General features: G+C 71.8%; 55 protein-coding genes and 1 tRNA gene (2 of these 56 cut by a window edge). 19 read left to right on the top strand and 37 right to left on the bottom strand.

The window, feature by feature from the left end:
• A protein-coding gene (cydD, locus tag GWK15_RS17215) for a thiol reductant ABC exporter subunit CydD (RefSeq protein WP_168042574.1) crosses the window boundary here: on the bottom strand, positions 1–1,229 show its 5' portion. Its footprint begins 448 nt before the window's first position; the window shows 1,229 of its 1,677 coding nt (coding positions 1–1,229); the start codon lies at positions 1,227–1,229; the stop codon falls past the left edge of the window.
• Positions 1,230–1,325: 96 nt separating this feature from the next.
• On the opposite strand from cydD, the gene GWK15_RS17210 reads away from it, so the two are divergent.
• Positions 1,326–2,219 (top strand): polysaccharide deacetylase family protein, encoded by an 894-nt coding sequence (locus GWK15_RS17210; protein ID WP_168042573.1) that lies wholly within the window; start codon positions 1,326–1,328, stop codon positions 2,217–2,219.
• A gap of 1 nt (position 2,220) precedes the next feature.
• The gene (locus tag GWK15_RS17205; RefSeq protein ID WP_168042572.1) at positions 2,221–2,745 is read left to right on the top strand and encodes a lipocalin family protein; all 525 of its coding nucleotides are present in this window, start codon (positions 2,221–2,223) and stop codon (positions 2,743–2,745) included.
• 135 nt (positions 2,746–2,880) lie between these two features.
• Here the strand turns inward: GWK15_RS17205 and GWK15_RS17200 are convergent, their stop codons facing one another.
• The 3 genes from GWK15_RS17200 to GWK15_RS17190 all read right to left on the bottom strand — a co-directional run bounded on the left by GWK15_RS17200 (position 2,881) and on the right by GWK15_RS17190 (position 6,090).
• The gene (locus GWK15_RS17200; RefSeq protein WP_168042571.1) at positions 2,881–4,425 is read right to left on the bottom strand and encodes a hypothetical protein; all 1,545 of its coding nucleotides are present in this window, start codon (positions 4,423–4,425) and stop codon (positions 2,881–2,883) included.
• Between the two features lie 76 nt (positions 4,426–4,501).
• A complete protein-coding gene (locus GWK15_RS17195; RefSeq protein WP_245211700.1) occupies positions 4,502–5,326 on the bottom strand; it encodes a GNAT family N-acetyltransferase in 825 nt (274 codons plus the stop codon).
• Between the two features lie 14 nt (positions 5,327–5,340).
• Positions 5,341–6,090 (bottom strand): SDR family NAD(P)-dependent oxidoreductase, encoded by a 750-nt coding sequence (locus GWK15_RS17190; RefSeq protein ID WP_168042569.1) that lies wholly within the window; start codon positions 6,088–6,090, stop codon positions 5,341–5,343.
• 120 nt (positions 6,091–6,210) lie between these two features.
• Here GWK15_RS17190 and GWK15_RS17185 point away from each other — a divergent pair, with 120 nt between their 5' ends.
• Positions 6,211–6,636: a PaaI family thioesterase gene (locus GWK15_RS17185; RefSeq protein ID WP_168042568.1), complete on the top strand. Its 426-nt coding sequence runs from the start codon at positions 6,211–6,213 to the stop codon at positions 6,634–6,636.
• On the opposite strand, the gene cysQ is transcribed toward GWK15_RS17185, so the two are convergent.
• Positions 6,637–7,419 (bottom strand): 3'(2'),5'-bisphosphate nucleotidase CysQ, encoded by a 783-nt coding sequence (gene cysQ, locus GWK15_RS17180; protein WP_245211699.1) that lies wholly within the window; start codon positions 7,417–7,419, stop codon positions 6,637–6,639.
• Positions 7,420–7,538: 119 nt separating this feature from the next.
• On the opposite strand from cysQ, the gene cysD reads away from it, so the two are divergent.
• Together cysD and cysN are read left to right on the top strand one after the other, a co-directional pair.
• Entirely contained in the window at positions 7,539–8,462 is a 924-nt protein-coding gene (gene cysD, locus GWK15_RS17175; protein WP_168042567.1) for a sulfate adenylyltransferase subunit CysD, read from the top strand.
• A 1-nt stretch (position 8,463) separates the two neighbouring features.
• Positions 8,464–10,320 carry a sulfate adenylyltransferase subunit CysN gene (gene cysN / locus GWK15_RS17170; RefSeq protein WP_168042566.1) on the top strand — a complete coding sequence of 619 codons (1,857 nt, stop codon included), beginning with the start codon at positions 8,464–8,466 and terminating at the stop codon, positions 10,318–10,320.
• Here cysN and GWK15_RS17165 read toward each other — a convergent pair.
• From GWK15_RS17165 to rpsD, 6 genes are all read right to left on the bottom strand, one after another.
• Positions 10,310–11,281, bottom strand: a complete 972-nt coding sequence (locus tag GWK15_RS17165) for a hypothetical protein (RefSeq protein ID WP_168042565.1) — start codon at positions 11,279–11,281, stop codon at positions 10,310–10,312. The genes cysN and GWK15_RS17165 overlap by 11 nt on opposite strands.
• A 5-nt stretch (positions 11,282–11,286) precedes the next feature.
• Positions 11,287–12,144: a hypothetical protein gene (locus tag GWK15_RS17160; RefSeq protein ID WP_168042564.1), complete on the bottom strand. Its 858-nt coding sequence runs from the start codon at positions 12,142–12,144 to the stop codon at positions 11,287–11,289.
• Entirely contained in the window at positions 12,131–13,438 is a 1,308-nt protein-coding gene (locus GWK15_RS17155; RefSeq protein WP_168042563.1) for an NAD(P)/FAD-dependent oxidoreductase, read from the bottom strand. The genes GWK15_RS17160 and GWK15_RS17155 overlap by 14 nt, the downstream gene beginning before the upstream one ends.
• The gene (locus GWK15_RS17150; RefSeq protein ID WP_168042562.1) at positions 13,435–14,325 is read right to left on the bottom strand and encodes a DMT family transporter; all 891 of its coding nucleotides are present in this window, start codon (positions 14,323–14,325) and stop codon (positions 13,435–13,437) included. Before GWK15_RS17150 ends, GWK15_RS17155 begins: the two co-directional genes overlap by 4 nt.
• A gap of 72 nt (positions 14,326–14,397) precedes the next feature.
• Positions 14,398–14,910: a cysteine dioxygenase family protein gene (locus GWK15_RS17145; protein ID WP_168042561.1), complete on the bottom strand. Its 513-nt coding sequence runs from the start codon at positions 14,908–14,910 to the stop codon at positions 14,398–14,400.
• Positions 14,911–15,145: 235 nt separating this feature from the next.
• Positions 15,146–15,763: a 30S ribosomal protein S4 gene (gene rpsD, locus GWK15_RS17140; RefSeq protein ID WP_168042560.1), complete on the bottom strand. Its 618-nt coding sequence runs from the start codon at positions 15,761–15,763 to the stop codon at positions 15,146–15,148.
• Positions 15,764–15,961: 198 nt separating this feature from the next.
• Between rpsD and GWK15_RS17135 the strand changes: the two genes are divergently transcribed.
• Positions 15,962–16,162: a hypothetical protein gene (locus GWK15_RS17135; protein WP_168042559.1), complete on the top strand. Its 201-nt coding sequence runs from the start codon at positions 15,962–15,964 to the stop codon at positions 16,160–16,162.
• A 60-nt stretch (positions 16,163–16,222) separates the two neighbouring features.
• Here GWK15_RS17135 and GWK15_RS17130 read toward each other — a convergent pair whose 3' ends face one another.
• From GWK15_RS17130 to GWK15_RS17095, 8 genes are all read right to left on the bottom strand, one after another.
• Positions 16,223–17,062, bottom strand: coding sequence for an RNA methyltransferase (locus tag GWK15_RS17130; protein WP_168042558.1), 840 nt, complete (start codon positions 17,060–17,062; stop codon positions 16,223–16,225).
• Complete coding sequence (gene copM, locus GWK15_RS17125; protein WP_168042557.1) at positions 17,059–17,424, bottom strand: CopM family metallochaperone; 366 nt, start codon at positions 17,422–17,424, stop codon at positions 17,059–17,061. Before copM ends, GWK15_RS17130 begins: the two co-directional genes overlap by 4 nt.
• Before the next feature lie 61 nt (positions 17,425–17,485).
• A complete protein-coding gene (cysS, locus tag GWK15_RS17120) occupies positions 17,486–18,910 on the bottom strand; it encodes a cysteine--tRNA ligase (protein WP_168042556.1) in 1,425 nt (474 codons plus the stop codon).
• Between the two features lie 147 nt (positions 18,911–19,057).
• A complete protein-coding gene (gltX, locus tag GWK15_RS17115; protein WP_168042555.1) occupies positions 19,058–20,392 on the bottom strand; it encodes a glutamate--tRNA ligase in 1,335 nt (444 codons plus the stop codon).
• Positions 20,389–20,694, bottom strand: a complete 306-nt coding sequence (locus GWK15_RS17110) for a hypothetical protein (RefSeq protein ID WP_168042554.1) — start codon at positions 20,692–20,694, stop codon at positions 20,389–20,391. Before GWK15_RS17110 ends, gltX begins: the two co-directional genes overlap by 4 nt.
• Positions 20,691–21,080, bottom strand: coding sequence for a hypothetical protein (locus GWK15_RS17105; protein WP_168042553.1), 390 nt, complete (start codon positions 21,078–21,080; stop codon positions 20,691–20,693). Before GWK15_RS17105 ends, GWK15_RS17110 begins: the two co-directional genes overlap by 4 nt.
• The gene (locus GWK15_RS17100) at positions 21,077–22,747 is read right to left on the bottom strand and encodes an NAD+ synthase (RefSeq protein WP_168042552.1); all 1,671 of its coding nucleotides are present in this window, start codon (positions 22,745–22,747) and stop codon (positions 21,077–21,079) included. Before GWK15_RS17100 ends, GWK15_RS17105 begins: the two co-directional genes overlap by 4 nt.
• Positions 22,748–22,781: 34 nt before the next feature.
• Entirely contained in the window at positions 22,782–23,699 is a 918-nt protein-coding gene (locus GWK15_RS17095; RefSeq protein WP_168042551.1) for a DMT family transporter, read from the bottom strand.
• Between the two features lie 77 nt (positions 23,700–23,776).
• Here GWK15_RS17095 and GWK15_RS17090 point away from each other — a divergent pair, with 77 nt between their 5' ends.
• Positions 23,777–24,820 (top strand): 2OG-Fe(II) oxygenase family protein, encoded by a 1,044-nt coding sequence (locus GWK15_RS17090; protein ID WP_168042550.1) that lies wholly within the window; start codon positions 23,777–23,779, stop codon positions 24,818–24,820.
• A gap of 18 nt (positions 24,821–24,838) precedes the next feature.
• On the opposite strand, the gene GWK15_RS17085 is transcribed toward GWK15_RS17090, so the two are convergent.
• Together GWK15_RS17085 and GWK15_RS17080 are read right to left on the bottom strand one after the other, a co-directional pair.
• Positions 24,839–26,011 carry a beta/alpha barrel domain-containing protein gene (locus GWK15_RS17085; protein ID WP_168042607.1) on the bottom strand — a complete coding sequence of 391 codons (1,173 nt, stop codon included), beginning with the start codon at positions 26,009–26,011 and terminating at the stop codon, positions 24,839–24,841.
• 53 nt (positions 26,012–26,064) lie between these two features.
• Positions 26,065–27,444, bottom strand: a complete 1,380-nt coding sequence (locus GWK15_RS17080; protein WP_168042549.1) for a class II 3-deoxy-7-phosphoheptulonate synthase — start codon at positions 27,442–27,444, stop codon at positions 26,065–26,067.
• Positions 27,445–27,558: 114 nt separating this feature from the next.
• Between GWK15_RS17080 and GWK15_RS17075 the strand changes: the two genes are divergently transcribed.
• Positions 27,559–28,725: a serine hydrolase domain-containing protein gene (locus GWK15_RS17075; RefSeq protein ID WP_168042548.1), complete on the top strand. Its 1,167-nt coding sequence runs from the start codon at positions 27,559–27,561 to the stop codon at positions 28,723–28,725.
• Positions 28,726–28,800: 75 nt separating this feature from the next.
• Here GWK15_RS17075 and GWK15_RS17070 read toward each other — a convergent pair whose 3' ends face one another.
• The 3 genes from GWK15_RS17070 to GWK15_RS17060 form a co-directional block, all read right to left on the bottom strand.
• Positions 28,801–30,024, bottom strand: coding sequence for an MFS transporter (locus GWK15_RS17070; RefSeq protein ID WP_168042547.1), 1,224 nt, complete (start codon positions 30,022–30,024; stop codon positions 28,801–28,803).
• Between the two features lies 1 nt (position 30,025).
• The gene (gene gorA / locus GWK15_RS17065) at positions 30,026–31,405 is read right to left on the bottom strand and encodes a glutathione-disulfide reductase (protein WP_168042546.1); all 1,380 of its coding nucleotides are present in this window, start codon (positions 31,403–31,405) and stop codon (positions 30,026–30,028) included.
• 99 nt (positions 31,406–31,504) lie between these two features.
• Positions 31,505–32,314, bottom strand: coding sequence for a class I SAM-dependent methyltransferase (locus tag GWK15_RS17060; protein ID WP_168042545.1), 810 nt, complete (start codon positions 32,312–32,314; stop codon positions 31,505–31,507).
• A 225-nt stretch (positions 32,315–32,539) separates the two neighbouring features.
• On the opposite strand from GWK15_RS17060, the gene GWK15_RS26355 reads away from it, so the two are divergent.
• Positions 32,540–33,268, top strand: a complete 729-nt coding sequence (locus GWK15_RS26355; RefSeq protein ID WP_168042544.1) for an SEL1-like repeat protein — start codon at positions 32,540–32,542, stop codon at positions 33,266–33,268.
• Positions 33,269–33,335: 67 nt separating this feature from the next.
• Here the strand turns inward: GWK15_RS26355 and GWK15_RS17050 are convergent, their stop codons facing one another.
• Genes GWK15_RS17050 through GWK15_RS17040 form a run of 3 tightly spaced genes read right to left on the bottom strand, consistent with a single transcriptional unit; the run spans position 33,336 to position 35,989 of the window.
• Positions 33,336–33,791: a MaoC/PaaZ C-terminal domain-containing protein gene (locus GWK15_RS17050; protein ID WP_168042543.1), complete on the bottom strand. Its 456-nt coding sequence runs from the start codon at positions 33,789–33,791 to the stop codon at positions 33,336–33,338.
• Complete coding sequence (locus GWK15_RS17045) at positions 33,788–35,266, bottom strand: NAD-dependent succinate-semialdehyde dehydrogenase (protein ID WP_168042542.1); 1,479 nt, start codon at positions 35,264–35,266, stop codon at positions 33,788–33,790. Before GWK15_RS17045 ends, GWK15_RS17050 begins: the two co-directional genes overlap by 4 nt.
• A gap of 51 nt (positions 35,267–35,317) precedes the next feature.
• Positions 35,318–35,989: a GntR family transcriptional regulator gene (locus GWK15_RS17040; RefSeq protein WP_168042541.1), complete on the bottom strand. Its 672-nt coding sequence runs from the start codon at positions 35,987–35,989 to the stop codon at positions 35,318–35,320.
• Between the two features lie 77 nt (positions 35,990–36,066).
• Between GWK15_RS17040 and fahA the strand changes: the two genes are divergently transcribed.
• The 3 genes from fahA to GWK15_RS17025 are packed head-to-tail and all read left to right on the top strand — an operon-like array spanning position 36,067 to position 39,109.
• Positions 36,067–37,344, top strand: coding sequence for a fumarylacetoacetase (gene fahA / locus GWK15_RS17035; protein ID WP_168042540.1), 1,278 nt, complete (start codon positions 36,067–36,069; stop codon positions 37,342–37,344).
• Between the two features lie 26 nt (positions 37,345–37,370).
• On the top strand, positions 37,371–38,159 hold the full coding sequence (locus GWK15_RS17030) for a cyclase family protein (RefSeq protein ID WP_168042539.1): 789 nt from the start codon (positions 37,371–37,373) through the stop codon (positions 38,157–38,159).
• Between the two features lie 5 nt (positions 38,160–38,164).
• Positions 38,165–39,109: a tripartite tricarboxylate transporter substrate binding protein gene (locus GWK15_RS17025; protein WP_168042538.1), complete on the top strand. Its 945-nt coding sequence runs from the start codon at positions 38,165–38,167 to the stop codon at positions 39,107–39,109.
• Between the two features lie 18 nt (positions 39,110–39,127).
• On the opposite strand, the gene GWK15_RS17020 is transcribed toward GWK15_RS17025, so the two are convergent.
• From GWK15_RS17020 to glmU, 3 genes are read right to left on the bottom strand one after another with little or no spacing between them, the layout of a single operon-like run.
• Positions 39,128–39,445, bottom strand: coding sequence for a hypothetical protein (locus tag GWK15_RS17020; protein ID WP_168042537.1), 318 nt, complete (start codon positions 39,443–39,445; stop codon positions 39,128–39,130).
• 4 nt (positions 39,446–39,449) lie between these two features.
• The gene (gene glmS / locus GWK15_RS17015) at positions 39,450–41,273 is read right to left on the bottom strand and encodes a glutamine--fructose-6-phosphate transaminase (isomerizing) (protein ID WP_168042536.1); all 1,824 of its coding nucleotides are present in this window, start codon (positions 41,271–41,273) and stop codon (positions 39,450–39,452) included.
• A 3-nt stretch (positions 41,274–41,276) separates the two neighbouring features.
• Positions 41,277–42,584: a bifunctional UDP-N-acetylglucosamine diphosphorylase/glucosamine-1-phosphate N-acetyltransferase GlmU gene (gene glmU, locus GWK15_RS17010; protein WP_168042535.1), complete on the bottom strand. Its 1,308-nt coding sequence runs from the start codon at positions 42,582–42,584 to the stop codon at positions 41,277–41,279.
• Positions 42,585–42,803: 219 nt separating this feature from the next.
• On the opposite strand from glmU, the gene gph reads away from it, so the two are divergent.
• Positions 42,804–43,439, top strand: a complete 636-nt coding sequence (gph, locus tag GWK15_RS17005; protein ID WP_338147274.1) for a phosphoglycolate phosphatase — start codon at positions 42,804–42,806, stop codon at positions 43,437–43,439.
• Here the strand turns inward: gph and GWK15_RS17000 are convergent.
• Positions 43,428–44,204, bottom strand: coding sequence for a DUF3108 domain-containing protein (locus GWK15_RS17000; RefSeq protein ID WP_168042533.1), 777 nt, complete (start codon positions 44,202–44,204; stop codon positions 43,428–43,430). The two genes, gph and GWK15_RS17000, sit on opposite strands and share 12 nt — an antisense overlap.
• A gap of 89 nt (positions 44,205–44,293) precedes the next feature.
• Here GWK15_RS17000 and GWK15_RS16995 point away from each other — a divergent pair.
• A tRNA-Val gene (locus GWK15_RS16995) sits at positions 44,294–44,368 on the top strand.
• A 109-nt stretch (positions 44,369–44,477) separates the two neighbouring features.
• Here the strand turns inward: GWK15_RS16995 and GWK15_RS16990 are convergent.
• From GWK15_RS16990 to GWK15_RS16970, 5 genes are all read right to left on the bottom strand, one after another.
• A complete protein-coding gene (locus GWK15_RS16990; RefSeq protein WP_168042532.1) occupies positions 44,478–45,134 on the bottom strand; it encodes an EF-hand domain-containing protein in 657 nt (218 codons plus the stop codon).
• A gap of 115 nt (positions 45,135–45,249) precedes the next feature.
• Entirely contained in the window at positions 45,250–46,638 is a 1,389-nt protein-coding gene (locus tag GWK15_RS16985) for a M20 family metallopeptidase (RefSeq protein WP_168042531.1), read from the bottom strand.
• 13 nt (positions 46,639–46,651) lie between these two features.
• The gene (locus tag GWK15_RS16980; protein WP_168042530.1) at positions 46,652–47,620 is read right to left on the bottom strand and encodes a D-2-hydroxyacid dehydrogenase; all 969 of its coding nucleotides are present in this window, start codon (positions 47,618–47,620) and stop codon (positions 46,652–46,654) included.
• A gap of 79 nt (positions 47,621–47,699) precedes the next feature.
• Positions 47,700–48,026, bottom strand: a complete 327-nt coding sequence (locus tag GWK15_RS16975) for a hypothetical protein (protein ID WP_168042529.1) — start codon at positions 48,024–48,026, stop codon at positions 47,700–47,702.
• 42 nt (positions 48,027–48,068) lie between these two features.
• A complete protein-coding gene (locus tag GWK15_RS16970; RefSeq protein ID WP_168042528.1) occupies positions 48,069–48,992 on the bottom strand; it encodes a LysR family transcriptional regulator in 924 nt (307 codons plus the stop codon).
• Positions 48,993–49,098: 106 nt separating this feature from the next.
• Between GWK15_RS16970 and GWK15_RS16965 the strand changes: the two genes are divergently transcribed.
• The 5 genes from GWK15_RS16965 to GWK15_RS16945 are packed head-to-tail and all read left to right on the top strand — an operon-like array spanning position 49,099 to position 53,411.
• Entirely contained in the window at positions 49,099–49,632 is a 534-nt protein-coding gene (locus GWK15_RS16965; RefSeq protein ID WP_168042527.1) for a thiamine pyrophosphate-binding protein, read from the top strand.
• 11 nt (positions 49,633–49,643) lie between these two features.
• The gene (locus GWK15_RS16960) at positions 49,644–50,216 is read left to right on the top strand and encodes a thiamine pyrophosphate-dependent enzyme (RefSeq protein ID WP_245211698.1); all 573 of its coding nucleotides are present in this window, start codon (positions 49,644–49,646) and stop codon (positions 50,214–50,216) included.
• Positions 50,217–50,272: 56 nt separating this feature from the next.
• Positions 50,273–51,439 carry an acyl-CoA dehydrogenase family protein gene (locus GWK15_RS16955; RefSeq protein ID WP_168042526.1) on the top strand — a complete coding sequence of 389 codons (1,167 nt, stop codon included), beginning with the start codon at positions 50,273–50,275 and terminating at the stop codon, positions 51,437–51,439.
• A gap of 2 nt (positions 51,440–51,441) precedes the next feature.
• Positions 51,442–52,284, top strand: coding sequence for an HAD family hydrolase (locus GWK15_RS16950; RefSeq protein ID WP_168042525.1), 843 nt, complete (start codon positions 51,442–51,444; stop codon positions 52,282–52,284).
• A complete protein-coding gene (locus GWK15_RS16945) occupies positions 52,281–53,411 on the top strand; it encodes a CaiB/BaiF CoA transferase family protein (protein WP_168042524.1) in 1,131 nt (376 codons plus the stop codon). Before GWK15_RS16950 ends, GWK15_RS16945 begins: the two co-directional genes overlap by 4 nt.
• Before the next feature lie 6 nt (positions 53,412–53,417).
• Here GWK15_RS16945 and GWK15_RS16940 read toward each other — a convergent pair whose 3' ends face one another.
• Positions 53,418–53,837, bottom strand: the 3' portion of a protein-coding gene (locus tag GWK15_RS16940) for a lytic transglycosylase domain-containing protein (RefSeq protein ID WP_168042523.1). 369 nt of this gene lie beyond the right edge of the window; 420 of the gene's 789 nt are visible here — the last part of the coding sequence; its start codon lies beyond the right edge, outside the window; the stop codon is at positions 53,418–53,420.

The following is a 53,837-nucleotide window of genomic DNA, read 5'->3' as shown; positions in this document are numbered from 1 at the left end:
AGTTCGGCGGGCTTCAGCAGGGTGATGTCGTGGCCGTTGATGGCGACGCGCCCGCCATCGGGGCGGCGGAAGCCCATCAGGATGCGCAGCACGCTGGTCTTGCCGGAGCCCGAGGCGCCGGTCAGCAGCAGCGTCTCGCCCGGCAGGACGCGGAAGGAGAGGCCGTCCAGCGCGGGCGGGCGGGATGGGTCGTAGGTCAGCCGCACCTCATGGAAGGTCACCGTGACCTTGGGCGGAATTTCCTCGAGCAGCAGGCCGGCGGGCTCCTCGCCCTCAAGCAGCGGCGCGAGGTCGGCGGCGGCGCCGCGGGCGGCCAGCTGCTCGTGATAGGCCGCGGCGAAGGCGCGCAGCGGCTGGAAGAAGACCGGCACGGCCAGCAGGGTGAACAGCGCCGCGACCGGGGCCGGATGCGTGCCGGCGACGAGGTGCCCGTGACGGTAGGCAAGCGAGGCGATCGCCGTCGCCGCGATCAGTTCCATCGCGCCCGCGGAGAGGAAGGCGACGCGCAGCACGCGCATGGTGCGGGCGCGCAGTTCCTCGGCGGCTTCGCGCAGGCGGCCCGCTTCCGCGGCCTGCTGGTTGAACAGCACGAGGGTCGGCAGGCCGCGCATGCGGTCGAGGAAGCGGCCCGACAGGCGCTGCAGCGCGGCGAACTGCCGGCGGCTGGCCGCGCCGGCGCCGATGCCGCTCATTGCCTGGGCAACCGGGACCATGATCCCGGCGCCGAGCAGGATCAGGCCGCTGACCGGGTCGGCCACGGCGACCGCGCCGGCGACCAGCAGGGGGCCGAGGACCGCCAGCGCCGCGGCGGGAAGCCAGCGGGCGAAATAGCCTTCCAGGGCCTCGACGCGCTCGACGACGAGCGCGCTCTTTTCGCCGACCGCGCGGTCATCGGCTGGGCCGGCGGCGAGCAGGCGGCCGAAGGCGGCGGCGCGGAGTCGGGCCTTGGCATCCTCGCCCGCCGCGACCTGGGTGCGTTCCTGAGCCACGCCGAGGGCGGCCATCAGCAGGGCGAGGACCGCCGCCGCGGCGAGGTCGGCCCAGCCGGCATCGGCCCGGCCGAGCAGGGTCGCGAGCAGGCGGGCGATGAGCCAGGCCTGGGCGACGCCGCAGGCGGCGATGCCGAGGCCGAGCAGGATCGGAGCCAGGAGGCGGGCGCGCTCGGTGCGCGCTTCCCGGCGGAGGAGCTGCGCGGCACCGGCCTCCACGCCCCGCGGAGGGGAAGCCATGCCGCTCTCTTAGGCGAAAGCCCGCCGGGCCGCCACGGCCCCCGTCTTGCTGGAATGGCAGGTCAGCCCCATCAGGGGCGTTGCAGGAGAGACGCGATGCTGCCGACCCACGGGCGATACGACTACCACCCTTGGCCGACTCGACAGGCCTATGCCTGGCCGGGGGAGGCGCGGCTCGCGGTCTATCTCGGCGTGAACCTCGAGCATTTCGCCTTCGGAGAGGGGCTCGGGGCGGAACTCGCACCCGGCGGGCCACAGCCGGACGTGCTGAACTTCGCCTGGCGGGACTATGGGAATCGCGTCGGCGCCTGGCGGCTGATCGAGCTGCTCGACGAATTCGCCCTGCCGGCGACGGTGCTGCTGAACAGCGCGATGTACGACTACGCCCCTTCCCTGGTCGCCGCCCATCGCGCGCGGGGGGACGAGATCGCGGGGCATGGGCGGACCAATTCCGAGCGGCAATCCGTCCTGCCGGAGGCGGAGGAGCAGCGCCTGATCGCCGAAAGCACGGCGGCGATCCTGCGCCACGAGGGCCAGGCGCCGCGCGGCTGGCTTTCCCCCTGGATCGCCGAGAGCCGCACCACGCCGGACCTGCTGGCCGAGGCCGGCTACGCCTACACGCTCAACTGGTGCGCCGACGATGCGCCGATCTGGATGCGGACACGGGGCGGCAGGCTGCTCGCCATCCCCTACCCGCAGGAGGTCAACGACATCCCGGCCATCGTCGCGCGCAAGGACGGCGCGGCGCAGTTCGCCGACATGATCGTCGACGATCTCGAGGAACGGCTGCTCCAGGTGCGCGACGGGCTGCCGCAGGTGATGGGCATCGCGCTGCATCCCTACCTGGTCGGCCAGCCCTACCGGCTGCGCCAATTGCGCCGGGCGCTCGCGCATCTTTCGGCGCGGCGCGGCGTTGTCTGGATCACCACCGCGGGCGGCGTGCTGGACCACGTAAGGACCCTGCCGCCCGGAACCATACCGGGAGACTGACATGCGCCTTGCAATCGCCGCCCTCGCCCTGCTCGCCGCCGCCTGCACGACGGAACCCGGTCCCGGCACGCCGCGGACGGTCGGCGCGGTAGACCTGCAGCGCTATGCCGGGACCTGGCACGAGGTGGCGCGCTTCCCGACCTCCTTCCAGGACAATGCGCGACTGCGCTGCGTGGACGTGACCGCGACCTACACGCTGCGGCCGGACGGCAAGGTGGGCGTGGTGAACCGCTGCCGGAACGCGCTCGACAATGGGCAGGAGAAGGTCGCGAACGGCGTCGCCTACAGCGCGGCGCCGGGCAACGACCGGCTGCGCGTGTCGTTCTTCTGGCCCTTCTACGGGGATTACTGGGTGATCGGGCTCGACCCCGACTATCGCTGGGCCGTGGTCGGGGCGCCCGAGCGCGACTACCTCTGGATCCTGTCGCGCGATGCGGCGATGGCGCCGGCCGACTACACCGCGGCGGTCGCGATCGCGCGGCGCGAGGGCTTCGACGTCAGCCGCCTGCGCCGCAGCACGCCCTGACGCCGGGCGACAGGGGATCGACCCTCGTCGCTTCGATGGCCGAACCGTCGTTCGCGCGCTGACGGCCAACCGGACCAGGGCGCGGTGCCCCGGTGGCCGAAGGCCGCACCCTTCGCGACCTGCTGCGACGCCGCCTCAGCGGCCGCGCGCGTCCATCAGCACCACGTCGAAGGCGCCGGCGCCGCCGCCGATGACCGAGGCGCGGAGGAACAGGTTCCCCTTGCGCTCCGCCGGGACCACGAGGCGCGAGGCGAGGCCGTCCCCGCCATCGTCGTCCTCGGCGAGGACGCGGCCCGATTCGTCGATGATCTCGAGGACGGTGTCGGTGCCGTCACGCAGGTTCTGGGTGACCGCGACATGATCCCCGGGCGGCAGGCGGAAGACGGCGGCCTCGCCGCGGCGCAGGCGCACCGGGATGCGGACGCCGCGCTCCAGCACGGGCGCGGCCGTTGCCTGGGCGATCGAGAGCGGCACCGGCGCGCCTTCCGGCTTGTCGGCCTCCACCACGAGGTCGAAGCCGCCGGTCGCATCGCCCAGCAGGCTGGCCCGGATGAAGAGCGGCCGGCGCTCGCTTGCCGGCACCTCGAGCCGCGAGGCGAGGCCGCCGCCCCCGTCGTCGTCGTCCGCGATTTCCTGCCCCTCGGCGTTGAACAGCGAGAGGACGGTGTCGGCGCCGCGGCGGAGGTTGCGGGTCAGCACCGCGATGTCGCCCTCCGGCAGGCGGTAATAGGCCGCCTGGCCGCGGCGGAGCAGCAGGGCGACGGACTGGCCGACCTCCAGCGCCGGGGCGTTGGCGGCCTCGCGCAGGCTGCGCGGAAAAGGCGGCGCGGCGGGGGTGGTGTCGGGCAGGACCACCAGTTCGAAGGTGCCGGTGGCGCCGCCGATCGAGCGGGCGCGGAGGAAGACCGGGCGGCGCTGGCCGGCCGGGATCTCGACGCGGGAGGCGAGGTTCTCCTCGCCGCTGTCGTCGTCCTCGGCGATGTCGCGGCCATTGGCGTCGAGCAGCGCGAGCGTGGTGTCGGTGCCTGGCTGCAGGGCGCGGGTCAGGGCGACCAGGTCCTGCCGGGCGACGGGGATGCGGAAATAGGCCTCCTGCCGGCCGCGGAGCGTGACAGGGACGGGCTGGCCCACGATCAGTTCCGGTCGCGTGGCGGCCTCGGCGAGGGTCCGGGCGGGGGCGGAGGGATCGACCGGCGGCGCGGCCTCGAGCAGCAGTTCGAAGCGACCCGCGGCGTCCTCCAGGATGCCGACGCGCAGGTAGAGCGGCCCGCCCTGGTCGGCCGCGACCTCGAGCCGCGAGGCGAGGTTCTCGTCGCCGCCATCGTCGTCCTCGGCGAGGATCCGCCCCTGGGCGTCGAGCAGCGCCATGACGGTGTCGGTCCCGCGCGCGAGGCGGCGGGTCTGCGCGACGATGTCGCCGCTGCCTTCGGGCAGCCGGAAGAAGGCCGACTGGCCCGGGGCGAGATCGACATCGACGGTCGCGCCCAGGGTGAGCGGCGCCAGGATCGCGGCGTCGGCGAGGTCGAGGGCGAAGGGGGCCGCGGGGCTTGCCTGCGCCGTGACCGCCGGCGGCGCCGCGCGTTGGGCGAGGGACGGCGGCGCGGCGAGCATGGCCGCGCCCATCAGCGCGAAGCCGGTGCGACGGAGCGCGCGAATCCGACGGTCGGTCTGGTCGTGCATCCTCGCGGCATCCCTCGTCTGGCGCGGGGAAGGGCTAGCCCCCGCGCGCGAAGCCGGTCAACCGCGGGCCCGAGTCTCAGCCGAGTTCGAAGCTGGTGATGCCATAGATGTGCGCGAGCGGCAGGTCCGGCGCAGGGCCGACATACATGCGCGCGGTCTCGAAGGCCGGCGCCATGCCGGCGGCGACAGCCATGGCGACGGCGTCGGCATTGGGCTCGGGCAGGTCGATGAAGACCGGGCCGGCGGGCGCGGCGGCGAGCAGCCCGGCGAACAGCGCGCGCGCGGCCGCGGGGGTTTCGGCGAAGAGGGGGCCGATCTTCGATCCGTGCCGGCAGGGGCGCAGGACGGCGTAGCCCTGCAGGCCGGCAGGACCGGTCGCCGCGAGGGCGACATGGCCGGGCGCGGCGATCCAGGCGCGCAGAAAGGAGTCGCGCGGCGCGGGGAAGAACCGGCGGTCGAAGGCGGCGAGCGTCGTGAAGGGAATCGCGGCGAGCGGGACAACCGGCGGCGCATCCGCGACCCGTGGCGCGACGGGCGCGGCCACGCCGTAGCGGACGTTGCGATGGACCAGGGTGAAGCCGGATTTCCGGTAGTTCGCCTGCTGCGCCACCACGCCGTCGAGGCCGACCACGCCCGGCTGCAGTCGCGCCATCGCCGCCCGCCACAGAGCCAAGCCATGGCCGCGGCCGCGGAATTCGGGCCGCACGATGTAGAAGCCAAGGAAACCGAAGCCGCCCGGATAGCGCACGGCCGAGACGCAGCCGGCCGGCACGCCGTCGACCTCGCCGACCAGGAAGCCGTCCGGGTCCGCGGCGTGGAAGCATTCGGCGTCGGCGAGGCCGGGATTCCAGCCCTCCGCGGCGGCCCAGTCCAGCGCGAGGGCCAGGTCCTCGCGCGTCATGGTGCGAATCTGCATCAATGCATCACGTCGCCGCCATTCGGCGACAGGCAGGCGCCGACATAGAAGTCGCCGCCGGGCCCGGCGAGCATGAGCGCGGTGGCGGCGATGTCCTCGGGGCGGCCGAGCTTACCGGCGGGCAGCGCCGCCTCGATCGCGGCGCGCCATTCAGGGCCGCGGGACCGGGTGAGGTCGGTGTCGACCGGGCCCGGGGCGATGCTGTTCACGCGCACGCCGCGCGGCGCCGCTTCAAGCGCGAGGGAGCGGGTGAAGGACAGGATCGCGCCCTTCGCCGCCGTGTAGGGCGTCAGGTTGGGCGAGCCCTTGAAGGCGAGTTGCGAGGAAATGGTGATGATCCGCCCCCGCCCGCGCGCCGCCATGCCGGGATAGACCGCCTGGGCGGCCACGACCGTGTGCATGAAATGGACGTCGAGGATGCGGCGGAAGGTCTCCTCCGGCAGCGTCTCGAAGGCGCCGCGCAGGTTCATCCCGGCATTGGTGACGAGGATGTCGGCGGGGCCGAGCGCGGCTTCGGCGGCCGCGACAAAGGCGCGCAGCCGTGCGGTGTCGGCGACGTCGAGCGATTCGGCATGGCAGCGGCGACCGAGCGCGCTGACCTCCGCGACGACGGCCGCCGCGCCTTCGGCATCGTCGAGGTGGCAGAAGGCGACGTCGGCGCCGGCGCGGGCGAAGGCGCGCACGATGGCCGCACCGATGCCACGGCTGCCGCCGGTGACGATCGCGACCTGGCCGGCGAGGTCGGTCATGCACGCTTCTCCTGTTGCTGCGCCCGAATCCATCGCGCATCGGGGGCGGGGCGGCAACGGCGCGCATGGCGTCGGCGGCGACCCTGCGGCAGCATGGCGCCCGCCTGCCGGAGGAACGACATGGACGACGCGGCGCCCGCACCCGGCGCGATCCAGGACATCTTGCATCGCGGCGTGCCACTCGCCGCAGCCTGGGGGATCGAGGTGGTCTCGGCCGCCGGCGGCAGCGCGGTGTGCCGGCTGCCCTGGCGGGAGGAATTGCTGCGGCCGGGCGGGACGGTCTCGGGGCCTGCGCTGATGGGGCTTGCGGATGTCGCGATGTGGGCGGCGCTGCTGGGGGAGACCGGCGGGCGGGACGAGAGCCTCACCTCGAGCCTGTCCATCCACTTCCTCCGACGGCTCGATCCCGGGCCGGTGCTGGCCGAGGCCCGCGTGCTGAAGCGCGGTCGGATCATCTTCGGGGAGGTGATGATCCGCACGGAAGGCGCCGAAGCCATCGCGGCGCACGTCACGACGAGCTGGGCCTCGGTGACGCGGCGGGGATGATCAGCGCTTCGGCGCGCCCCAGGCGATGAAGGGGCCGTTGCGCCAGCCGGTCGCGGCCTTGCCGTAGCGGAAGGGATCGCCGTCCGGGGTGACGACAGCGCCACCGGCTGCGGCGAGCACGGCCTGCCCGGCAGCGGTGTCCCATTCCATCGTCGGACCGAAGCGCGGATAGACGTCGGCCTCGCCCTCCGCGACCAGGCAGAATTTGAGCGAGGAGCCGACCGAGCGCAGCCCGGCGATGGGCCGGTCGGCGAGGAAGGCGTCGGTCGCGGCATCCCGGTGGGACCGGCTGGCGACGGCGACGAGACCCTCCTCCCCCGGGTGGCGGCAGCCGATCGGCCGGGGCGCGGCATCGCCATGGGCGGCCTCGGCCCCTGCGCCGAGCGCTCCGAGCCAGAGCCGGCCCAGCGCCGGGGCGTAGACCACGCCGGCGACCGGCACGCCGTCCTCAATCAGGGCGATGTTCACGGTGAACTCACCGTTCCCTGAGAGAAACTCCCGCGTGCCATCGAGGGGATCGACCAGGATGAAGGGACACTCCGGCGCGGCGGCTGCGAGGGCAGCGTCTTCCTCCGAGATGACGGGGAATTCGGGGCAGCAGGCCCTGAGGCCGTCCAGGATCGCCTCATGCGCCGCGAGGTCGGCCGCCGTCAGCGGGCTGCCATCGGCCTTCTGCTCGGCCGTCGCGGTCCCGTAGATCGCCATGATGCGCGCCCCGGCTTCCCGCGCGACGGCCACGAAGCGCCGGGCCAGGTCCTGTCGCATCTCGGGGGTGGTTCGCATCGTCTCGGTCGTCCGTCTCGGGCAGGGCGCGGAACTTGCGCAATGCCGGGCGCCATGGGAAGACCCGGACGATGCCGGAAAGACATTGAAACCCGGCAAATTCCGCCCGTGAGGGATCCTTGACCATCGCCAGCCCACGATCCCCGCTCACGCCGCACCTCGCGCGGCTGGAAGCGGAATCCATCGCCATCATCCGGGAGGTCGCGGCCTCCTTCCGCAAGCCGGTGATGCTCTACAGCATCGGCAAGGATTCCGGCGTGATGCTGCACCTGGCGCTGAAGGCCTTCGCACCGGGCAAGCCGCCCTTCCCGCTGATGCACATCGACACGACCTGGAAGTTCCGGGAGATGATCTCCTTCCGCGACGCCATGGCGAAGCAGGTCGGGATGGAGCTGCTGGTCCACACCAATCCGGACGGGATCGCGCGCGGCATCAATCCGATCGCCTCGGGGTCCGCGCTGCATACGCAGGTGATGAAGACCGAGGCGCTGAAGCAGGCGTTGGACAAGTTCGGCTTCGACGCGGCCTTCGGCGGGGCGCGACGCGACGAGGAGAAGTCGCGTGCGAAGGAACGCGTCTTCTCCTTCCGAGGGCCGGGCCATTCCTGGGATCCGCGCGCGCAGCGGCCGGAGTTGTGGTCGCTGTTCAACACGCGCATCCGCGACGGGGAGAGCATCCGCGTCTTCCCGCTGTCCAATTGGACCGAATACGACGTGTGGGACTACATCCTCGCCGAGGACATCCCGGTCGTGCCGCTGTATTTCGCGAAGCCTCGGCCGGTGGTGAAGCGGTCGGGCACCTGGATCATGGTGGATGACGAGCGCCTGCCGCTCGAATCGGGCGAGACGCCCGAGATGCGCATGGTGCGCTTCCGCACCCTCGGCTGCTATCCGTTGTCGGGCGCGGTCGAGAGCACGGCGGCGAACCTGCCCGACATCATCGCGGAGATGCGCGCGGCCAGGACCTCCGAACGCCAGGGCCGCCTGATCGACACCGACGAGGACGCGTCGATGGAGAAGAAGAAGCGCGAGGGATACTTCTGACATGGCCGCCCCCGCGCAGCACGAGCTTCTCCGCTTCCTCACCTGCGGGTCGGTCGATGACGGCAAGTCGACGCTGATCGGGCGGCTGCTCTACGACAGCCAGCTGATCTTCGAGGACACGCTCGCAACGATCGCAAAGGACAGCCGCAAGCACGGCACGACGGGCGAGGACATCGACCTCGCGCTGCTGGTGGACGGGCTCGAGGCCGAGCGGCAGCAGGGCATCACCATCGACGTCGCCTACCGCTTCTTCGCGACGCCCCGGCGATCCTTCATCGTCGCCGACACGCCGGGGCACGAGCAGTACACGCGCAACATGGCGACGGGCGCGTCGAACGCGTCGCTCGCCGTCATCCTGATCGACGCGCGCAAGGGCGTGCTGACGCAGACGCGGCGGCATTCCTTCATCTGCTCGCTGCTCGGCATCCGCGACATCGTCGTCGCGGTGAACAAGATCGACCTGGTGAACTTCGACGAGGCGACCTTCGATCGCATCGTCGGCGACTATGTGACCTTCGCGGCCGAGCTCGGCTTCCGCTCCATCGTGCCGATTCCGATCAGCGCGCGCTTCGGCGACAACGTCACCGCGAAGTCGGGCAATACGCCCTGGTATCACGGGCCGACGCTGCTCGCGCATCTCGAGGGCGTGGACGTCTCGCAGGACCTGTCCGCGAAGCCCTTCCGCTTCCCGGTGCAATGGGTGAACCGGCCGAACCTCGATTTTCGGGGCTTCGCCGGAACCATCGCGAGCGGGACCGTAGCACCTGGCGACCAAGTGGTGGTCGCGGCCTCGGGCAAGGCGACGCGCGTCGCGCGCATCGTCACCGCCGAGGGCGACCTCGACCGCGCCGAGGCGGGCCAGGCGGTGACGCTGACGCTGGCGGATGAGGTCGATGTCGCGCGCGGGGACGTGCTCGCTCGGCCCGCCGAGCGCCCCGCCGTCGCGGACCAGTTCGCCGCGCACCTGCTCTGGATGGATGAGGAGCCGATGCTGCCGGGGCGCGGCTACCTCATGCGCATCGGCAATGTCTGGACGCCCTGTTCCGTCACCTCCATCCGGCACCGCGTGGACGTGAACACGCTCGAGCAGCACGCGGCGCGGCGCCTCGCGCTGAACGAGATCGGCTTCTGCAACTTCTCCGCCGGCCAGGCGGTGCCCTTCGATCCCTATGAGGAGAACCGGGCGACCGGCGCCTTCATCCTGGTCGACCGCTTCACCAACCGCACCGCCGGCGCGGGGATGATCGCCTATCCGCTGCGGCGGGCGTCGAACATCCACCAGGAACACTTCACCATCGACAAGGCGTCGCGCGCGGCGCTGACGGGCAACCGGCCGATTGTGCTGTGGTTCACCGGCCTGTCGGGGTCGGGCAAGTCGACCATCGCGAACATCGTGGAGCAGGCCCTGCACCGCGCCGGGCGCGCGACCTATGCGCTCGACGGCGACAACATCCGCCACGGGCTGTGCCGCGACCTCGGCTTCACCGCCGAGGACCGCGTCGAGAACATCCGCCGCGTCGGCGAGGTCGCGAAGCTGATGGTCGATGCGGGGATGATCGTGATGTGCTCCTTCATCTCCCCCTTCCGGGCGGAGCGGCGGATGGTGCGCGACCTGCTCGGGGCCGGCGAATTCGTCGAGGTCTTCGTCGACACGCCGATCGAGGATTGCATCGCGCGCGACCCGAAGGGCCTCTACGCCAAGGCGCAGGCCGGGCAGATCAAGAACTTCACCGGCATCGACAGCCCCTACGAGCCGCCCGAGGCTCCGGAGCTGCACATCCGCACCGCGGGCCGCGCGCCCGAGGATTGCGCGGCGGAGGTACTCGAGAAGCTGCGCGCCGCCGGCGTCAGGTGCTGACGGAAGGCCAGGCGAAAGGCACGTCCGGGTCGCCCGCATAGGGGTCCGGCCCGTCGGCGAGCAAGGCGGCGAGGCGCAAATCGGCCGCGCGGGCGATGATGCCGAGCTGCCGCCGCCAGAAGGACAGCAGCTCCGCATCCGGCGCCGCGCCCGCCATGGCCTGGTCGAGCCAGCGGCCGAAGGCGCGCGGCAGCTCGCCGACGAGGCGCAGCACCAGCAACTCGTCGCGCGGCGAAAGACCGATGCCGGGGCGCCATGCGCCATCCGCCGTGAGGCCCGCGGTGACGGTGCCGCCGCCCGGCGCGCCGAGGGCGAGTTCCGCGCCCCCTGCCCCGGCCTGGATCGCGAAGGCGAGGTGCGGCTGTGGCGTCGGGCCGAGGCGCGCGCCGTCGAGCCGCAGGTCGAGCAGCCGCGCCTCGCCCTGGCTGCGGAAGGAGATCCAGGGCTTCCCGGCGGCGACCGGAAGCCGCTCGGCCAGGAAGCGGCGGCCGGCGATGAGCGCGGCGGATTCACGCGCAGGCGCGGGGCCGTCTTCGGCGGACTCGATCGTCAGCGTCGAGAGCCGGAAGCCGACGCCGCGCATCCGCTCGCCCGGCGCTGGCAACTGCGTGATGCGGTCGGCGAGGAACCAGAATTCCAGCGGTCCCGCCCCCTCGGCCGCGGCCGCGTCCCAGGCGAAGTCCAGCACGCCGAAGGCGCCAAGGCGCCGCGGCGCGGCCGCGAGGCGTTGGCCATTCAGGAAGACCGCGACATCCGGGATCGCCTCGCCGGGGTCGAGCACGATCTGCGCCTCGCCGCGCCCCGCCCCGGGCGGGGCCGCCACGCGCAGCACCGAAAAGCGCCCCGGCCCCGACCAGCGGAAGCCGACGGCGTCGCGCATGGCGGGCTCGTGCCAGCCGCTGCCGTCGATCGCGAAGACGAGGTCGTGGACGGCGCGCCGCCGCCAGGGTCCGGTTGCCATGGTCCTCAATCCAGCCGCAGGGCCTCCCGCTCGGCGAGGCGCACGACCTCGAGCCCGAAGCGGGTACCGGCGACGGTGATCATCTCGGCCACGGGATAGCCTTCCTCCTCGCGCGAGGCGATGGCGAGCAGCAGGTCGGCGACCGCCTCGGCAACCGGGCCGAGGCCGAGGGCCCCGAGCGCCGCCCGCCGCGGCGCGAGATGCGCCATCAGCACCCGCAGCGCGCGCCGCCAGCCCGGCTGGTTCCAGGCGGCCTTGTGGGCCAGGTGCCGGATGCCGTCGCAGCGCACCGCGCGGACCGGCAGGCCGCGCAGGAGCGCGTCGAGTACGATCCAGTAGTCCCACCACGGCACGCCGAAGGCGAAGCCGGTCAGGTCGATGCGCTGCGCCATCGCGGCCGGCATCAGCACCAGGTCGTAGCCGTAGCGATAGGCCGCGCCCTCGGCCTGCGCGGCGTGCTGCACGTCCATGCGGTTGCAGGCGAGCATCGCCTGGCGCGCCTCGGCGGCCAGCGCCGCGCGGCGGGTGGCATCGAGGTCGAGGCGGATATCGGCGTTCACCAGGCCCACGACCGGCGCGCCGGTCGCGACCGCCTGGCGCAGCGCGTCGCCGACCCAGGCGCCGGGGCGGCCATAAGCCTCGGCGACGCCGGGTTCGGCGGTGCGGCGTTCGATGGTCTCGGGCAGGTTGGCGAGGCTCGCGGATTCCTCAGCCGGGTTCACGGTGAGGATGCGCCAACCCGGGGCGGGCCAGGAGGCGATGCAATCCTGCCGCCAGATGGCGCCCGCCTCGGCACCGCCCGGCCCCGGGCGCTTCATGCCCGGCGGGATGGAGGTCGCGAGGGCGACCTCAGTCGCGGGCATCGAGCCGGCGCAGCTTGGCGACATTCCAGGCGATGCCGATGGCGCGGAAGGCATGGCCCGGAATGGTGCGCAGCCGCGTCTCGACCGGCGCGGCGATGTCCTTCAGCGACGTGCCGTTGCTCGCCTTGGCGAGCTCGCGCCCGAGCGCGATGCCAAGCGCGACGCCGCGGCCGTTGCAGCCGGTCCAGGACAGCACGCCGGGGGCGAGTTCGTAGACATGCGGCATGCGGTCCGCCGTGCCGGCGACATAGCCCCACCAGACGTAGTCGAAGGTGACCTCGCCGATCTGCGGGAAGACGCGGCGGACGCGGTCGGTGATGCGGGCGCGGATGCGGCTGTCCCAGCCGAGGGGCACGATCAGCCCGCCGCCGGTGACGAGCCGGCCATTCGCATCGAAGCGGTAGAAGTAGAGATCCCCGCGCGTGTCCGAGAGCGCATGGCCTTCCGGCAGGATGGTCTTGCGGATGTTGTCCGACAGGACCGAGGTGGCCATCTGGTAGGAGCGCACCGGCACGATGGTGCGCTTGAGGCCCGGCCAGAAATCGCCGGTATAGGCGTGGGTCGCGACGATGACGCGATCGGCCGCCAGCGTGCCGCCCGGCGTCCTCACCTGCCAGCCGGCGGGGCCCTTCTCGATGCCGGTGACGGGGCTCGCGGTGTGGATCACCGCCCCGGCGCGGATGGCCGCGGCTGCCATGCCCCGCGCCAGGCCGAGCGGGTTGATCCGCCCGCCCGTCGCATTGCCCCAGCCGCCGAACCAGTGGTCGGTGCCGGTCAGTGCCGCCATCTCGGCGCGCGAATACATCCGCACCGGGGCGCCGCGGCGGCCCCATTGTTCGGCGCGGGATTCGGACAGGCGCAGGCGGCCCTCGCGATGGGCAGGCTGGATCCAGCCGTTCTGCACCGCCTCGGCGTCGATGCCGTGCTTGCGGATGAGGTCGAAGGTCAGGGCCGCGCTGTCGCGGATCAGGCCGACCAGTTCCTCGCCCTTGTCGCGCCCGCCATGTTCGGGCGCCACGGCGGCGACGATCTGGTCGGGATCCAGGCGCGAGAGCGTCGGGATGACCTGGCCGTTGTTGCGGCCGGAGGCGCCCCAGCCGATCTCCGCGGCCTCGAGCACGGTCACGGGCACGCCAGCCTCGGCCAGGTGCAGCGCGGCCGACAGGCCGGTGAAGCCGCCGCCCACCACGACGACGCCGGTGCGCGCGTCGCCGGCAAGCGCCGTGGTCGGCGGCGCCGGCGGGGCGGTCGCGGCCCAGAGGCTCGGCGGCATCGGGGGGGAGATCGCGTTCATGCCGTCTTCCTACCCGTGAACAGCACGGCGGCCAGCATCCCGCCCACCGCCAGCGACGCGCCCATCCCCTGCAGCCAGGAGAGCGGTTCGTGCAGCACGAGGGCAGCGAGCAGCAGCGCGGTCACGGGCACCATGATCGAGAGGGTGGCGGCGCGCGTCGGTCCTAGCAACTCCACCGCGCGCGCATAGAGGAACATCGCGAGCGCCCCGAGCACGATGCCCTGCATGGCGAGGTGCAGCAGCAGCGACCCGGTCGGCAGCGCCAGCACCGTCGCGGCGCGCCACGGCAGCCAGATCGGCAGTACGGCGAGTGCCGAGACGATCGTCACCGCCGCCGTCGCGGGAATGGCCGGCACCTGCCAGCGGCGCAGCAGCAGGGTGAAGACCGCCCAGGTGCCGCCGGCCAGCAGCAGCAGTAGGTCGCCCCGCCAGGCACCGGGATGCGCGCCGGCAACGCCGTCCCAGCCGATCATCAGCACGCCCGCGGCCATGACGCCGAGGGCGGCCGCGCGGCCGGGGCTCGGCTTCTCGCCGATCAGCGGCACGGCGAGGACAGCGCCGGCGATCGGCACCGTCATCGGCGCGATGGTCCCGCCATGGGAGGCCGGCGCATAGACCAGCGCGGAGAGGAAGAGCAGCAGGTTCGGCGTACCGCCGAAGAAGGCGAGCACCGCCAGCCGCCGCAGCCCGATCCGCGCGAGCGTGTCCCGTGCCGCCCAGGCGAGCGGCGCCAGCAGCAGCGCGGCCGGCACGTAGCGGAACGTCGCCAGGTCGAGCGGGTGAAAGCCCTGCCCCGCCAGCGCCGGCCGCGCGACGACAGCATGCCCGCCCCAGATGAGCGACGAGGCGACGCCAAGCGCGAGGCCGAGCAGGATTTTCGGATTCATCGCCGCCACCCTGCCCTGTCGACGCGCGCCGCGAAACGGCGCCGCGGCGCGGGGCAGGCATGAAGCCGCAGGTCAGGCCGCGTGGATGCGGTTCAGATCCGTGCAGAAGCGGGCGTAGGGCAGGCCGTAGGCATGGATCGAGATCGCCGTCTCGGTGCCGAGGTTGGCCAGACGGTGGATCGCGTCCGGCCGCGCCGGGCCGAAGGTGATGTCGCCCGGGCGCCGCATCGCGATGCCGGAGAGCACGGGCGGTTCGCCCGGTTCGTAGAAGGTCTCGGTCAGGATGCCGCGGTGCACGCCGACGGCGCACCATGCCTTGTGACCATGGACGGGGGACATCTGGCCGGGGCGCCAGACCAGGGCGGCGACCGCCCATCCTTCCTCGGCGTCCTCGTGCAGCAGGTGGCGGATGTAGGTCTCGGCCCTGCAGGGACAGTCGCGGCCGAGCAGCAGCATCGGGTCGGCGGCAAAGCGGCCGATGACCTCGGCAACCGCGGCGGAAGGGTCGTCCCTCGCCGTGCGAAGGGCGGCGGAGATGCCGTCGGTCATGGCATCGAGGGCGCTGCGGGCGGCGATGACGTTCATGCGCGGATCCTGCGGGCGGACCGGCGGTGAGCCGGAGAACGCGTCTTTCGCCGCACCCTATCCGGGGAGAGAATTCTTCTTCAAGTCTTTTGTTGTAGGAAAACTCCAACCCCCACGAACCCTGCCCAAGGATTCCGCATCTCTACGGGCTACCTGCCCATTGCCTGGGCCCTGAAACGCAAAACGCCGGGACCCGAAGGCCCCGGCGCTGCCAGGCGACGATCCGAGGAACGGATCAGCGGCTGTAGAATTCGACGACCAGGTTCGGTTCCATCTGGACCGGGTAGGGCACGTCCGAGAGCTTCGGCGCGCGGAGGAACTTGCCGCGCATCGCGCGGTGGTCGACCTCGATGTACTCCGGCACGTCGCGCTCGGCGGACTGGGCGGCGTCGAGCACGGCCACGAGCTGCTTCGACTTCTCCTTCACCTCGATCTGGTCGCCGTCCTTCACGAGGTAGGAGGGGATGTTCACGCGCTTGCCGTTCACGGTCACATGGCCGTGGTTGACGAACTGGCGGGCTGCGAACGGCGTCACCGCGAACTTCATGCGGTAGATGACGGCATCCAGCCGGCGCTCCAGGATCTCGATCAGGTTCTCCGAGGTGTCGCCCTTCCGGCGGACCGCTTCCTCGTAGTACTTGCGGAACTGCTTTTCGCCGATGTTGCCGTAATAGCCCTTCAGCTTCTGCTTCGCCATCAGCTGCACGCCGAAGTCGGTCGGCTTCTGCTTGCGGCGCTGGCCGTGCTGGCCGGGGCCATACTCGCGCTTGGCGATCGGGGACTTGGCGCGGCCCCAGAGGTTCACGCCGAGGCGGCGGTTGATCTTGTACTTGGATTCGGCGCGCTTGGTCATGCGCTGCACCCCGCCGCGTTGTGCGTGCGGGCCTTCTTACTGTGCCCCGGAGGGCTGTTGTCCCGGTAGGCCTGGGCCCAGGCTGGGCGAAGGCGGGCGCAGGCCCCGAAGGCCTGTCCACGTTCCCGGAAGGTGGCGGTCGTCTAGAGGTGCGGGCCGGGCTTGTCAAACCAAGGCCTTGGCCCCTACTCCGCCGCCATGGTGACGCGATCGGACATCCTGGTGCTCGGCCTCACGGCGGGCGTGGTCGGCAGCCTGGTGGGCGGGCTGATGCTCTATGCGGGGCTTGCCCTGGTGCTCAACGGCAATCATGCGGGGTGGATCCTGGCGCTGCCGGCGGCGCCGGCGGGCGGCGGGCTCGGGCTGCTGCTGGCGCGGAAGCTGGCGGCCAAGCTGTAACGCGGGACGGGGCTTCGCCCCGAGACCCCACCAGGGCTCTGCCCTGGACCCACCAAGGGCCTAAGGGCCCTTGGAACCTGGTACCTGCCACGGCGGCGACGGGTCGTCCTTGTCCAGGCGGCCGCGGCGCATGCGGCCGCGGGAGAGTTCCGTGACCACGCCATGGAGGGTGCGGAGCTCCTGTTCCGTGACCTCGCCGCGCTGGAACCAGTGGCGCAGGTTGCGGACCATCCCCGGGCGCTTTTCCAGGTTGTCCAGGAAGCCCGTCGCGTCGAGCTCGGCGACCAGACGGTTCAGGAAGCCCTCGAGCTCGCCTTTCGTCGCGACGCGCGTCTCGTTGGTCATCAGGGCGCGCGGGGGGGTCGTCTCGGCCGCGGTCCACCACTCATAGGCCAGGATCATCACCGCCTGGGCCAGGTTGAGCGACATGTGCTCGGGGTTCAGCGGATAGCGGACCAGCGTGTCGGCGCAGGCCATGTCCTCGTTCTCGAGGCCTGCGCGCTCCGGCCCGAACAGCACGGCGGCCCGCAGGTTGCGCGCGGCGATCTCGCGGAGGTCCTCGGCGGCGGCGCGCGCGGTGCGGACCGGGACCACCACATGGCGCGGGCGCGGGCAGGTCGCCATCACGCGGTGGCAGTCGGCAACGGCCTCCGCCACCGTGTCGAAGACCTGCGCCGCATCCAGGATCGCATCGGCACCCGAGGCGGAGGGATAGGCGTCGGCCTGCGGCCAGCCGTCGCGCGGGGCGACGATCCGCAGGTGGAAAAGGCCGCCATTGGCCATGGCGCGCGCCGTCGTGCCGATGTTGCGCGCCATCTGCGGGCGCACCAGCACGATGATGGGGCTCTCGCCCGCCGGCGGCGTCAGCCTCGCCCGCCCGTCCTTCCGCCCGCCGGTCATCGCGGCTGGGTGCGGGCGAGGAAGGCGCGCAGCTGCGCGATCTCCGCCTCCTGCGCGCGGATGATGTTCTCGGCGAGCGCGCGCATCTCCGGGTCGGAGCCATGGCGCAGGACGACGCGGGCCATGTCGATGGCGCCCTGATGATGCGGGATCATGCCGGCGGCGAAGTCGCGATCGGCATTGCCCGTGTAGCGGATCGCCATGTCGCGATGCATGCGGTCCGACGCGGCGCGGTACTCGCGCGTCGAGGCCGGTTCCTGCGCGGCGGCCGCGGCTGGTGCGCCGTGGCCCTGGTGGGATTGCTGCGCGAGGGCGGGCAGCGCGACCAGGGCGGCGGCGAGGGCAAGGACAGGACGGATCATCTGCGTTTCTCCCGGCTGGCGTGGACCGGGTGGAGAGATGGGGTTTCCCACAATGGGAAGGTCAAGCGCGCCGCCAGGTGGTCCCGCCGGCGCCGTCCTCCAGCACGATTCCCTTGGCCTTGAGGTCGTCGCGGATGCGGTCGGCCTCCGCCCAGTTCTTCGCCTTGCGGGCGGCGAGGCGGGCGGCGATGGCGGCCTCGACGTCAGCGGCGTCGTCGCCCCCACCCTGCAGCCAGGCGGCGGGATCGCCGGTGGCGACGCCGAGCACGGCGGCGGCCTCGCGGAAGGCGGCGGCGGCCACGCCCGGCGCGGGCGGCGCGGCCAGGCCCGCGCGTTCCATCGCGACGGCGGGCGAACCGCCGACGGTCACCGCGTTCTCGAGGGTGCGCAGGTCGCGCAGGCGCGCGAGGGCGAGCGGCGTGTTCAGGTCGTCGAGCAGCGGCGCGATGACCCAGTCGGCGAGGTGCGACGCCGCGCTGCCGCCGGGCGCGGCCGGCGCGCGCGACAGCATGGCGTAGTGGTCGTCGAGCTCAGCCTTGGCCTCGCGCAACGCCTCCATCGTGAAGTCGAGCGAGGCCCGGTAATGCGTGCGCAGCAGCAGCAGGCGGAAGGCCTCGCCGGCCCATGGCCCCTCGGCGAGGATGTCGCGCACGGTGCGGAAATTGCCGAGCGACTTCGACATCTTCTCGCCGTCGACGAGCAGCATGCCGTTGTGCATCCAGTAATGCGCGAAAGCATGGCCCGGGAAGGCACAGACGGATTGCGCCACCTCATTCTCATGGTGCGGGAAGATCAGGTCGTGTCCGCCGCCGTGGATGTCGAATTCCTCGCCGAGATGCTTCCACGACATCGCGGAGCATTCGATGTGCCAGCCCGGGCGCCCACGGCCCCAGGGGCTGTCCCAGCCAGGCGTGGCGTCGTCGGAAGGCTTCCACAGCACGAAATCGCCGGCATCGCGCTTGTAGGGCGCGACGTCGACGCGCGCGCCAGCGAGCAGTTCGTCCGGCGTGCGGCCCGACAGCTTCCCGTAATCTCCGAAGGAGGGGACGCTGAACAGGACGTGGCCATCGGCCGCATAGGCATGGCCGTTTGCGATCAGGCGCTCGATCAGCGCGATCATCTCGGCGATGTGGCCGGTCGCGCGGGGCTCGACATCCGGCGGCAGGGCGCCGAGGGCGGCCATGTCGCGGTGGAAATCGGCGGTGGTGCGGGCGGTGATGGCCGAGATCGGCTCACCGCTGTCGCGCGACCGCGCGTTGATCTTGTCGTCCACGTCCGTGATGTTCCGGACGTAGGTGACCTTCGGGTAGAGGCGCCGCAGCAGCCGTGCCAGCACGTCGAACACCACGACGGGGCGCGCGTTGCCGAGATGCGCGAGGTCGTAGACCGTCGGGCCGCAGACATACATCCGCACATGGGCCGGATCGATCGGCTGGAACCGGCGCTTCGTGCGCGCGGCGCTGTCGTGGAGGAAGAGGTCGGTCATGGCGGTCCGTCGTCGGCGGAGGTCGGGGGCGTCGTGCAGGCGCGCGGGGAAGCATCTTCCCCGGACGAGCGGTTCAGCGACAGAGCGCGGGCGCGCGGAGCCTGGACGCGGACATGGCTTGCTTATGGCGCGGAACCCGCGCCCAGTTCAAGCGCCGGCTGACAGGCGCAACCGGAACGCCGCCCTTTCCCGCCCGATCAGCGGCAGCAGGGTGCCGAGGTCGGGGCCCTGCTCCTCACCGGTCAGGGCCAGGCGCAGCGGGTGGAACAGTGCCTTGCCCTTGCGGCCGGTGGTGGCCTTCAGGGCCTCGGTCCAGGCGCGCCAGGTGCCGGCGTCCCAGGGTTCGGGCGGCAGGGCAGCGAGGGCCGCGGCGAGGAAGTCGTGCTCCCCCTCCTGCACCGGCGGGATGATCGTGCCGCGGACGATCTCGAACCAATGGCGGGCTTCCCGCATCAGGTCGAGATTGCCGCGGATGGCGAGCCAGGCGGCCTCGTCCGCGCCCTCGGGCAGGCGGGCGCGGATGGCGTCGAAGGGGGCCTCGTGCAGCACGCGGCGGTTCAGCGCCAGCATGTGCCGCGTATCGAAGCGCGCCGTGGCGTGGGAGGTGCGGGCGATGTCGTAGCCCGGCGCGAGGTCGCGCGGCATCCCCGGCACCGGATCGGCGGAGGTGCCGAGCGCGGCGAGGTAGCCCACCAGCGCCGCCGGCTCGATCCCATCCTTGCGCAGGTGGCGCAGCGAGATGGAGCCGAGGCGCTTCGACAGGGCGCCGCCTTCCTCATCCGTCAGCAGCGGCAGGTGACCGAAGGCGAGCGTCGCGGGATCCCCGCCCAGCGCCTCGAAGAGGTCGAGCTGGATGCCGGTGTTGGTGACGTGGTCCTCGCCGCGGATGATGTGCGTCACACCCATCTCGAGGTCGTCGACGACCGAGGTGAAGGTGTAGAGCGGCGAGCCGTCGGCGCGGACCAGCACGGGGTCGGAAATGGCGCTGAGCTTCACGGTGCGGTCGCCGAGCACCAGGTCCCGCCAGCCGACCGAGCGCATCGACAGCCGGAAGCGCCAATAGGGCTGCTTGCCATTGGCGATGGCGCGCTCGATCTGCTCGGGCGTCATCTTCAGCGCCTCGCGGTCGTAGATCGGCGGGCGGCCCTCGCGGCGGCGGCGCTCGCGCTTGTAGGCGAGTTCCTCCTCGGTCTCGAAGCAGGGGTAGAGGCGGCCGGAGGCCTTCAGTTTTTCCGCGGCGGCGGCGTAGCGGTCGAGCCGGTCGGACTGCGCGACGCGCTCATCCCAGTCCAGGCCGAGCCAGCGCAGGTCCTCCTCGATCGCTTGGGCGAATTCGGGCTTGGAGCGTTCAAGGTCGGTGTCGTCCAGGCGCAGCACGAAGGCGCCGCCGTGGTGGCGCGCGAAGAGCCAGTTGGCGACCGCCACGCGGGCATTGCCGACATGGAGAAGGCCCGTCGGCGACGGGGCGAAGCGGAGTTTCATGCGGAGGGATCGAGCGCCTGGTAGTCGGTGTCCGCCTTGCGGGCGGCGGGATTGGCGATGCAGTGGGCGAGCCAGGCCTGCAGGTCGAAGCCTGGCGCGATCGCGTATTCGCCGAAGGAGAGGTAGGCGTCGCGCAGCGCCTCGGGCGACGCGTATTCGCCGCGAAGTCCCTCGATCTGGTCGCGCACGAAGCGGCGGGCGTATTCGGCCGCCGCTTCAGCCGTGCGGAAGCCGTCGACCGACCATTCCTCGTCGGGGTCCTGGTAATGCGCGAAGTCGCCGCAGAGGACGGAATGGCTCACGCCTCGTCCTCCTCCTCGTCGTCGTCCTCGTCCTGGCGGGGGTCGAGGACGCGCCAGTTGCGCTCCTCGGCGTCGCGCACCGGCGTGTCGGCGAAGTCCTTGAGTTCCGACCGGCTCACCCAGGCATCGTCGCCGGCGCCGAGCACCTCGGCATCCTCGCCATAGGCGAACCAGGCATCGAGCGTCGCCTTCGCATCGGCGCCCGGCGCGCGGCAGCGTTCGACGGAATCGCGCACGTAGCGGCGCGCGAAGGCGTTGGCGTGCTCGATGCTGATGAAGCCGGTCACCGTTTCGACCGGATCGGAACCGTTGGCGCCGGACATGTCCATGATCTGCACGGCGAACTCGCCGCGCGGGAAGACCTCGGCTTCGAATTCCCCGCTCATTTCACCAGCGCCGTGAAGCCGTTGGTGATCGGGTAGCGGCGGTCGCGACCGAAGGCGCGGGCAGTGATCTTCACGCCGGGCGGCGCCTGGCGGCGCTTGTATTCGGCACGGTCGAGCAGCTTCCACACGCGCAGCACGGTCGGGCGGTCGAAGCCCTCGGCGACGAGCGCATCGACCGACTTCTCGCCTTCGACCAGCCCCTCGAGGATGGCGTCCAGCACCTCATAGGGCGGCAGGCTGTCCTGGTCCTTCTGGTTCGGTCGCAGTTCCGCCGAGGGCGGCTTGGTGATGACGCGTTCCGGCATCACCGCGCCAGCGGGCCCGAGCGCGCCATCCGGCACGTTCGCGTTGCGCCAGCGGCAGAGCGCGAAGACCATCGTCTTGTAGACATCCTTCAGCACCGAATAGCCGCCGCACATGTCGCCATAGATGGTGGCGTAGCCGGTCGACATTTCGGACTTGTTGCCGGTGGTCAGCAGCATGTCGCCGAACTTGTTGGACAGCGCCATCAGCGTCACGCCGCGGATGCGCGACTGGATGTTCTCCTCGGTGATGTCCGCCGGGCGGTTGCCGAAGGCGGGCGCGAGCATGGAGGTGAAGGCATCCATCGCCGGCCCGATGCCGATGGTGTCGTAGCGGATGCCGAGCAGGCGCGCGCATTCCGCCGCGTCCTCGAGGCTCTCGCCGCTGGTGTAGGGCGAGGGCATCATCACCGCGCGCACGCGGTCGGGCCCCAGCGCATCGACGGCGACGGCCGCCGAGATCGCGGAATCGATGCCGCCCGACAGGCCGAGCACCACCCCCGGGAAGCCGTTCTTGCCGACATAGTCGCGCAGGCCGAGCACCATCGCCGCATAGACCTGCCCGAGCCGGTCCGGGACCTTCGCGATGGCGCCGGGCTTGCAGACCAGGCGCTCGCCCTCCCGGTGCCATTCGGTCAGTCGCACCTCCTCGGCGAAGGAGGGCATGAGCTGCGCGAGCGAACGGTCGGGATTGAGCACGAAGGAGGCGCCGTCGAAGACGATCTCGTCCTGCCCGCCGACCTGGCCCAGGAAGACGAAGGGCAGGCCGGTCTCGACGACGCGCGTCACGGCGAGCGGCAGGCGCTGCCTCTCGTGCTTGTCGGCCTCGAAGGGGGAACCGTTGATCGACAGCAGGATCTCGGCGCCGGTCTCGCAGAGCGTCTCGGCGACCGTCGGCAGCCACCAATCCTCGCAGACCATCAGGCCGATGCGGAAGCCGCGGAACGGGATCGGGCCGGGCACCGGGCCGGCATCGAAGACGCGCTTCTCGTCGAAGACGCCGTAATTGGGCAGCTCGTGCTTGGCGCGGCGCGCGGCGATGCGCCCGCCTTCGAGGAGGAAGGCCGCGTTGTGCAGCTTGTCGCCGTCCCGCCAGGGGCCGCCGACGATCAGGCCCGGGCCGCCATCGGCGGTCTCGGCGGCGAGCTGCGCGATGATCTCGGCGCAGGCGGCGACATAGGCCGGCTTCAGGACGAGATCCTCGGGCAGGTAGCCGCCGACCGAGAATTCCGGGGTGACCACCAGGTCCGCGCCAAGGCGCGCCCCTTCGGCCCGCGCCACGCGGATGCGGTCCGCATTGGCGGTGAGCGCGCCCACATGGGTGGTATTGATCTGCGCGAGCGCGATCTTCAGCGTGTCGGCCATGATCCGCGGAACCTAGGTATCGCCGGGGTGGGGGTCAACGCGATCCGCCGATCCCGAGCAGCATGCCCGCCGAGACGAGCAGGACGGCCAGCAGCCCGACGGGGGGCAGGGCCTCCCCCAGCAGCGGCCAGGCGACCAGGGCGACGATGCCCGGCACGGCGGCGCCGATCATGGTCGTGATGGTCGGGCCGAGGGCGGTGACCGAGCGGGTGAACAGGACGCCGGCGATGATCGCCGCCCCCGCCCCCTGGAACGCCGCCTGGCCGAGGATGGCCGCCCAGGAGGCCTCGGCCAACCCCGAGGGCAGGAACAGCCACCAGACCGGCAGGTAGACCGGCGCGGCGGTCAGCCCGATGGCCAGCGTGGTGTCGAGCGCCGGCAGGCGCCAGCGCTGGACCAGCAGGGTGTAGACCGCCCAGCTGCTGACCGCGGCGAGGAACAGCAGGTCGCCCCGCCAGGCCCCGGCCCAGGCCCCGCCCGTCGTCACGGCAAGCAGCAGGCTGCCCGCGATGATCGTTGCGATGCCGAGCATGCGGCGGCGGGAGGGCATCCCCTGCCCCGCCAGCGCGGCCAGGATGGCGGTCACCGCCGGCAGGCCCGCGGCCATGATCGTCGCGCCATGCGCGGCCGGGGCGAGCCGGTAGCCCGCATAGGCCATGATCGGGAAGCCGAGCCCCGCGAAGACCAGCGCCGCCGGGATGCGCGTGACGGGCACCCGCGGCAGGCCGCGCAGCGCCAGGAAGGGCAGCACGCAGAGGAAGGCCCCGCCGTAGCGCAGCGCCGCGACGTCCCAGGGCGTCAGCGTCTCGCGCACCACGAAGCGGGAGACGAGGTGGAAGCTCGCCCAGACCATCAGCAGCAGGCCAGCGCAGATCCAGCCGATGCGGCGTTCGCGCGCGGCCGCGTCGGGCGTGATTGGGGCCCGGGGGGGCGGCTGGGTGGGATCCGGCATGGGAGCCGCATCATCGCCGATCGGCCCCGATCCAGAAACCGGTTCCGGCCCACACATTCCGATGCGAGATTGCAGCCATGTCGAACAGCGCCTCCCTCGCGCAAGGGGATCTTCTCCTCTCGCTCACGCTTCCCGATGCGACCGGGAAGAATGTCGACCTCCATGGCCAGGCCATCGCGGGGTCGCACCGCGTGCTGCTGCTGGGCATCGAGCCGACGCCGGAGCGCCTGGCTGCGGCCACGGCACGCCTCGCGGAGCGCGGGGCGCTGCTGTTCCTGGTGGTGTGCCAGATGCCCGCCGGCGCGCCGCGCCCGGGCGGCCCGCAGCGGGTGTTCGACCCCGCACGCCGGTTGCTCAACGGGTTCGGGCTGCCCGATGGCGGCGCCGTGGTGCTGACCCCGCGCGGGCGGATCGGGTTTCTTGGGGCGGGCGAGACGGCGCTCGACGCCGCGATCGAGTCCATCCCGCCGCAGCAACCGGCCGGGGCGCCACGCCGCCAGGGCGCGCCCGTGCTGATCATCCCGGATGTCCTCGAACCCGCGCTGATCGAATCGCTGCTGACCCATTGGCGCAACGGCACCAAGAGCCAGGGGCGCGTCGCCGTGGGCAGCGAGGCGGTCGGCACCGGCGCGGTCGCCGACATCAAGCGCCGCACGGATGTCTTCCTCGACGACCGGGCGCTCTATGACCGCTTCCAGCAGCGGCTCGAACGGCGCGTGGTGCCCGAGATGTGGCGCGCCTATCGGTTCCGCGCCGCGAGCTTCGAGGCGCCGCGGATCGGCTGCTACTCCGCGACCGACGCCGGCGCCTTCGGCGCGCATCGCGACAACCGCACGCCGACCACGGCGCATCGCCGCTTCGCGATGAGCCTGAACCTCAACACCGGCGACTACGAGGGCGGGACGCTGCGCTTCCCCGAATTCGGCCCCGAGGAATACGAGCCCGAGGCGGGCGGCTGCGTGATCTTCTCCTGCGACCTGCTGCACGAGGCGCTGCCCGTCACGCGCGGGGAGCGCTTCGCGATCTTCACCTTCTTCACCGATGCCGAGGGGGCGGAACAGGAACGCCGCCTCATTGCCCAGGCCATGGCCCAGGGCAAGCAAGGCGTGGACATGCGCTGATCGCGCAGGGTGGCGGCGTCAGGCGCCCCCGCGCCGGCGCGCCCCGTTGCGCAGCAGGAATTCGCGCCCGACCTTCACCCGCGGCGTGCCGTCATAGTCGACGATGTCGGCGGTCGCGTAGGTCTCGGACCAGGCGTCGGGGATGAAGGATCCGGTGCCGACGACGTCGATCGGCGCCTTGGCCTCGGCCATCACGCGGCACTTGCCGACGCCGAAGCCGGAGGAGGCAACGATGCGGACCTTCGGGAAGCCGGCGGTGTCGAGTTCCTCGCGCATCTTCCAGATCGCCGCGGCGGAAACGCCGGTGCCGACCAGGTGGCGCAGTTCCGTCTCGCTGCGGTAGCGGCGGATCGCGCCCGGCGCGTGGCGTTCCAGCACGGCGTAGGATTCCGCCGGGTCGAGGCCCTCGAGGAAGCGGCCGCCATGGGTGTCGAGGCGCACCGCCAGCCGCCCTTCCGCCGCGAGTTCCGGGAAGCGCCGCGCGACCGCCAGGCCATCCGTCACCTCGCGCCCGAAGTAGTCGACGAGGACGGTGAGAGGCTCGGTCGGATAGGTCTCGTGGAACATCTCGGCCGCACGGACGGTGGTGCCGGCGTAGCCGATCAGGGCGTGCGGCATGGTCCCGTAGCCGGATTTCTGGCCGAACCAATGGGCCGTCGCGTCATTGGCGTTGCCGATGAAGCCCTTGGCCCCTTCGGCCTGCGCCGCGCGGCTGCCGACGGAGGCGGCGTAGGCCATCATCTCCTGCATCTCGGCCCCGGCGCAGTGGCGCGCTTCCATCGCGAGGAAGGCGACCTTCGGCAGTTCGAGGCACATCTGGTAGGCGTTGTGCGCGGCGACGCAGGCAGCGCCCAGCTTCTGGAGCAGCAGCGTCTCGAGGTCCGACAGCGCGACGAGCGAGCCGGTGATGTAGAGCAGCGGATCGCCGGCGCCGACCCACACACCTTCCTCGTGCATCACCTCGATGTGCACGTCGGTGCCGCGGGCCTTCGCCACGGCCCGCAGCCAGTCGAGCATCAGCCGCGGCGCGCAGACCACGGGACGGCGCAGGAAGACCGCATAGGTCACCCGCGTGTCGCCGAAGCGCTCGACGATCTGCTTGGTGCGGTTGAAGTAGGAATCCGTCCGCGCGGTGATCACCGCATCCGACGTGTCGGGGGGCGGCGCGGCGGGGGTCTCCCGCCGCGGCACGCCGGTCGCCAGCGCGGCGCCGAGCGTGGCGCCGCCGAGCGGTGGCGGCTTGTTCACTGCGCCGCCTGGGCCGGGGTCGCGAGCGCGGCGGCCTTGCGGGCCTTCAGCTCCTCCGCGATCAGGAAGGCCAGTTCCAGCGACTGCTCGGCATTCAGCCGCGGGTCGCAGGAGGTCGCGTAGTTGGCCGACAGGTCCGTCTCGGACAGGCGATGCGCACCGCCGAGGCATTCCGTCACTTCCTGGCCGGTCATCTCGACATGGACGCCGCCGGCGGTGGTGCCCTCGGCCTCATGCACGTCGAAGAAGCCGCGCACCTCGCCCATGATGGAATCGAAGACGCGGGTCTTGTACCCGGCGACGGTCGTGGTGTTGCCGTGCATCGGGTCGCACAGCCACACCACGTTGCGCCCGGCCTTCTGCACCGCGCGCACCAGCGGGGCGAGCTTCGCCTCGACCTTGTCGTGGCCCATGCGGGAGATGAGCGTCAGGCGCCCCTTCTCGTTCGCCGGGTTCAGGATCTCGGTCAGGCGGACGAGCTCGTCCGCGTCCATCGACGGGCCGACCTTCATGCCGATCGGGTTCTTCACGCCGCGGAGGAATTCCACATGCGCCCCGTCCGGCTGCCGCGTGCGGTCGCCGATCCAGAGGAAATGCGCCGAGCAGGCATAGGCATCGCCCGTGGTGGAATCGATGCGGGTCAGCGCTTCCTCATAGGGGAGCAGCAGGCTCTCGTGGCTCGTGTAGAAATCCGTCTCGCGCACCTGGGGCAGGTCCGACATGCCGCAGGCCTGCATGAAGGACAGCGTCTGGTCGATGCGCGTCGCGAGGTCGGCGTAGCGGTCGGCCAGCGGGCTGCGGGCGACGAAGCCGAGGTTCCAGCGGTGCACATGGTGCAGGTCCGCATAGCCGCCGGTCGCGAAGGCGCGCAGCAGGTTCATCGTGCCCGCCGACTGCATGTAGGCGAATTCCATGCGCGCCGGGTCGGGGATGCGGGCCTCTGGCGTGAAGTCCGGGCCGTTGATGATGTCCCCGCGATAGGAGGGCAGCGTGACGCCGTCCTTGGTCTCGGTGTCGCTGGACCGCGGCTTGGCGAACTGCCCGGCCATGCGGCCGAGCTTCACGACCGGCACCTGGCCGCCGAAGGTCAGCACCACGGCCATCTGCAGCAGCACGCGGAAGGTGTCGCGGATGACGTTGGCGGTGAAGTCGCCGAAGCTCTCGGCGCAGTCCCCACCCTGCAGGACGAAGGCTTCCCCGTCGCCGGCACGCGCCAGCGCGGCCCGGAGGCGCCGGGCCTCGCCTGCAAAAACCAGCGGGGGAAATCGCGCGATCTTCCCTTCCATCGCGGCAAGCGCCGCCTGGTCCGGGTAGTCCGGCACCTGCCGGATCGGCATCGCCCGCCAGGAATCCGGGCTCCAGCCTCGCGCGGTCATTGTCTGGCACTCTCCTCCATGAAAGTCGGGCACCTTACCCTCGGCGTGGGGGATGGGGGAAGCGGCGCGGCCGTGCGAGGCTCGCCGGACCGCCATGCTTGGGAAGGGGATGTCATGTTGGACCGCGCCGACGCCGTCGGGATCCTGATGCAGCGCGCCGTGCAGGCGGGCGACCTGCCCGGCGTGGTCGTCGCGGCCGCGGGGCGGGAGGAGGCAGGCTTCGCGGCCGGTTACGGCGTGCGGCGGCTGGGCGCCCCCGAGCCGATGGCGCCCGACACGGTCGTCTGGATCGCTTCCATGACCAAGGCCGTCACCGCGGTGGCGGCGATGCGCCTGGTCGAGGCCGGGCGCCTGGCGCTGGACGCCCCGGCCGCCGAAATCCTGCCCGACCTGGCCGAGGCCCGGGTCCTGGAGGGCTTCGACGCCGCGGGCCAGCCCATCCTGCGGGCGCCGAAGCGGGCGATGACGCTGCGCCACCTGCTGACGCACACCTCCGGCTTCTCCTACGAGATGTGGAGTGCCGAGACGATCAAGGCGCGCAAGGCGCTGGGCCTACCGCCGATGCCGACTGGGAAGCTGGCGGCCCTGCGCCTGCCTCTCCTGTTCGATCCGGGCGAATCCTGGAACTACGGCATCGGCCTCGACTGGGTCGGTCGCATGGTCGAGGCGGCGACCGGCCAGCGCCTGGGCGATCACTTCGCCGAGACGATCTTCGCCCCCCTCGGCATGGCGGACACCGCCTTCCGGCTGCGGGAGGACATGCGCGCGCGCCTTGCCAGCGTGCATGCCCGGGGCCCGGACGGCAGCCTGACGCCGATCGACATGATCGTTGAGCAGGACCCCGAGTTCGAAAGCGGCGGCGGCGGGCTCTATTCGACCGCCAGGGACTACCTCGCCTTCGCGCGCATGATCCTCAACAGCGGACGGCATGGGCGGGAGCGGCTGCTGAAGGCCGAGACGATCGCCGAGATGGCGCGGGACCAGATCGCCCCGCTCGCGGTTCAGCCGATGGTCTCCGCCGTGCCCTCCGCGACGCATGACGCCGATTTCTTCCCGGGCATCCCGTGCGGCTGGGGGTTGTCCTTCCTGGTGAACCGCCGGCAGACGCCGCAGGGACGCGCGGCGGGCAGCCTGGCCTGGGCGGGGCTGGCCAACACATACTACTGGATCGACCACGGGCACGGGACGACCGGGCTGATGATGAGCCAGGTCCTGCCCTTCTTCGACCCCAAGGCGATCGCGCTGTTCCGGGGGTTCGAGGCGACGCTCAACGGGGAATGAGCGGAGGGGCCTCGCCCCTCCGGACCACCCCACCAAAGGCCGAAAGGCCTTTGGAAACCAGGACTTGGGTGTGCGCTATTCGGCCGGGGCGGGGACGGCGCGGGCGGAGGATGCGGCCTCGCGCGGGAGCAGCAACGCGGCCGCGAGCATCGTCGCAGTCAGGCCGGCCAGGATCGCGAACAGCACCCCTGCCCCGCCGGTACCATCCGCATAGGCCCAGGCGACCAGGTTCACCCCCAGCGGCGCGGCGGCGAAGCCCATCGCGAACTTCATCCCGAAGGCCAGGCCACGGCGGCGGCCCGAGGAATAGCGGGCGAGGAGGAGGTTCTCGACCGGGGCTGACATGTCGAAGGTGAAGCCGATCACCGCTGCCGCCACGACCGCGGCCGGCCCACCGAGCGCTCCGGCAACCGCCAGCGGCAGCAGCTTCAGCGCGAAGGTCGCGACATAGAGCCACTTGAACGGCAACCGGTCCGCCAGCCGTCCGCCGACCAGCTGCCCGACGCTGCCCGCCAGCAGCGTCGCCCCGACCACGAAGCCAAGCTGCGCAGCCTCCCCGGCATCGAGGCCGAGACTGTCGCTGAGCCACTTCGGCAGGGCCGTCGAGAAGGCGGCGTAGACGACCGAGCCCAGCGAGAAGGTCACCGCCAGCACCACCAGCACGCCCATCGGCGCCCGGCTGTCGGGCGCCGTCGCCGTGCCGGGCGCCGCCGTCACGGTATGCGCGGGCGCGGCGGCCACGCGCCCGCCGGCGATCGCCAGCATCAGCAACACCCCGCCCGCGATCGTCACGAGCCCTGGCACGATCAGCGCCGCGCGCCAGCCCGCGACTTCCGCCAGCCCGCCCGCGATCACGGCGGCCAGCGCAACCCCGATCGACCCGGCGATGCCGAGCCAGCCCATGATCCGTCCCCGGATCGCGATGGGCGCGGCCATCGAGACCCAGGCCATGCCGACCGGGTGGTAGATCGCCCCGAACAGCCCGACCGCGCCCAGCGCGACCGCCATGCCCGACGGCCCGCTGACCATGCCCGCCGCGACGGCCGAAGCCCCGATCCCGAGGTAGAAGACCGCCATCATGCGCGCATGGCCGAAGCGGTCCGCGAGCCAGCCCGCCGCCGGCGCACCGAGGCCGACCATCATCGCCCCCGCGGTCCAGAGCGGGATGATCTCGGCATAGGGCTTCTCCCAAACCCGCTCGAGGATGACCGCGAGGGTGAGGAAGACGCCCGTCAGCACGTGGTGCAGGAAATGACCCGCCGAGGCGAAGAGGACCGTCAGGCGGGCCTGGGGCGACACCCTATTGCGCCGCCGCCTGGACGCCGGCGACGCGGGTGCGCGTGCGCAGCGTGACGAATTCCTCGGCCGCGGTCGGGTGGATGCCGATGGTGCGGTCGAAATCCTGCTTGGTCGCACCCATCCCCACGGCGATGCCGATGCCCTGCATGATCTCGGCGGAATCCTCGCCCAGCATGTGGGCGCCGAGGATCTTCTGGGTGTTCTGGCAGACCACCAGCTTCATCAGCGTCCGGCGCCCCTCCCGCTTGCTGATGGTGTGGCGCATGGGGGTGAAGCGGGTGACGTAGATGTCGACGGGGCCACGGGCGGCGGCCTCGGCTTCCGTCAATCCGACCGTCGCGATGGGCGGGGACATGAAGACGGCCGTCGGCACGTTCTCGTAGGACGCCTTGCGCGGGTTCTTGCCGAACAGCGTGTCGGCGAGCGCGTGGCCGACCGCGGTCGCCATGGGCGTGAGGTTCACGCGGTCGATCACGTCCCCGATCGCGTAGATGTGGGGGACCGCGGTGCGGTGCTCGTCATCGACCGGGATGCCGGTGCCCGGCCGGACGTCGAGCCCGGCCTTGTCGAGCCCGAGGCCCGCCGTGTTCGGCTCGCGGCCGGTGCAGAAGAACACCGCGTCGGCCTCGCGCATGAAGTTGTCGGACTTCGAGACCATGAGGTGGTCGCCCACCTTCGCGATGCGCGTCGGCGCCACGTCGGGGTTGAGGCGGATGCCCTGGGCGGCGAGCGCCTCGGCCGCCGCGGCGCGGACGTCCTCGTCGAAGCCGCGCAGCGGCAGGGGCGCGCGATAGATCAGGTCCACCTCGGCGCCGAGGCCGCGCAGGATGCAGGCGAACTCCACCGCGATGTAGCCGCCGCCGATGACGATGGCACGCTTCGGCAATGCCTTCAGCGTGAACAGGTCGTCCGAGATCAGGCCGAGTTCCGCGCCCGGGATCGGCAGGCGCGTCGGCGTGCCGCCGACAGCGATGACGATGCGCTCGGCCGTGACGCGCTTGCCGCCCACGTCGAGGGTGTGCGGATCGACGAAGGTCGCGCGCGCGTCGAAGGAGGTGACGCCGGCGCCGGCCAACAGCTTGCCGTAGATGCCCGACAGGCGCGTGACCTCGGTGTCCCGGGCAGCGGCGAGCTTCGCCCAGTCATGGGCCTGATGGCGGTGGTGCGGCCAGCCGAAGGCTGCGGCATCCTCCATCCAGGCGCCGTATTCGGCGGCATTGACCATGATCTTCTTGGGCACGCAGCCGACATTGACGCAGGTGCCGCCCCAGAAGCGCTCCTCGGCGACCGCGACGCGGGCACCGTGCCCCGCCGCGATGCGCCCGCAGCGCACGCCGGCCGAACCGCCGCCGATGACGAAGAGGTCGAAGTCGTATGGCATCGGTATCCCCCGCGGGGCCGGCCCCGCCCATCCTGCGCCTGAGTTAGTGGGTCGCGGCGCGGGCGGCAATGCGACGCCGCCGCGCGGGCAGGCATACGCTCAGCGCGTCGCTTCCATCACCAGCGCCCGGCTCGGCGCCTCGAAGGAACCTTCGCCGAACCGCGCGGCGATCGCGACCGCGACGGCGTCGGTCGCGACAGCCAGGGCGTCGGGGCCGAAGGCCTCGATCTCGGCGCGCATCGGCGTTCCCTGGCAGAGCGCGATGGCGGCGCTGCGGGCCGAGGCGGCGCGGCCGGTCTGGGTCACCGTCTCGACCGCGATCGCCTCCCAGCCCGCCGCGCGCAGGTCGCGCTCGATGGCCCCGGCGTCGAAGTGGCCATGCGGCGTGCGTTCCAGGAACCAGGTGCCGGTGGGCGTGAAGAGCCGTGACAGCGCCTCGAGCGCCGCATGGGCGACCGGCGCGTGGTCGACGCGGTCCCAGGTGCTGAACAGGAAGCGCCCGCCGGGTCGCAGCACGCGGCGCGCCTCGCGATAGGCGGCGACGCGGTCGGGGAAGAACATCGCGCCGAACTGGCAGACCACGGCGTCGAAGGCGGCATCACCATAGGGCAGCGCCTGGGCGTCGGCCTGGCGGAAGGCGACCCGGGCGAGGGCGGGCTTGGCCATCGCGTGGTCGAGCATCGGCTGGTTGAGGTCCGTCGCGGTGATCGCGACGGCGGGCGGCAACGTGTCCACCAGGGCCGCGGTGACGATGCCAGTGCCGGCGGCCGTTTCCAGCACGGCGCCGGCGCTGAGGTCGGACAGGCGCCGGGCGACATACCGGGCGAAGGGCTCGAAGAAGAGCGGGCCCATGTAGCGGTCGTAATTGGCCGGCACCGAGCCGGCGAAGATGGCGTCAGGAGCCGACATCCGTCCCTCCCTGGGTTGCGCGGCAGGCGCGGGGCCTGCGTCCATCGCCGGCGGTGTCGGTCGGGCATCGCGGCCGGCGGCGGGCGCCGCGTTCCTTGCTGCCGGAGCGGCATCTGGGGTGCCGGGCGCGCGGTTCCAATGCGTCGTTTTGCGATTCGCTCGCATTCGCAGTATCGGGAGACGATGTTCCGCCGCCCCCGCCCCCCGAAGCCCGCCCGCGCCAGGGTGTCCTTCGACGAAATCCGCGACGCGACCCCCGAGGCGCTCGCCGCCGCCTTCGCCGCGCCGCCCGAGGCGGCGGCGCCCTGGGTCGAAGCCGCGGCGAAGTACGGCATCGCCCGGGCGATGGTGTTCTGGGGGCAGATCCTGCTCGACGGGCTCGGGGGCGTGGCGCAGGACCGCGCGGCGGCGGCCGCGTGGTTCCGGGCGGCGGCCGAGGCCGGCGAGCCCGAGGGGATGAACATGCTCGGCCGCTGCCTCGAGAACGGCTGGGGCGTGGCGGAGGACCAGGCGGCCGCGGCGGGCTGGTTCCGGCGGGCGGCGGAAGCGGGGCTCGACTGGGGGCAGTACAACCTCGGCAACATGTTCTTCCGCGGCCGGGGCGTGGCGGAGGACCGGGCGGAGGCCTTGGCCTGGTACCGCCGCGCGGCGGCGCAGGGCCATGCGAAGTCGATCAACATGGTGGCGCGCTATCTGGAGGAAGGCTGGGAGGGCCCGCGCGATGCGGCGGAGGCCGCGCGGCTCTACGCCCTGTCGGCCGAGCGCGGCGACTTCCGGGGCCAGTTCAACCTGGCGGCCCTGCTGACGGCCGAGGGACGGATCGAGGAGGCCGCCGCCTGGTTCCGGCGTGCCGCCGCCGGCGCCCATGCGGCCTTCCGCCGCGCCATGGCCGAGCGCCTCGCATCGCGCCCCGAACCCGAACTGCGCGCGGTCGCCGAGGAGATCGCCAGGTAATGGTTCCCAAAGGCCTTTCGGCCTTTGGTAGGGAGAGCCCGAGAGGGGCAAGGCCCCTCTCGGAAGATCACGTCGCGGGCCGGCGCGGCACGACGATGCGCGGGATGAAGACCTGAACTTCCTCCCCGTGCTGGTTCAGCGTGCGGATGCGGACGAGGGCCGCGCCGCGGTCGGGCCGCGAGCGCGAGGGCGCGGATTCCAGGATCTCGATATCGATGGACAGGCTGTCGCCGGGCCGCACGGGTCGCGGCCAGCGCAGTTCGCCGCCGCCGCCGATCACGCCGTCGGCGATGTGGCCGACGGCTTCGATGACCAGGGGCATGGTCAGCGACGCGGTGTGCCAGCCACTCGCCGCGAGGCCCTGGAAGAGCGGATGCGCCTGGGCCGCTTCGGGATCCGTGTGGAAGGGCTGCGGGTCGTAGCGGCTGGCGAAGGCGATGATCTCCGCCTCGGTGACCGTCACCGGGCCGGCGGTGAATCGCCGGCCCGGGGTCAGGTCCTCGAGGAAGAGGGGTTCCCTCACGTGCCGATGCCGCCGAGGGCGAGGTACTTCACCTCGAGGTATTCCTCGATGCCCATGTGGCTGCCTTCGCGGCCGAGGCCGGACTGCTTGAAGCCGCCGAAGGGCACCTCGGCCGTCGAGATGATGCCCTCGTTGATACCGACGATGCCGTATTCCAGCGCCTCGGCGACGCGGAAGATGCGGCCGACATCGCGCGCGTAGAAGTAGCAGGCGAGGCCGAACTCGGTGTCGTTGGCGAGCTTGATCGCCTCTTCCTCCGTCTTGAAGCGGAAGAGCGGCGCGACGGGGCCGAAGGTCTCCTCGCCGAAGATCTTCGCGCCGCGCGGCACGTTGGCGAGCACGGTCGGTTCGAAGAAGTTGCCGCCGCGGGCGTGGCGCTTGCCGCCGGTGACGACGGAGGCGCCCTTGGACAGCGCGTCGGCGATGTGTTCCTCGACCTTCGCGACCGCGTCGGCGTTGATCAGCGGGCCCTGGGTCACGCCGGCTTCCATGCCGTTGCCGACCTTCAGGCCTTCGACCGCTTCCTTCAGCTTCTTCGCGAAGGCGTCGTAGACGCCGTCCTGCACCAGGAGGCGGTTGGCGCAGACGCAGGTCTGCCCGGTGTTGCGGTACTTGGACGCCATCGCGCCCTGCACCGCCGCGTCGAGGTCGGCATCGTCGAAGACGATGAAGGGCGCGTTGCCGCCCAGTTCCATCGAGGTCTTCTTGATGGTCGCGGCGCATTGCGCGAGCAGCACGCGGCCAACCTCGGTCGAGCCGGTAAAGGACAGCTTGCGCACGATCGGGTTGGCGGTGAGTTCCTTGCCGGTCTCGCCCGACGGCCCGGTGATGACGTTGCACACGCCCGCCGGCATGCCCGCGCGTTCGGCCAGTACGGCGATGGCCAGCGCGCTGAACGGCGTCTGGGACGCCGGGCGGATCACGCCGGTGCAGCCCGCGGCCCAGCCCGGGCCGGCCTTGCGGGTGATCATCGCCGAGGGGAAGTTCCAGGGCGTGATCGCCGCGAAGACGCCGATCGGCTCCTTCGTCACGATGATGCGGCGGCCCTTGGCGTTCTGCGGGATGGTCTCACCATAGACGCGGCGGCCTTCGTCGGCGAACCACTCGATGAAGGAGGCGGAGTAGACGACTTCGCCCTTCGCCTCGGCGAGCGGCTTGCCCTGCTCGGCCGTCATGATGGCGGCGAGGTCGTCCGCGTTCTCATGCATCAGCTTCGCGAGCTTGTGCAGGATGACGGCGCGGTCCTTCGCCAGCATGGCGCGCCAGGCGGGATACGCCGCGTTGGCGGCCTCGATGGCGCGGCGCGTCTCGGCCTGGCTCATGGCGGGGACGTTGCCGATGACCTCGCCGGTGGCGGGGTTGCGCACGGCAATGGTCTTGCCGCTGTCGGCCTGCACCCACTTGCCGTCGATGTAGTTGGCCTGGCGGAACAGGTCCGCATCCTTCAGCGGCACCTTGGCGATGGCATCGAGCATGGCGGTCCCTCCTCTATACGCGGCGGAACATAGGCCCGCCGGGACCCGCTGTCAGGGTGGATCGGCATCCCCGAACATTGCGAGCACGCGGCTTGCCGTGGTGCCGATATGGTCGCGCAGGGCCTGCTGCGCCGCGGCATCGCGCGCCAGGACCAGGTCGGCCAGCGCCTGATGGGCGGCTGCCATGCGCTGCCAGTCGGGCGTGACGGACTTCATCAGGCGACGATACCGCGTCGTCTGCATGTAGAGGTCGTCGCAGAAGGCGCGCAGCGAGACGAGCGGACAGGCGGCGATCAGGGCGCGGTGGAAGCGGTGGTGCTTGGCCTCGTAGACGTCGAGCCAGGACTCCTCCGGGGTGCGGCGCTCCACCTCCCGCTTCAGCAAGGAGAGGCTCGCGACGATCTCGTCCTCCCAGGCCGCGCCGCCGGCTTCCATCGCCAGGCGCAGCGCCTCGGGCTCCACGAACTGGCGGGATCGCGTGATGTCGAGCAGGTGCGCCCGCGTGACCGGGGGGACGGAGAAGCCCTTCTGGCCCTCGAAGACGACGAAGCCTTCGGCGGCGAGGCGGGAGAGTGCCTCGCGCAGCGGCGTCGCGCCGTAGCCGGTGCGGGCGGCGAGGTCGCGCAGGCGCAGCCGCGCCTCGGGCGGCAGGGCGCCGGCGACGATTTCCTCCCGCAGGCGATGCGTGGCGGCCTCGACGGCGGTGGCGGGGGCGGCGTCCATGGCGAAAATATATTTCGTCTTGCCATGTCGATCAACGCGCGCATGATCGACGTCATTCGGGAGCAAACGGAGCGTCCATGGCCCAGCGCGATGCCACCCACGACCCTGCGCGGAAGAGCTGGGTCGCCTCGGCGAATACGCCGGGGACGGATTTCCCGGTGCAGAACCTGCCGCTGGGCGTGTTCAGCACCGCGGGCGCGGCGCCGCGCTGCGGGGTGGCGATCGGGGACCGGATCCTCGACCTGAAGGCGGCGCATGGCGCGGGGCTGGTGAGCAACCCGGCGGCCACCGCGGACTCCCTTGGCCCGCTGATGACGGAAGGGCGGCGCGCCTCGGCCGCGCTGCGGACGGAGGTCTCGGCGCTGCTGTCCGAAGGCACGCCGTCGCGCACCGACCTGCTGGTGCCGATGGCGGCGGCGCGGATGCACCTGCCCACCACGGTGCGGAACTTCTCGGACTTCATGGCGTCCTACGACCATTGCGCGCGGCTCGGCGTGCGGCGGGACCCGAAGAACCCCCTGCCCCAGGCCTTCCGGCAATTGCCGGTCGCGTATCACTCGCGGGCATCGTCCGTGCGCGTCAGCGGCGAGGCGGTGATCCGCCCACATGGCCAGTGGCAGCGCCAGGACGGCACGATGCATTTCGGCCCGACCGAGGCGATGGACTACGAGCTCGAGATGGCCGTCTGGATCGCCGGCGACAACGCGATCGGCGAGCCGGTGCCGATGTCCCGCGCGCCCGACCGCATCTTCGGCTACGGGCTGCTCAACGACTGGTCGGTGCGCGACGTGCAGCGCTGGGAGATGCCGCCGCTCGGGCCGTTCCTCGGCAAGAGCGTGTCGACCTCCGTCTCGGCCTGGATCGTCACCGCCGAGGCGCTGGCCCCCTTCGAAATGCCGGCGCCGGTGCAGGAGCCGCCCGCCCTGCCCTATCTCGACAGCGCCTGGAACCGGTCGAACGGGGCGCTCGCGGTGCGGATGACGGCGGCGATCCTCACGCCACGCATGCGCGCGGAAGGTGCCGCACCCTTCGTGCTGACCGACACGCAGTTCGCCGGCATGTACTGGACCGCGGCGACCATGGTCGCGCACCACGCGTCGAACGGCTGCAACCTGCTGGCGGGCGATCTGCTCGGCAGCGGCACCGTCTCGGGGCCCGAGGAGACGGCGCGCGCCTGCCTCGCCGAGATCGGCCTCACCGGCCCGGTCTCGCTGCCGAATGGCGAGACGCGACGCTGGATCCAGGACGGCGACGAGATCGTCTTCCGCGCCCGGGCCGAGGCGCCCGGCGCGGTGCCCATCGGCTTCGGCGAATGCCGCGGGGTGCTGAACCCCGCCATCGCCTGGCCCGCCTGAGTCAACCAAGCAACAGGAAACGCCCCATGCCCCGTCGCATCGTCGACATCTCCGTCGCGCTGAAGGCCGGGATCGCCAGCGATCCGCCGCGCATGCTGCCGGAGATCGAGTACCACGATCACCACATGACCGCGCCCGCCATGGCGCAGGAATTTGGCATCCCGATCGACGCGCTGCCCGAGGGTGAATACGCGGCGGTCGAGCGCGTGCACATCAGCACGCACAACGGCACGCATCTCGACGCGCCCTACCACTTCTTCTCGCGCATGAACGAGCGCCTGGTGCCGGGCGGCGAACCGTCCTGGCGGATTGACGAGGTGCCGCTCGACTGGTGCTTCCAGCCCGGCGTGAAGCTCGACTTCCGCCACCTGCCGGACGGCTATGTCGCGACGCCGGAGGACGTGCAGAAGGAGCTCGCGCGCATCGGGCATACGCTGAAGCCGCTCGAGATCGTGGTGGTGAACACGCGCGCGGGCAGCCGCTACGGGCAGGACGACTACATCCATTCGGGCTGCGGCGTCGGCAAGGCGGCCACGCTCTGGCTGCTCGAACAGGGCGTGCGCGTGACCGGCACGGATGGATGGTCCTGGGATGCGCCGTTCTCGCTCACGAAGAAGAAGGTGGCCGAGACAGGCGATGCTGGCCTGATCTGGGAGGGCCATCGTGCCGGGCGCGACATCGGCTACTGCCACATGGAGAAGCTGAGCAACCTCGAATCCCTGCCCGCCGACGGCTTCATGATCGCCTGCTTCCCGGTGAAGGTGCATCGCGGCTCGGCCGGCTGGACGCGGGCCGTCGCGATCTTCGAGGAGTGACCGCGATGCGCCGCGCCCTTCTCGCCCTTGCGCTCGCCGCGCCGATCGCGGCGACGGCCCAGACCTTCCCCGACCGGCCGATCACCATCGTGCTGCCCTATGCGCCGGGCAGCGCGTCCGATGCCTATGGCCGCGCGCTCGGCGAGCATTTCACCCGGCTGATGGGCCAGCCCGTGGTGCTGACCAACCGCGACGGCGGCTCTGGCGTGGTGGGCATGCGCTTCGTCGCGCAATCCGCGCCGGACGGGCACACGCTTGGCCTGACGCCGGTCACGCCCGTGGTGGTGCAGCCGCACATGGTGCGCAACCTCGGCATCGGGCCGGACAGCTTCGCGCCGGTCTGCGGCACCAACGAGAACGTCATCGGCGTGCTCGTCTCCGCCCAGAGCCCGATCCGCGACCTGCCCGCGCTGGTCGAGGAAGGCCGCAAGCGCAACCTGACCTTCGGCAGTCCCGGGCCGAACTCCCTGCCGCAGCTCGCGGTGGTGCGGGTGACGCGGGCGACGGGCGTCGAGTTCAGCCACATCCCCTTCCGCGGCGACCCGCCGCACCTGAACGAGCTGATCGCCGGACGGATCGACTTCTCCGCCGCCGTGGTGGCCTCGGCCAGCGGGCTGATCGACGGCGACCGCGTGCGGCTGATCGCGGTGTTCTCCGCCCGCCGCCATCCGGACTACCCGAACGTGCCGACGGCGCGGGAGCAGGGCATCGACGCGCAACAGCTGAGCCAGGTTGGGATCTACGCCCCGCGCGGCACGCCCGAGCCGGTGATGGCGAAGCTCGAGGAAGCCTGCCGCACGGGGACGGAGGACGAGGCCTTCCGCCGCGTCGCCGCCGCCCGCCGCGTGCCGGTCAACTACATGTCGCGCGCCGACTTCACCGCCATGGTGCACAGCGAGTACGAGGCCTACGGCCGGATCCTGAGGGAACTCGGGGTGCAGCCCGAATAGCCCCCGGCGCCGCCGTTCTCAGGACGGCGGCGCGCCCTGCCAGACGACATGACCGCGGATCGCGGGCGGGTCGTCGCGCGTCCAGCCATGCTTCGCCGCGAAGGCGCGCATGGCATCGAAGCCGGCGCGCCAGGCCTCGGAGCCGGACTGGCCGGAAGCCGCCAGCAGCCAGTCGACCGAAACCCAGGCATGGTCCTGGCCTTCGAAGGCCAGGACGCCGTCCAATGACAGCTCCGCAAGCGCCGCCGGATCGGCCGCGGCGACGACGCTGAAGCGTTTGAGATCCTCGACCGCCGTTAGGCGGGGCGCCTGGCCGGGCGCGATGTGAACCTCCATCGGCTCACTCCACCGTCACGCTCTTCGCCAGGTTGCGCGGCTGGTCGACGTCCGTGCCCTTCAGCACCGCGACGTGATAGGCGAGCAGCTGCACCGGGATGGCGTGCAGGATCGGCGCGGAGAAGGCGCCGACCCGCGGCAGCACCACGACGCGTTCGGCGAAGCGGGCGAGCTTCTCGGCGCCGAGGTCGTCGGTGAAGGCCATGATGCGTCCGCCGCGCGCGGCAGCTTCCTGCAGGTTCGACGCCGTCTTCTCGAACATCGGGCCCGAGGGGCAGAGGGAGATGACGGGCACCGCGTTGTCGATCAGCGCGATCGGGCCGTGCTTCATCTCGCCGGCGGCGTAGCCCTCGGCGTGGATGTAGCTGATCTCCTTGAGCTTCAGCGCGCCTTCCATGGCGATCGGGAAGAGCGTGCCGCGGCCGAGGAACAGCACGTCCCGCGCCTTGGCGACCTCGGCGGCCATGGCGCGGATCTCGGCATCGCGCTCGAGCACCAGCGCGGCATTGCCCGGCACTTCGAGCAGGGATGCCGTCAGCTTCGCCTCGTCCTCGATCGAGATGGTACCGCGCGCGCGGCCGAAGCCGATGGCGAGGCAGGCCAGCACCGCGAGCTGCGCCGTGAAGGCCTTGGTCGAGGCGACGCCGATCTCCGGGCCAGCGACGGTCAGCACGGCGCCATCCGCCTCGCGCGCCATGCTGCTCTCGGGCACGTTCACCACGGCGACGACCTTCTGCGCGTTCTCGCGCAGCAGGCGCAGGGCGGCCATGGTGTCTGCGGTCTCGCCGGACTGGCTCACCAGCAGCGCGGCGCCGCCTTCGGGCAGCGGCGGCTCGCGGTAGCGGAACTCGCTCGCGACATCGGCATCGACCGGGATGCGCGCGAGCTGCTCGATCCAGTAGCGCCCGACCAGCCCGGCGAGGAAGGCGCTGCCGCAGGCCGTGATGGTCATGCGCGGCACGGTCGCCGGATCGAAGGGCAGCGGCGGCAGCGTCACGCTGCGCGTCATCGGGTCGAGGTACTGCGTCAGCGTGTCGCCGAGCACGACGGGGTGCTCGTGCAGCTCCTTTTCCATGAAGTGGCGGTAGTTGCCCTTGCCGGTCGCGGCACCCGAGACGGCGGTCAGCCGGATTTCGCGCTGCACGGGGGTGTCCGCCACGTCGAAGAAGCGCGCGCCGGCCTCGTCCACCACGGCCCAGTCGCCTTCGTCGAGATAGGCGATGCGGCGCGTCAGCGGCGCGAGCGCGAGCGCGTCCGAGCCGACGAACATCTCGCCCTCTCCGAAGCCGACGGCAAGCGGCGCGCCCTGCCGCGCGCAGATCAGCGTGCGCGGATGCCCCGCGAAGATCATCGCGAGCGCATAGGCCCCGTGTGCGCGCTTCAGCGCGGCCGAGGCGGCGCGCTCGGGCGTCGCGCCCTCCAGCAGAAGCTGATCGACCAGGCGGGCGAAGGTCTCGGTGTCGGTCTCGGTCTCGAAGACCTGGCCCTTGGCCTCGAGCTCGGCGCGGAGCTCGGCGTGGTTCTCGATGATGCCGTTGTGCACGACGGACACGCGCGGCGTGCCGTGCGGATGGGCATTGCGTTCCGTCGGCGCGCCATGCGTCGCCCAGCGGGTATGCGCGATGCCGGTGGTGCCGGGCAGCGGGTTCGCGTCCAGCACGGCGGCGAGGTTGGCGAGCTTGCCCTCGGCGCGGCGGCGGTCGATGTGGCCGTTCACGAGGGTCGCGATGCCCGCGCTGTCATAGCCGCGGTATTCCAGGCGGCGGAGCGCCTCGAGGAGGCGCGGCGCAGCCGCTTCGCGCCCGACGACGCCGACGATCCCGCACATGCCCTACTTCCCCTTCTTGCCCTTGAAGCCGCGGCCCTCGAAGACCGCCTGGCGGCCGCGCGCGATGGCGAGCGCATCGTCCGGCACGTTGGTGGTGATGACGCTGCCCGCGCCGATCAGCGCGCGCGCGCCCACCTTCACCGGTGCGACGAGCGAGGTGTCGCTGCCGATGAAGGCGCCTTCCCCGATCTCGGTCCGGTGCTTCTTCACCCCGTCGTAGTTGCAGGTGATGGTGCCGGCGCCGATGTTCGCCCCCGCCCCGATCGTCGCATCGCCCAGGTAGCTGAGATGGTTCGCCTTCGCGCCCTCCCCCAGCGTCGTGGCCTTCAGTTCGACGAAGTTCCCGACATGCGCGCGCGGCTCAATCACGGCGCCGGGGCGCAGCCGCGCGAAGGGGCCGATCTCGGCATGGCGGCGAACGATGCATTGCGTCAGGTGGCTGAAGGAATGGATCAGCGCGCCCTCCTCGACCGTCACGCCGGGGCCGAAGAAGACGTTGGGCTCAATCACCGTATCCGCACCGAGGCGCGTGTCCCAGGACAGGAACACGGTCTCGGGTGCGATCATGGTCACCCCGGCATCGAGGGCTGCGGCGCGCAGGGCGGCCTGCACCTCGGCCTCGGCGCCGGCGAGCTCGGCCTTGCTGTTGATGCCGCGCAGCTCAGCCTCCGGGGCTTCCACCGCGCGCACGCTGCGGCCCTCGGCGCGGGCGAGCGCGACCACGTCGGTCAGGTAGTATTCGCCCTTGGCGTTGTCGTTGCGCACGGCGGCGAGCCAGCGGAACAGGTCCGGGCCCCGCGCGCAGACCACGCCGGCGTTGCACAGGCCGATGGCGCGTTCGTCGGCGCTCGCATCGGCCCATTCGACGACGCGTTCGACCATGCCGTCCGCGCGCGTGACGACGCGCCCGTAGCGGCCGGGATCGGCGGGACGCATGGCGAGCAGCACCAGGTCGGCCTCGGAGCGTGCCGCCTGCAGCCGTGCGAGCGTCGCTTCCGAGATCAGCGGATTGTCGCCGTAGAGGATGGCGACGTCGCCGTCATGCCCGCCGAGCTGCGGGCCGGCCTGCAGGGCCGCGTGCGCGGTGCCGAGGCGTTCGCGCTGCACCGCGACCGCATGCGGCGCGACCGCGGCCTCGAGTTCCGGCATGTCGGGCCCGACCACCACGACGACGCGGCCGAAGCGGGCCTCCACCGATTGCAGCAGGTGGCGGATCATCGGGCGCCCGGCGATGGGGTGCATCACCTTGGGGCGCGGGGACCTCATGCGGGTGCCGAGGCCGGCGGCGAGGATGACGGCGGCGTGGGTCATGCCGTTCGGGTAACGCGCCGCGCCGCGCCGCGTCCAGCGCGACGCGCGTCAACATGCTTTGCGGGATGTATCGATCCGCCTCCGGGCTCCGCCAGCCGCATCCGATCCATGCTCCATTCCCTCGCGCGCAGGCCGCCATGCTCGCCGGTCGAGGTTGCCCGGTCGTGAAGCCTTGCCGCCCGGCGCGGCCCGTCCTACGCGGATGGCATGAAAAAGGTGGTGGTATTCGACCTCGACGGCACGCTGCTCGACAGCGCGCCCGACATCCATGCGGCGGTGAACCGGGTGATCGGCCGCCGCGGCCTCGCGCCCTACAGCCTCGATGAGGTGAAGGCGATGATCGGGGACGGCGTGAAGGTGCTGACCGAACGCTTCCTCGCCGGCCGCGGCCAGGCCTATGACCAGGCCTGCCATGACGAGCTGGTGGCCGACGAGGACATCCGCTCCGCGCGGCTGACCGCGCCCTTCGAGGGCATCGCCGAGGTGCTCTCGGCGCTCGAGGCGGAGGGCTGGCGGCTTGCCGTCTGCACCAACAAGCCGGAGGGGCCGGCGCGCGAATTGCTGGCCTCGCTCGGCCTCGGCGGGCGCTTCGCCGCGATCGGCGGGGGCGATTCCTTCCCCGTGCGAAAGCCGCACCCGGACCACCTGCGCGCGACGCTCGCCGCGGCGGGCGGGGTGCCGGAGACGGCGGTGATGGTCGGCGACCATCGCAACGATGTGATGGCCGCCGCCGGCGCCGGCATTCCCTGCATCTTCGTTGCCTGGGGCTACGGGCCGGCCGCGATGGCCGATGGCGCGCCGATCGCCGCGCGCCCGGCCGACCTGCCCGGCCTGGTCGCGACGCTACGGCCCTGACGGGCCGAGCCGCACCAGGTCGAGCCGCATCGCGCCGAGGATCGTCGAGGGGAATTCCACCCTGAGCGGCATCGGCGGGGCGCCGGCGCGCAGGACCGCGATCCAGGCATCGGCCTCCCTCGGTCGGCCGGCCTGGGCGGGATCGTCCCCGCGCCGGAAGCCGGCGACGAGGCGGCTTTCCAGCCGGCAGCGCAGCGCCTCCCCGGTCAGGCCCGGGATCGGGGGCGCGCCGGTGCCGATGGTGCGGGAGTTCCATTCGACGCGCCGCCGCCCGTCGAAGACCGCGCCCGCCATGTCGCATCGCCCGGTCGCACTCGCGTTGCGGGCCAGCCGCACCAGGGCCGAGAGGGTGTCGATCGTCCCGTCGCGCTGTTCCGGCGGGACGGGAATCCGATCGGGATCCTCGGTCGGTTCGAGCAGCGCGAGGCGCGGGGCGCCGCCCAGGTATTCGAGGACGGTCCGCCGCGGGCCACCGCGCCATTCGCCCTCGGACATGTAGCGGAAGGGCTGGACGTCCCGCCCGGCGAGGCCGCCGACCGCCTCGGCCCGCTGTTCCCGCGGCAGGAAGAAGCGGCCGATGCCGCGCGAGCGCGACAGGCTGGCGACGCGGTAGCGGTCGTCGGAAAGGTCGATGCTGAGCTGCACATCCATGACCGTGATGCCGGTCTGGGACAGGGCGTAGGTCGCCTCGATCGGCTCGGCACGCGGCGCCCCGGCACCGAGGGCGGCGAAGGCAAGCGCGACGGCAGCGGCGCGGCGGGGCATGCGGAACAACATGGCGTATCGCGATCCCGAGGCAAGTGGCGCCCGCTTGACACCCCTGATCGCGGCTTCTATGTCCGCGCTCCCTGGTCGGGCGCGTAGCTCAGCGGGAGAGCATTCGCTTCACACGCGAAGGGTCACAGGTTCAATCCCTGTCGCGCCCACCATCCTTCCCGAACATCGATGAACGGATCCTGCAACGGCGGGGTGGTCTTGCGCGTCCGGTGCCGGACGGCGGAACGCCGCCACGGGGTGCGCGGCGGCGTCCGTTTCGGATCAGCGCGGGGTGGCCGGTGCCGCAGGCGCCGCGCCCGGGGCAGCGGGCGGCTGGCCGGGGCCGCGCGGGCCACGGGGACCATCCGGGCCGGGGCCGCGACGGCGGACCTCGTCCCGCGTCAGCGCGCCGTCCGAATTGGCGTCGAGGGCGCGGAAGGCGGCCTCGGCCATCGGGCGCAGCTCCTCCATGGTGATCCGGCCATCGAGGTTGGCGTCGATGAAGCGGAACATCACCAGGCTGCGCTGCTGCATGCGCTCGCGCATCGCCTCGGGCGGCTGGCGGCGGCCTTCGGGGCGGCGGGCTTCGTAATAGGCGCGCAGCTCCTCGACCGTGACGGCGCCGTCCTTGTTGGCGTCGATCTCGGTGAAGCGGGCCTGGACCCAGGCCATCGCCTCGTCCCGCGTCACCCGGCCGTCATTGTTGGCGTCGGCGCGGGCGAAGGCCTCGCCCATCGCGAAGCCATCGCCGCCGCGCGGGCCGTGGTGGTGGTAGCCGGGGCCCATGCCGGGGCCCATGCCGGGGCCCATGCCGGGGCCCATCATGCCCATGCCGGGGCCGCCCGGCGGGGGGCCGCCCGGGCCCGGCTGGGCCAGCGCCAGGCCGGCGGTCCCGGCCATCAGGGCCGCGGTCAGCGCCGCGATCGTCGTTTTCCGCATGGTGTGCGTCCTCTGTGAGGCGGCATCTCGCCGCTGAGGGCAAGATGCCGCCCCCCTGTAACGGCCGCATTGCGCAGGCCGCTTGACAGGGTGAGGAAGCGTAACCCGATCGTGGTCAGGGTGTGCCGGGTTCGCCCAGGTCCCACCACATTCCGGCGAAGGCCAGGATGCCCTCCCGGGCCGGGGCGATCAGGAAATGCTCGTCCGGGCCGTGCTGCTTGCAGCCGTTGTAGGAGTGCGGGACCCAGACCAGCGGCACATGGAGGTGGTCGACGAAGACGTCGCCCGGCAGGCCGCCCGAGGAATTCGGGATGATCTGGACCTTCTTCCCCAGCGAGGCCTGCATCGAGGCCTGCGCCCAGCGCACCCAGGGGTGGTCGGGATCGGTGCGGGAGGCCGGCATGCGCAGCCCCGCATTCTCCACCGCGATGTCCTGGAAGCCGTTGGCGTCGAGGTGTTCGCGGATCGCCTTGCCGAAGGTCGCGGGGTCGCTGTCGACCGTGTAGCGGATCTGCATGTGGGCCCGCGCCTCGGGTGCCACGGCATTCACCGGGTTCTCCGGCCGGCCGGAGATCATCGCCAGCACGATCAGGCTGTTCCAGCCGTAGATCTTCTCGGCGGCCGAGAGGCCCGGCTCGCCCCAGCCCGCGTCGATCGTCGCCGCGCCGTCGCCGCCGCCGACCGGGCAGCCGTCCAGCACCGCCCGCACGGAATTGGAGAGCGCCGGCGGCAGGATGCCGCGCACCAGCACCTTGCCGTTGCGGTCCATCATGGTGGTCAGCGCGTGCGCGAGCAGGATCGCCGGGTCGCGCGTCAGCCCGCCCCAATGGCCCGAATGCACCCCGCCGGGGCGCAGCTTCAGCACCAGGTCGAAGTGGAAGGTGCCGCGCGTGCCGGTGGCGATGGTCGGGATGCCGGGCTCGACGCGCGGTCCGTCCGAGGCGATCAGCACGTCCGCCTTCAGTTCCTCGGCGTTCGCGGCGACGAAGTCGCGCAGGCCGGTGGAGCCGCGCTCCTCGGCCATCTCGAGCACGATCTTCACGTTGAAGCCGAGATTGCCGGCGCGTTCCGCGATCACCGCTTCCAGCGCGGCGATGTTCAGCGCGTGCTGGCCCTTGTTGTCCGCGGTGCCGCGGCCGTACCAGCGATCACCTTCCTCGATCAGCTTCCAGGGCTCGAGGCCCTGGCGCCACTGGTCCTCGAGGCCGCGCACGGTGTCGCCATGCCCGTAGAGCAGGACGGTGGGACGCGCCGGATCCTCGATGCGCGCGGCCGTCAGGATCGGTCCGAAGCCGGCGCGGGGATTGGGCCGCACCTGCACCGTGAAGCCGAGCCGTTCCAGCCAGGGCCCGATGGCGCCGTTGAGGTAGCGGTCGAGATCCGCCTCCCGCCCTTCCTCCTGCGCGGTGGAAGGGATGGCGACGAGATCCGAGAGCAGCGACTTGAAGCCGCCGCCGTCGAAGAAGGAAGCGGCGCGGGAAAGGGCACCGTCGCGCGTGGCCATGGTCTCGCGCTCCTCAGACGATCTGGTTCACGAGGGTCGCCTCGCCGCGCTGCAGGCGGGCGATGTTCTCCATCATGAAGTCGAGGACGTTGTCCTCGTACATATGGGTCTCGCCGCCGGTATGCGGCGTGATCAGGACGTGCGGCATGTCCCACAGCGGGCTGGTCGCCGGCAGCGGTTCGTCGGCCGTCACGTCGAGGGCCGCGCCCTTGATCCTGTGCGCGGCGAGCGCGGCGCTGATCGCGGCTTCATCCACCACGCGCCCGCGCGCGACGTTGATGACCTGCGCCGTCGGCTTCAGCAGGGCGATGGCCTCGGCATCAATCAGCCCGCGCGTCTCGTCGGTCAGCGGGCAGGCGAGGATCAGGAAATCCGCACGCGGCAGCAGCGGCTTGAGGTCGCGGAAGGAATGCACCTCGTCCGCGCCTTCGGCGCCGCCCGACACGTCGCGGCGCACGCCGACCACCGTCATGCCGAGCGCCTTGCACAGCCGCGTGATGCGCCCGCCGATGCGGCCCAGGCCCACCACGACCGCGGTCTTCCCGCCGGCCTCGTCCTCGCGCTTGCTGAAATCGCCCATCATGCCGCGCCAGACATGCTTCGCCTGGTTGTCGCGCGCCTCGGGGATGCGGCGCAGCAGGGCGAGCATCAGCGCGATCGCGTGCTCGGACACCGCATTGGCGTTGATGCCCTGGCCGCTGGCGAGCCGGATCCCGGCCTTCTTCAGCACCTCCCGGTCATACTGGTCGGTGCCGGCGGAGGCCGACTGCACGAATTTCAGCTTCGGCGCGATCTGCGGCAGGTCGTTGCGCCACATGCCCGAGCAGACCAGCACATCGGCCTCGGCGACCTTGGCGTCGAGCTCCTCGCGCGAGCGCACCTCGATGAAGCGGATGCCGGTGTTCCGCAGCGCGAAGCGGTCCGCGAAGCGATAGGCGACATGGGCGAAGCAGAGGGTGAGCTGATCGCGCGGCGGCAACATGGATGAGGATCTCCCGAACCGGATTCGGGCGCGACCGTGACCCCCGGGACGCCGCGGCGCAAGGGGCCGGGGCGATGCCTCAGCGCGTCCGCGTCGTCGCCCCGGTCGCCGAGCCGCCTCCGCTGCCGCTGCTCCCGCCGGTGCCGCCCAGGGCGACCGCGAGCGCGGCCGCGCCGACCAGCGCGACGGCCACGGCGGCGGTCGGCGCGGAGAGGGTGTCGGCGGGCTCGGCGGTGACGATGCGACGCTGGGCGCGGGTGGCCGGGGCGATGCTCGGGCGCGGGGCAGCCTGGCCGCGCGGGGCGATGACCACGCCCGGGCCGGCCGGGACGACGACGGTCTGCATCTGCGCGGCGGCGGGCACCGCGATAGACAGCGCAAACATCGCCAGCAGAATTCTACCCATGGTAGATTTCTTATCATGCCGCCATCGCGGCGGGCAAGGATCTCAGCCGCGCAACGTCTGCCAATCCCCCTCACCGGCGCGGGCCGCGACCTCCTCGACCAGCAGGTCGAGCACCGCCTGGGTCGCCCGGCCCGGCGCGCGGTCGGGGGGCTGGGCGAGGACCACCTGGCGGCGGATCGCCGGGCGGACCAACGGCGCGACGAGCATGCGGCCTTCCGCCTCCTCCCGCCGGATCGAGGAACGGGGCAGGATGGCGAAGCCCAGGCCGCAAACGACCAGGTCCTTCAGGACCAGGAAGGAATCCGCCTCGTGCCGCAGGTTGAGGGGGACGCGGGCGCGGGCGGCCGCGCCCTCGACGATGGCGCGCAGGCCGTGGGGGCGGCTCGGCAGCACCAGCGGCAGGCGGGCGGCGGCGGCCAGCGTGACCGGCTGGTCGGGCGACAGGCCGCTGCCGGCGGGGCCGGCGAGGACCAGCCCCTCCACGAAGAGGTCGCGGGCCCGCAGATGGAAATCCGTGGCTGGGCCGTAGAGCAGCGTCGCGTCGGTGGCGCCGCGCTGGAGCCATTCGATCAGGTGGCCGGTGTAGCCTTCCACCACGCGCAGCGAGACCTCCGGATGCCGTTCCGCGACCCGCCGGGCGAGCGGCCCGGCCAGCACGGCCGCGACCGTCGGCATCATGCCGAGCGCGACCTGGCCGGCGATGGTGCCGGCCAGGGCCCGGACCTCGACCACCGCGCGTTCCAGCTGCCGCATCGGCCCGGCGACGCGGGCGAGGAGTTCCCGGCCCGCCTCGGTCAGCGCCATGCCGCGGCCATGGCGGGTGAAGAGGGGCAGGCCGGCCTCGGCCTCGAGCAGGCGGATCTGGCGGGAGAGCGCCGGTTGGGCGATGCGCAGCCGGTCGGCGGCGCGGCTCAAGGAGCCAGCCTCGGCGATCTCGCGGAAGGTCCTGAGCTGGCGGAGGTCCATATCCGCACCCATAGCAAATTGCGATGGATGCTATCCCTCCTTGCGAATTCCGTGAAGGATTCCGTCGCCGCATAACCGGGCCATCCGAGATGCGGGAGAGGCTTCCATGGATGGTTCGGTTCCGGCCCCGGCGGCGCTCGCCTGGCCCGATGCGATCTTCGCCGAGTTGCAGCGCTGGGGCGTGCGGCAGGTGGCCTATGTGCCCGATGGCGGCCATGCGCGGCTGATCCGCGCGGTCCATGCCGAACCGTCCATGCGGGCCATTCCGCTGACGACCGAGGAGGAGGGCATCGCCGTCCTCGCCGGCGCGGCGCTGGGCGGGCAGCGGGGCGTGCTGCTGATGCAGTCCTCGGGTGTCGGGAACTGCGTGAACATGCTCTCGCTGGTGAAGAGCTGCGGCTTCCCCCTCCTCGCGCTGGTGACGATGCGGGGCGAGTGGGGCGAGTTCAATCCGTGGCAGGTGCCGATGGGCTCCACCACCGAGGCCGCCTTCGGCCTGATGGATGTGGGCGCGCGCCGCGCCGACCGGCCGGAGGAGGTCGCCGAGACCGTCGCCGCCGCCGCGCGGATGGTCTTCGAGGGCGGCAGCGCGGTCGCCGTGCTGCTGGGCCAGCGCCTGATCGGCGCCAAGGTGTTCTGAGGGAGATGAGCATGCTCGACAGGCGGGATGTGGTGGCGCGGCTGCTGAAGGATCGTGGCGAGGCGCTGGTGATCACCGGGCTCGGGGCCGCGACCTATGACGTGGCGGCGGCCGGCGACGATGCGCGCAACTTCTACCTCTGGGGCGCGATGGGCGGCGCGGCGCTGATTGGCCTCGGCCTCGCACTCGCGCAGCCGGACAGGCCCGTGGTGGTGATCACCGGGGATGGGGAACAGCTGATGGGCCTCGGCGCCTTCGCGACCATCGCGGTCCAGGCCCCGGCCAACCTCACCATCGTGGTGCTGGACAACGGGCTCTATGGCGAGACCGGCGGGCAGCGCAGCCACACCAGCGGCGGGACGGACCTCGCCGCCGTGGCGCGCGGCTGCGGCATCGCTGCGGCGAGCCGCGTGACGGACCAGGCCGGCGTCGAGGCGCTCGCCGCGACCATTGCGACGCCCGCTGGCGCGCCGCGCGTCGTCGTCATCGCGGTCGACCCGGCCGAGGCGCCGCGCGTGCTGCCCTCCCGCGACGGGGCCTATGTCCGCGGGCGGTTCCAGGCCGCCCTCGGCCTTGCCGCCTGACCGCCTTGTCAGCCCCGCCGACGGGGCCTAATCCCAGCGGCTACGGGAGAAAACCGATGGACATGCAGACGCCGACCGACAGCCACGCCGAGATCCGCGAGGAAGTGCGCAAGCTCTGCGCCCGCTTCCCCGGCGAATACTGGCGCGAGCTGGACCAGCGCCGCGGCTACCCGACCGAATTCGTCACCGCGCTGACCGAGGCCGGCTGGCTGGCCGCCCTGATCCCAGAGGAATACGGCGGCTCGGGCCTGCCGCTGTCGGCCGCCGCCGCGATCCTCGAGGAGATCCACGCCTCGGGCTGCAACGCCGCCGCATGCCACGCCCAGATGTACACCATGGGCACGGTGCTGAAGCACGGCAGCGAGGAGCAGAAGCGCAAGTACCTGCCCAAGATCGCGACCGGCGAGCTGCGCCTGCAGGCCTTCGGCGTGACGGAGCCGACCTCGGGCACCGACACCACCGCGCTGCGCACCTTCGCCAAGCGCGAAGGCGACAGGTTCATCGTCAACGGCCAGAAGATCTGGACCTCCCGCGCCGAGCATTCCGACCTGATGCTGCTGCTGGCGCGCACCACGCCGCGCGACCAGGTGAAGAAGAAGACCGAGGGGCTGTCGACCTTCCTGGTCGACATGAAGGCCGCCCTCGGCAAGGGCCTGACCATCCGCCCGATCCGCACGATGATGAACCACAACTCGTGCGAGGTCTTCTTCGACAACATGGAAGTGCCGGCGGAGAACATGGTCGGCCAGGAAGGCCGAGGCTTCCGCTACATCCTCGACGGCATGAACGCCGAGCGCATGCTGATCTCGGCCGAGTGCATCGGCGACGCCAAGTGGTTCATCAACAAGGCGGTGGAGTATTCCAAGCAGCGCGTCCTGTTCGGCCACCCGATCGGCAAGAACCAGGGCGTGCAGTTCCCGATCGCCAAGGCCTATGCCGCGATGCGCGCGGCCGAGGCGCTGCTGCAGCAGGGGCTGAAGAAGTTCGAGGCCGGCCTGCCCTGCGGCGAGGAAGCGAACATGGGCAAGATGCTCTGCGCCGACGCCGCCTGGATGGCGGCCGAGGCCTGCATCCAGACCCATGGCGGCTTCGGCTTCGCCGAGGAATACGACGTCGAGCGCAAGTACCGCGAATGCCGCCTGTACCAGGTGGCGCCGATCAGCACGAACCTGGTGCTGTCCTATATCGGTGAGCACGTGCTGGGGATGCCGCGGAGCTACTGACCATGGCCGGCGTGCCAGTCGCCATCGCGTATGACTTCGACGGCACGCTCGCCGAAGGCAACATGCAGGAACACGTGTTCCTGCCGAAGCTCGGTCTCGAGAAGCGCGCCTTCTGGGACCGCGCGAATGCACTCGCCAAGGATCAGCAGGGCGACAAGATCCTCACCTACATGCATCGCATGCTGGTCGAGGCGGCGGCGCATGACATACCGATGCGGCGCGAGGACTGGGCGCAGCACGGCGCAGGCATCAGGCTGTTCCCCGGCGTCGAGACCTGGTTCCAACGGATCGACGCCCAAGCGGCCGCGCGGGGCCTCTCGGTCGAGCACTACGTCATCTCCTCGGGCCTGCGGGAACTGATCGAGGGGACGTCGATCCGGAAGCACTTCCGCGCCGTCTTCGCCTCGGGCTTCCTCTACAACGCCTCGGGCGCGGCGATCGCGCCGGCGATCGCGGTGAACTACACGACCAAGACGCAGTACCTCTTCCGCATCAACAAGGACGCGCTCGACCTGGCGGACGATACCGCGGTGAACGCATATCAACCGCAGGAGCGGCGCCGCGTGCCATTCGCCAACATGATCTTCATCGGCGATGGCGATACGGACATTCCCTGCTTCCGCACCGTGAAGGAACTCGGCGGCCACTCGATCGCCGTCCACCCGGACGGCGACGCCGGCCGCGCGGCGCGGACGCGCAAGCTGATCGCCGAGGGCCGCGTGCATTGCGCCGTGCCCGCCGACTACCGCGAGGGGGCCGAGCTCGAACGCCGCGTCCTCGCCATCCTCGACCTGCTCGCCGCGCGCGAGGCGGTCACAGCACCCACGCCGGAGAGCGAAGCATGAGCGGACTGCGCCCCCTCGAAGGGCTTCTCGTCGTCGCGATGGACCAGGCGGTGGCCGCGCCCTATTGCGCCTCGCGCCTCGCCGACGCGGGTGCCCGGGTGATCAAGGTCGAGCGGCCCGAGGGCGACTTCGCGCGCGGCTATGACTCGGTGGCGAACGGCCTGTCCTCCTACTTCGTCTGGCTGAACCGGGGGAAGGAGAGCGTCTGCCTCGATATCAAGAAGCCTGACGACAAGGCGCTGCTCGAGCGGATGATCGCCAAGGCGGATGTCTTCATCCAGAACCTCGCCCCCGGCGCGATGAAGCGCGCAGGCTTCGGCAGCGCCGAACTGCGCGCGAAGCATCCGCGCCTGATCACCGTCGACATCTCGGGCTATGGCGAGGAAGGCGACTACGCCACGATGAAGGCCTACGACCTGCTGGTGCAGGCGGAAACCGGCCTCGCCTACGTGACCGGCCGCGCGGAGGGCCCCGGGCGCGTCGGCGTCTCGGCCTGCGACATCGCGTGCGGGATGCATGCCTATACCGCGGTGCTCGAGGCGCTGCTGTCGCGCGGCATCACCGGCCAGGGGCGCGGGATCGCGGTGAGCCTGTTCGACGGCATGGCGGACTGGATGTCGGTGCCGCTGCTGCAATACGAAGGCACGGGGAAGAACCCGCCGCGCATCGGCCTCGCGCATCCGTCCATCTGCCCCTATGGCGCCTTCCAGACCAAGGATGGGCACGACGTGCTGATCGCGATCCAGAACGAGCGCGAATGGGCGTCCTTCTGCGCGCATTTCCTGGACGAGCCCGACCTGCCGCAGAGGCCCGGCTTCACCGTGAACAACGACCGCGTGGCGCATCGCCCGATGGTGGACGCGCATATCCAGGCGATGTTCGCGACGCTGACGCGCGAGGACTGCGCCGCGAAGCTGCGCAAGGCCAATACGGCTTACGGCTTCGTCAACGATTGCGGCGGCCTGCAGAAGCATCCCGTGCTGAAGCGCAAGCCGGTGCAGACGGAAAAGGGCCCGGTGCAGATCGCCCTGCCCGCCGCGCGCCTGTCCGATGGCGAGCGCCCCTTCGGCCCGGTGCCCTCGCTCGGCCAGCACAGCGCGGCGATCCGAGCCGAATTCGCGGCCTGAGGCAGATCACGGCGGGCGCCGGAAGAAGGCGAGCGGCATGTGCGGCGTCGTGCGTGGCGCCGCCGCGGTGACCGGCGCGCGCCCGACCATCATGATCGGCGCGGCACGGTAGGCATCGAGCGCCCGCCCCTGCCCGCCCCCGGCCGAGGGGATCACCCGCGCCCGGTCGGCGCCGTTCGCCAGCGAGGCAACGGCCGGCGCCCGCCCCGCGAAGGCCGCGAGTGCCGCGGCTTCGGCGGCCGGATCGCCGCCCGGCTGGCGCAGTTCCTCGGCCCAGGTGGCGGCGACGCGGGCGCGATAGGCCTCGGCGCGGTCGGGCGTCTGGGAATGGTAATGCGCCGCGGCACGGCCCCAATCCTGGCGGGCGGCCTGCAGTTCCGTCAGGAAGCGCGCGGCATATCGGGCATTGGCCAGCGGATCGAAGGC

Source organism: Neoroseomonas oryzicola, from assembly GCF_012163135.1.
GTDB lineage: Bacteria > Pseudomonadota > Alphaproteobacteria > Acetobacterales > Acetobacteraceae > Neoroseomonas > Neoroseomonas oryzicola.
Note: the sequence above shows the minus strand (reverse complement) of the source record. Positions and strands in the feature narration are given on the sequence as shown.

Excerpts from the sequence above, each read along its gene's own strand:
- GWK15_RS17210 (WP_168042573.1), top strand. The coding sequence starts at position 1,326 with ATGCTGCCGACCCACGGGCGATACGACTACCACCCTTGGCCGACTCGA.
- GWK15_RS17205 (WP_168042572.1), top strand. The coding sequence starts at position 2,221 with ATGCGCCTTGCAATCGCCGCCCTCGCCCTGCTCGCCGCCGCCTGCACG.
- GWK15_RS17200 (WP_168042571.1), bottom strand. The coding sequence starts at position 4,425 with ATGCACGACCAGACCGACCGTCGGATTCGCGCGCTCCGTCGCACCGGC.
- GWK15_RS17195 (WP_245211700.1), bottom strand. The coding sequence starts at position 5,326 with ATGACGCGCGAGGACCTGGCCCTCGCGCTGGACTGGGCCGCCGCGGAG.
- GWK15_RS17190 (WP_168042569.1), bottom strand. The coding sequence starts at position 6,090 with ATGACCGACCTCGCCGGCCAGGTCGCGATCGTCACCGGCGGCAGCCGT.
- GWK15_RS17185 (WP_168042568.1), top strand. The coding sequence starts at position 6,211 with ATGGACGACGCGGCGCCCGCACCCGGCGCGATCCAGGACATCTTGCAT.
- cysQ (WP_245211699.1), bottom strand. The coding sequence starts at position 7,419 with ATGCGAACCACCCCCGAGATGCGACAGGACCTGGCCCGGCGCTTCGTG.
- cysN (WP_168042566.1), top strand. The coding sequence starts at position 8,464 with ATGGCCGCCCCCGCGCAGCACGAGCTTCTCCGCTTCCTCACCTGCGGG.
- GWK15_RS17165 (WP_168042565.1), bottom strand. The coding sequence starts at position 11,281 with ATGGCAACCGGACCCTGGCGGCGGCGCGCCGTCCACGACCTCGTCTTC.
- GWK15_RS17160 (WP_168042564.1), bottom strand. The coding sequence starts at position 12,144 with ATGCCCGCGACTGAGGTCGCCCTCGCGACCTCCATCCCGCCGGGCATG.
- GWK15_RS17155 (WP_168042563.1), bottom strand. The coding sequence starts at position 13,438 with ATGAACGCGATCTCCCCCCCGATGCCGCCGAGCCTCTGGGCCGCGACC.
- GWK15_RS17150 (WP_168042562.1), bottom strand. The coding sequence starts at position 14,325 with ATGAATCCGAAAATCCTGCTCGGCCTCGCGCTTGGCGTCGCCTCGTCG.
- GWK15_RS17145 (WP_168042561.1), bottom strand. The coding sequence starts at position 14,910 with ATGAACGTCATCGCCGCCCGCAGCGCCCTCGATGCCATGACCGACGGC.
- rpsD (WP_168042560.1), bottom strand. The coding sequence starts at position 15,763 with ATGACCAAGCGCGCCGAATCCAAGTACAAGATCAACCGCCGCCTCGGC.
- GWK15_RS17135 (WP_168042559.1), top strand. The coding sequence starts at position 15,962 with ATGGTGACGCGATCGGACATCCTGGTGCTCGGCCTCACGGCGGGCGTG.
- GWK15_RS17130 (WP_168042558.1), bottom strand. The coding sequence starts at position 17,062 with ATGACCGGCGGGCGGAAGGACGGGCGGGCGAGGCTGACGCCGCCGGCG.
- copM (WP_168042557.1), bottom strand. The coding sequence starts at position 17,424 with ATGATCCGTCCTGTCCTTGCCCTCGCCGCCGCCCTGGTCGCGCTGCCC.
- cysS (WP_168042556.1), bottom strand. The coding sequence starts at position 18,910 with ATGACCGACCTCTTCCTCCACGACAGCGCCGCGCGCACGAAGCGCCGG.
- gltX (WP_168042555.1), bottom strand. The coding sequence starts at position 20,392 with ATGAAACTCCGCTTCGCCCCGTCGCCGACGGGCCTTCTCCATGTCGGC.
- GWK15_RS17105 (WP_168042553.1), bottom strand. The coding sequence starts at position 21,080 with ATGAGCGGGGAATTCGAAGCCGAGGTCTTCCCGCGCGGCGAGTTCGCC.
- GWK15_RS17100 (WP_168042552.1), bottom strand. The coding sequence starts at position 22,747 with ATGGCCGACACGCTGAAGATCGCGCTCGCGCAGATCAATACCACCCAT.
- GWK15_RS17095 (WP_168042551.1), bottom strand. The coding sequence starts at position 23,699 with ATGCCGGATCCCACCCAGCCGCCCCCCCGGGCCCCAATCACGCCCGAC.
- GWK15_RS17090 (WP_168042550.1), top strand. The coding sequence starts at position 23,777 with ATGTCGAACAGCGCCTCCCTCGCGCAAGGGGATCTTCTCCTCTCGCTC.
- GWK15_RS17080 (WP_168042549.1), bottom strand. The coding sequence starts at position 27,444 with ATGACCGCGCGAGGCTGGAGCCCGGATTCCTGGCGGGCGATGCCGATC.
- GWK15_RS17075 (WP_168042548.1), top strand. The coding sequence starts at position 27,559 with ATGTTGGACCGCGCCGACGCCGTCGGGATCCTGATGCAGCGCGCCGTG.
- gorA (WP_168042546.1), bottom strand. The coding sequence starts at position 31,405 with ATGCCATACGACTTCGACCTCTTCGTCATCGGCGGCGGTTCGGCCGGC.
- GWK15_RS17060 (WP_168042545.1), bottom strand. The coding sequence starts at position 32,314 with ATGTCGGCTCCTGACGCCATCTTCGCCGGCTCGGTGCCGGCCAATTAC.
- GWK15_RS17045 (WP_168042542.1), bottom strand. The coding sequence starts at position 35,266 with ATGCTCGATGCCATCGCCAAGGTGCCGCTGAAGGATGCGGACCTGTTC.
- GWK15_RS17040 (WP_168042541.1), bottom strand. The coding sequence starts at position 35,989 with ATGGACGCCGCCCCCGCCACCGCCGTCGAGGCCGCCACGCATCGCCTG.
- fahA (WP_168042540.1), top strand. The coding sequence starts at position 36,067 with ATGGCCCAGCGCGATGCCACCCACGACCCTGCGCGGAAGAGCTGGGTC.
- GWK15_RS17030 (WP_168042539.1), top strand. The coding sequence starts at position 37,371 with ATGCCCCGTCGCATCGTCGACATCTCCGTCGCGCTGAAGGCCGGGATC.
- GWK15_RS17025 (WP_168042538.1), top strand. The coding sequence starts at position 38,165 with ATGCGCCGCGCCCTTCTCGCCCTTGCGCTCGCCGCGCCGATCGCGGCG.
- GWK15_RS17020 (WP_168042537.1), bottom strand. The coding sequence starts at position 39,445 with ATGGAGGTTCACATCGCGCCCGGCCAGGCGCCCCGCCTAACGGCGGTC.
- glmS (WP_168042536.1), bottom strand. The coding sequence starts at position 41,273 with ATGTGCGGGATCGTCGGCGTCGTCGGGCGCGAAGCGGCTGCGCCGCGC.
- glmU (WP_168042535.1), bottom strand. The coding sequence starts at position 42,584 with ATGACCCACGCCGCCGTCATCCTCGCCGCCGGCCTCGGCACCCGCATG.
- GWK15_RS17000 (WP_168042533.1), bottom strand. The coding sequence starts at position 44,204 with ATGCCCCGCCGCGCCGCTGCCGTCGCGCTTGCCTTCGCCGCCCTCGGT.
- GWK15_RS16990 (WP_168042532.1), bottom strand. The coding sequence starts at position 45,134 with ATGCGGAAAACGACGATCGCGGCGCTGACCGCGGCCCTGATGGCCGGG.
- GWK15_RS16985 (WP_168042531.1), bottom strand. The coding sequence starts at position 46,638 with ATGGCCACGCGCGACGGTGCCCTTTCCCGCGCCGCTTCCTTCTTCGAC.
- GWK15_RS16980 (WP_168042530.1), bottom strand. The coding sequence starts at position 47,620 with ATGTTGCCGCCGCGCGATCAGCTCACCCTCTGCTTCGCCCATGTCGCC.
- GWK15_RS16975 (WP_168042529.1), bottom strand. The coding sequence starts at position 48,026 with ATGGGTAGAATTCTGCTGGCGATGTTTGCGCTGTCTATCGCGGTGCCC.
- GWK15_RS16970 (WP_168042528.1), bottom strand. The coding sequence starts at position 48,992 with ATGGACCTCCGCCAGCTCAGGACCTTCCGCGAGATCGCCGAGGCTGGC.
- GWK15_RS16965 (WP_168042527.1), top strand. The coding sequence starts at position 49,099 with ATGGATGGTTCGGTTCCGGCCCCGGCGGCGCTCGCCTGGCCCGATGCG.
- GWK15_RS16960 (WP_245211698.1), top strand. The coding sequence starts at position 49,644 with ATGCTCGACAGGCGGGATGTGGTGGCGCGGCTGCTGAAGGATCGTGGC.
- GWK15_RS16955 (WP_168042526.1), top strand. The coding sequence starts at position 50,273 with ATGGACATGCAGACGCCGACCGACAGCCACGCCGAGATCCGCGAGGAA.
- GWK15_RS16950 (WP_168042525.1), top strand. The coding sequence starts at position 51,442 with ATGGCCGGCGTGCCAGTCGCCATCGCGTATGACTTCGACGGCACGCTC.
- GWK15_RS16945 (WP_168042524.1), top strand. The coding sequence starts at position 52,281 with ATGAGCGGACTGCGCCCCCTCGAAGGGCTTCTCGTCGTCGCGATGGAC.